57 protein-coding genes (1 of these 57 running past the window's edge) are annotated in these 55,661 nt (G+C 69.4%); 28 read left to right on the plus strand and 29 right to left on the minus strand.

The features are described 5' to 3' along the window. Positions 1-84: 84 nt before the first annotated feature. The 7 genes from G406_RS0139370 to G406_RS52690 all read right to left on the minus strand — a co-directional run bounded on the left by G406_RS0139370 (position 85) and on the right by G406_RS52690 (position 6,323). Complete coding sequence (locus G406_RS0139370; RefSeq protein WP_028938117.1) at positions 85-990, minus strand: ribokinase; 906 nt, start codon at positions 988-990, stop codon at positions 85-87. Further along, positions 983-1,750 carry an ATP-binding cassette domain-containing protein gene (locus G406_RS0139375; RefSeq protein ID WP_028938118.1) on the minus strand — a complete coding sequence of 256 codons (768 nt, stop codon included), beginning with the start codon at positions 1,748-1,750 and terminating at the stop codon, positions 983-985. Before G406_RS0139375 ends, G406_RS0139370 begins: the two co-directional genes overlap by 8 nt. A 9-nt stretch (positions 1,751-1,759) precedes the next feature. Continuing rightward, positions 1,760-2,719, minus strand: a complete 960-nt coding sequence (locus G406_RS0139380) for an ABC transporter permease (protein WP_028938119.1) — start codon at positions 2,717-2,719, stop codon at positions 1,760-1,762. Continuing rightward, the gene (locus tag G406_RS0139385; RefSeq protein WP_084216748.1) at positions 2,716-3,744 is read right to left on the minus strand and encodes a sugar ABC transporter substrate-binding protein; all 1,029 of its coding nucleotides are present in this window, start codon (positions 3,742-3,744) and stop codon (positions 2,716-2,718) included. The genes G406_RS0139380 and G406_RS0139385 overlap by 4 nt, the downstream gene beginning before the upstream one ends. Before the next feature lie 37 nt (positions 3,745-3,781). Beyond that, positions 3,782-4,825, minus strand: coding sequence for a LacI family DNA-binding transcriptional regulator (locus tag G406_RS52685; protein ID WP_169736874.1), 1,044 nt, complete (start codon positions 4,823-4,825; stop codon positions 3,782-3,784). A gap of 119 nt (positions 4,826-4,944) precedes the next feature. Continuing rightward, positions 4,945-5,991, minus strand: a complete 1,047-nt coding sequence (locus G406_RS0139395) for a LacI family DNA-binding transcriptional regulator (RefSeq protein ID WP_051343342.1) — start codon at positions 5,989-5,991, stop codon at positions 4,945-4,947. 14 nt (positions 5,992-6,005) lie between these two features. Beyond that, positions 6,006-6,323 (minus strand): hypothetical protein, encoded by a 318-nt coding sequence (locus G406_RS52690; RefSeq protein WP_156935395.1) that lies wholly within the window; start codon positions 6,321-6,323, stop codon positions 6,006-6,008. Positions 6,324-6,571: 248 nt separating this feature from the next. On the opposite strand from G406_RS52690, the gene G406_RS0139405 reads away from it, so the two are divergent. The 5 genes from G406_RS0139405 to G406_RS0139425 are packed head-to-tail and all read left to right on the plus strand — an operon-like array spanning position 6,572 to position 10,913. Beyond that, complete coding sequence (locus G406_RS0139405; RefSeq protein WP_028938122.1) at positions 6,572-7,450, plus strand: polysaccharide deacetylase family protein; 879 nt, start codon at positions 6,572-6,574, stop codon at positions 7,448-7,450. 11 nt (positions 7,451-7,461) lie between these two features. Then, on the plus strand, positions 7,462-8,790 hold the full coding sequence (locus G406_RS0139410) for an MFS transporter (RefSeq protein ID WP_051343298.1): 1,329 nt from the start codon (positions 7,462-7,464) through the stop codon (positions 8,788-8,790). Between the two features lie 2 nt (positions 8,791-8,792). Continuing rightward, complete coding sequence (locus G406_RS0139415) at positions 8,793-9,554, plus strand: SDR family NAD(P)-dependent oxidoreductase (protein WP_028938124.1); 762 nt, start codon at positions 8,793-8,795, stop codon at positions 9,552-9,554. After that, positions 9,551-10,246, plus strand: coding sequence for an SDR family oxidoreductase (locus G406_RS0139420; protein WP_028938125.1), 696 nt, complete (start codon positions 9,551-9,553; stop codon positions 10,244-10,246). Before G406_RS0139415 ends, G406_RS0139420 begins: the two co-directional genes overlap by 4 nt. Positions 10,247-10,259: 13 nt before the next feature. After that, positions 10,260-10,913, plus strand: coding sequence for a hypothetical protein (locus G406_RS0139425; protein WP_028938126.1), 654 nt, complete (start codon positions 10,260-10,262; stop codon positions 10,911-10,913). A 47-nt stretch (positions 10,914-10,960) separates the two neighbouring features. On the opposite strand, the gene G406_RS0139430 is transcribed toward G406_RS0139425, so the two are convergent. Further along, positions 10,961-12,289 (minus strand): aminotransferase-like domain-containing protein, encoded by a 1,329-nt coding sequence (locus G406_RS0139430; RefSeq protein WP_028938127.1) that lies wholly within the window; start codon positions 12,287-12,289, stop codon positions 10,961-10,963. 91 nt (positions 12,290-12,380) lie between these two features. Between G406_RS0139430 and G406_RS0139435 the strand changes: the two genes are divergently transcribed. Both G406_RS0139435 and G406_RS0139440 read left to right on the plus strand, forming a co-directional pair. Beyond that, positions 12,381-13,202: an alpha/beta fold hydrolase gene (locus G406_RS0139435; protein ID WP_028938128.1), complete on the plus strand. Its 822-nt coding sequence runs from the start codon at positions 12,381-12,383 to the stop codon at positions 13,200-13,202. Further along, a complete protein-coding gene (locus G406_RS0139440; protein ID WP_028938129.1) occupies positions 13,199-13,951 on the plus strand; it encodes an SDR family oxidoreductase in 753 nt (250 codons plus the stop codon). Before G406_RS0139435 ends, G406_RS0139440 begins: the two co-directional genes overlap by 4 nt. Here the strand turns inward: G406_RS0139440 and G406_RS0139445 are convergent. Continuing rightward, positions 13,935-14,903 carry a YncE family protein gene (locus tag G406_RS0139445; RefSeq protein ID WP_156935396.1) on the minus strand — a complete coding sequence of 323 codons (969 nt, stop codon included), beginning with the start codon at positions 14,901-14,903 and terminating at the stop codon, positions 13,935-13,937. The two genes, G406_RS0139440 and G406_RS0139445, sit on opposite strands and share 17 nt — an antisense overlap. Positions 14,904-15,054: 151 nt before the next feature. Between G406_RS0139445 and G406_RS0139450 the strand changes: the two genes are divergently transcribed. Continuing rightward, positions 15,055-15,969: a zinc-binding dehydrogenase gene (locus G406_RS0139450; protein WP_028938131.1), complete on the plus strand. Its 915-nt coding sequence runs from the start codon at positions 15,055-15,057 to the stop codon at positions 15,967-15,969. A gap of 412 nt (positions 15,970-16,381) precedes the next feature. Here the strand turns inward: G406_RS0139450 and G406_RS52695 are convergent, their stop codons facing one another. From G406_RS52695 to G406_RS0139475, 5 genes are all read right to left on the minus strand, one after another. After that, the gene (locus tag G406_RS52695) at positions 16,382-18,148 is read right to left on the minus strand and encodes a DHA2 family efflux MFS transporter permease subunit (RefSeq protein WP_156935397.1); all 1,767 of its coding nucleotides are present in this window, start codon (positions 18,146-18,148) and stop codon (positions 16,382-16,384) included. 91 nt (positions 18,149-18,239) lie between these two features. Next, entirely contained in the window at positions 18,240-19,763 is a 1,524-nt protein-coding gene (locus G406_RS52700) for a DHA2 family efflux MFS transporter permease subunit (protein WP_051343300.1), read from the minus strand. An 82-nt stretch (positions 19,764-19,845) separates the two neighbouring features. Continuing rightward, positions 19,846-21,342 (minus strand): DHA2 family efflux MFS transporter permease subunit, encoded by a 1,497-nt coding sequence (locus tag G406_RS52705; protein WP_156935398.1) that lies wholly within the window; start codon positions 21,340-21,342, stop codon positions 19,846-19,848. Positions 21,343-21,566: 224 nt separating this feature from the next. Next, complete coding sequence (locus G406_RS52710) at positions 21,567-23,048, minus strand: DHA2 family efflux MFS transporter permease subunit (RefSeq protein ID WP_169736875.1); 1,482 nt, start codon at positions 23,046-23,048, stop codon at positions 21,567-21,569. Between the two features lie 796 nt (positions 23,049-23,844). Continuing rightward, positions 23,845-24,480: a TetR/AcrR family transcriptional regulator gene (locus tag G406_RS0139475; RefSeq protein ID WP_028938132.1), complete on the minus strand. Its 636-nt coding sequence runs from the start codon at positions 24,478-24,480 to the stop codon at positions 23,845-23,847. Positions 24,481-24,543: 63 nt separating this feature from the next. Between G406_RS0139475 and G406_RS0139480 the strand changes: the two genes are divergently transcribed. Continuing rightward, positions 24,544-24,960: a hypothetical protein gene (locus G406_RS0139480; protein ID WP_245607385.1), complete on the plus strand. Its 417-nt coding sequence runs from the start codon at positions 24,544-24,546 to the stop codon at positions 24,958-24,960. A gap of 17 nt (positions 24,961-24,977) precedes the next feature. Here the strand turns inward: G406_RS0139480 and G406_RS55040 are convergent, their stop codons facing one another. Further along, on the minus strand, positions 24,978-25,589 hold the full coding sequence (locus G406_RS55040; RefSeq protein ID WP_028938134.1) for a hypothetical protein: 612 nt from the start codon (positions 25,587-25,589) through the stop codon (positions 24,978-24,980). Positions 25,590-25,656: 67 nt separating this feature from the next. Here G406_RS55040 and G406_RS0139490 point away from each other — a divergent pair, with 67 nt between their 5' ends. Next, positions 25,657-26,487 carry an HpcH/HpaI aldolase/citrate lyase family protein gene (locus tag G406_RS0139490; RefSeq protein ID WP_037080971.1) on the plus strand — a complete coding sequence of 277 codons (831 nt, stop codon included), beginning with the start codon at positions 25,657-25,659 and terminating at the stop codon, positions 26,485-26,487. Positions 26,488-26,589: 102 nt separating this feature from the next. Then, positions 26,590-27,090: a Dps family protein gene (locus G406_RS0139495; RefSeq protein WP_037080973.1), complete on the plus strand. Its 501-nt coding sequence runs from the start codon at positions 26,590-26,592 to the stop codon at positions 27,088-27,090. Between the two features lie 89 nt (positions 27,091-27,179). Here the strand turns inward: G406_RS0139495 and G406_RS0139500 are convergent, their stop codons facing one another. Together G406_RS0139500 and G406_RS0139505 are read right to left on the minus strand one after the other, a co-directional pair. After that, positions 27,180-27,959 carry an MBL fold metallo-hydrolase gene (locus G406_RS0139500; protein WP_028938137.1) on the minus strand — a complete coding sequence of 260 codons (780 nt, stop codon included), beginning with the start codon at positions 27,957-27,959 and terminating at the stop codon, positions 27,180-27,182. Positions 27,960-28,048: 89 nt separating this feature from the next. Next, on the minus strand, positions 28,049-28,939 hold the full coding sequence (locus tag G406_RS0139505; protein ID WP_037080975.1) for a LysR family transcriptional regulator: 891 nt from the start codon (positions 28,937-28,939) through the stop codon (positions 28,049-28,051). Positions 28,940-28,950: 11 nt separating this feature from the next. Between G406_RS0139505 and G406_RS0139510 the strand changes: the two genes are divergently transcribed. The 3 genes from G406_RS0139510 (at position 28,951) to G406_RS0139520 (ending at position 31,752) form a co-directional block, all read left to right on the plus strand. Further along, positions 28,951-29,853, plus strand: a complete 903-nt coding sequence (locus G406_RS0139510) for an LLM class F420-dependent oxidoreductase (RefSeq protein ID WP_211241408.1) — start codon at positions 28,951-28,953, stop codon at positions 29,851-29,853. Positions 29,854-30,026: 173 nt separating this feature from the next. Further along, positions 30,027-30,635 (plus strand): NAD(P)H:quinone oxidoreductase, encoded by a 609-nt coding sequence (wrbA, locus tag G406_RS0139515; RefSeq protein WP_028938140.1) that lies wholly within the window; start codon positions 30,027-30,029, stop codon positions 30,633-30,635. Between the two features lie 64 nt (positions 30,636-30,699). Beyond that, positions 30,700-31,752 (plus strand): alcohol dehydrogenase catalytic domain-containing protein, encoded by a 1,053-nt coding sequence (locus tag G406_RS0139520; RefSeq protein ID WP_028938141.1) that lies wholly within the window; start codon positions 30,700-30,702, stop codon positions 31,750-31,752. Here G406_RS0139520 and G406_RS0139525 read toward each other — a convergent pair. From G406_RS0139525 to G406_RS0139540, 4 genes are read right to left on the minus strand one after another with little or no spacing between them, the layout of a single operon-like run. Next, positions 31,744-32,238: a GNAT family N-acetyltransferase gene (locus tag G406_RS0139525; protein WP_028938142.1), complete on the minus strand. Its 495-nt coding sequence runs from the start codon at positions 32,236-32,238 to the stop codon at positions 31,744-31,746. The two genes, G406_RS0139520 and G406_RS0139525, sit on opposite strands and share 9 nt — an antisense overlap. Further along, positions 32,238-33,593, minus strand: coding sequence for an APC family permease (locus G406_RS0139530; RefSeq protein ID WP_211241409.1), 1,356 nt, complete (start codon positions 33,591-33,593; stop codon positions 32,238-32,240). The genes G406_RS0139525 and G406_RS0139530 overlap by 1 nt, the downstream gene beginning before the upstream one ends. A 58-nt stretch (positions 33,594-33,651) precedes the next feature. After that, positions 33,652-34,530, minus strand: coding sequence for a carbon-nitrogen hydrolase family protein (locus tag G406_RS0139535; protein ID WP_028938144.1), 879 nt, complete (start codon positions 34,528-34,530; stop codon positions 33,652-33,654). Positions 34,531-34,533: 3 nt separating this feature from the next. Then, positions 34,534-35,961, minus strand: coding sequence for an aldehyde dehydrogenase family protein (locus G406_RS0139540; RefSeq protein ID WP_028938145.1), 1,428 nt, complete (start codon positions 35,959-35,961; stop codon positions 34,534-34,536). A gap of 112 nt (positions 35,962-36,073) precedes the next feature. On the opposite strand from G406_RS0139540, the gene G406_RS0139545 reads away from it, so the two are divergent. Further along, complete coding sequence (locus G406_RS0139545; protein ID WP_169736876.1) at positions 36,074-37,552, plus strand: PucR family transcriptional regulator; 1,479 nt, start codon at positions 36,074-36,076, stop codon at positions 37,550-37,552. 6 nt (positions 37,553-37,558) lie between these two features. Here G406_RS0139545 and G406_RS0139550 read toward each other — a convergent pair whose 3' ends face one another. Continuing rightward, complete coding sequence (locus G406_RS0139550; protein ID WP_051343304.1) at positions 37,559-38,374, minus strand: SDR family oxidoreductase; 816 nt, start codon at positions 38,372-38,374, stop codon at positions 37,559-37,561. Positions 38,375-38,460: 86 nt separating this feature from the next. Here G406_RS0139550 and G406_RS0139555 point away from each other — a divergent pair, with 86 nt between their 5' ends. Continuing rightward, positions 38,461-39,297: a helix-turn-helix transcriptional regulator gene (locus G406_RS0139555; protein ID WP_028938148.1), complete on the plus strand. Its 837-nt coding sequence runs from the start codon at positions 38,461-38,463 to the stop codon at positions 39,295-39,297. Positions 39,298-39,388: 91 nt separating this feature from the next. Here G406_RS0139555 and G406_RS0139560 read toward each other — a convergent pair whose 3' ends face one another. Further along, on the minus strand, positions 39,389-40,300 hold the full coding sequence (locus G406_RS0139560; protein WP_028938149.1) for an SDR family NAD(P)-dependent oxidoreductase: 912 nt from the start codon (positions 40,298-40,300) through the stop codon (positions 39,389-39,391). Positions 40,301-40,315: 15 nt separating this feature from the next. Further along, complete coding sequence (locus G406_RS52720; protein ID WP_169736877.1) at positions 40,316-41,476, minus strand: nucleoside hydrolase; 1,161 nt, start codon at positions 41,474-41,476, stop codon at positions 40,316-40,318. A gap of 393 nt (positions 41,477-41,869) precedes the next feature. Here G406_RS52720 and G406_RS0139570 point away from each other — a divergent pair, with 393 nt between their 5' ends. From G406_RS0139570 to G406_RS0139605, 8 genes are all read left to right on the plus strand, one after another. Beyond that, the gene (locus G406_RS0139570) at positions 41,870-42,691 is read left to right on the plus strand and encodes an enoyl-CoA hydratase/isomerase family protein (RefSeq protein ID WP_051343305.1); all 822 of its coding nucleotides are present in this window, start codon (positions 41,870-41,872) and stop codon (positions 42,689-42,691) included. After that, complete coding sequence (locus G406_RS0139575) at positions 42,688-43,314, plus strand: TetR/AcrR family transcriptional regulator (RefSeq protein ID WP_051343306.1); 627 nt, start codon at positions 42,688-42,690, stop codon at positions 43,312-43,314. The genes G406_RS0139570 and G406_RS0139575 overlap by 4 nt, the downstream gene beginning before the upstream one ends. Positions 43,315-43,532: 218 nt before the next feature. Then, positions 43,533-44,495 (plus strand): 1,2-phenylacetyl-CoA epoxidase subunit PaaA, encoded by a 963-nt coding sequence (gene paaA / locus G406_RS0139580; protein WP_028938152.1) that lies wholly within the window; start codon positions 43,533-43,535, stop codon positions 44,493-44,495. Then, positions 44,492-44,782: a 1,2-phenylacetyl-CoA epoxidase subunit PaaB gene (paaB, locus tag G406_RS0139585; protein ID WP_028938153.1), complete on the plus strand. Its 291-nt coding sequence runs from the start codon at positions 44,492-44,494 to the stop codon at positions 44,780-44,782. The genes paaA and paaB overlap by 4 nt, the downstream gene beginning before the upstream one ends. Next, positions 44,779-45,678 (plus strand): 1,2-phenylacetyl-CoA epoxidase subunit PaaC, encoded by a 900-nt coding sequence (gene paaC, locus G406_RS0139590; protein WP_028938154.1) that lies wholly within the window; start codon positions 44,779-44,781, stop codon positions 45,676-45,678. The genes paaB and paaC overlap by 4 nt, the downstream gene beginning before the upstream one ends. Continuing rightward, entirely contained in the window at positions 45,672-46,226 is a 555-nt protein-coding gene (paaD, locus tag G406_RS0139595) for a 1,2-phenylacetyl-CoA epoxidase subunit PaaD (protein WP_084216758.1), read from the plus strand. The genes paaC and paaD overlap by 7 nt, the downstream gene beginning before the upstream one ends. Beyond that, positions 46,226-47,296, plus strand: a complete 1,071-nt coding sequence (gene paaE, locus G406_RS0139600; protein ID WP_028938156.1) for a 1,2-phenylacetyl-CoA epoxidase subunit PaaE — start codon at positions 46,226-46,228, stop codon at positions 47,294-47,296. Before paaD ends, paaE begins: the two co-directional genes overlap by 1 nt. 10 nt (positions 47,297-47,306) lie before the next feature. Beyond that, positions 47,307-47,612 carry a glutaredoxin family protein gene (locus G406_RS0139605; RefSeq protein WP_028938157.1) on the plus strand — a complete coding sequence of 102 codons (306 nt, stop codon included), beginning with the start codon at positions 47,307-47,309 and terminating at the stop codon, positions 47,610-47,612. A 43-nt stretch (positions 47,613-47,655) separates the two neighbouring features. On the opposite strand, the gene G406_RS0139610 is transcribed toward G406_RS0139605, so the two are convergent. Further along, positions 47,656-48,504 carry an alpha/beta hydrolase gene (locus G406_RS0139610; RefSeq protein ID WP_028938158.1) on the minus strand — a complete coding sequence of 283 codons (849 nt, stop codon included), beginning with the start codon at positions 48,502-48,504 and terminating at the stop codon, positions 47,656-47,658. Between the two features lie 239 nt (positions 48,505-48,743). On the opposite strand from G406_RS0139610, the gene G406_RS0139615 reads away from it, so the two are divergent. Beyond that, on the plus strand, positions 48,744-49,574 hold the full coding sequence (locus G406_RS0139615) for a PaaX family transcriptional regulator (protein WP_028938159.1): 831 nt from the start codon (positions 48,744-48,746) through the stop codon (positions 49,572-49,574). 75 nt (positions 49,575-49,649) lie between these two features. Here the strand turns inward: G406_RS0139615 and G406_RS52725 are convergent, their stop codons facing one another. Continuing rightward, positions 49,650-49,925 carry a hypothetical protein gene (locus G406_RS52725; protein ID WP_037080979.1) on the minus strand — a complete coding sequence of 92 codons (276 nt, stop codon included), beginning with the start codon at positions 49,923-49,925 and terminating at the stop codon, positions 49,650-49,652. A 354-nt stretch (positions 49,926-50,279) separates the two neighbouring features. Here G406_RS52725 and G406_RS0139625 point away from each other — a divergent pair, with 354 nt between their 5' ends. Both G406_RS0139625 and G406_RS0139630 read left to right on the plus strand, forming a co-directional pair. Next, complete coding sequence (locus G406_RS0139625; protein WP_028938160.1) at positions 50,280-51,563, plus strand: acyl-CoA dehydrogenase family protein; 1,284 nt, start codon at positions 50,280-50,282, stop codon at positions 51,561-51,563. After that, positions 51,560-52,222, plus strand: coding sequence for a TetR/AcrR family transcriptional regulator (locus G406_RS0139630; protein WP_051343307.1), 663 nt, complete (start codon positions 51,560-51,562; stop codon positions 52,220-52,222). The genes G406_RS0139625 and G406_RS0139630 overlap by 4 nt, the downstream gene beginning before the upstream one ends. Positions 52,223-52,395: 173 nt before the next feature. Here G406_RS0139630 and G406_RS0139635 read toward each other — a convergent pair whose 3' ends face one another. Both G406_RS0139635 and G406_RS0139640 read right to left on the minus strand, forming a co-directional pair. Continuing rightward, positions 52,396-52,614, minus strand: a complete 219-nt coding sequence (locus G406_RS0139635; protein WP_028938162.1) for a hypothetical protein — start codon at positions 52,612-52,614, stop codon at positions 52,396-52,398. Positions 52,615-52,853: 239 nt separating this feature from the next. Then, positions 52,854-53,777 (minus strand): hydroxymethylglutaryl-CoA lyase, encoded by a 924-nt coding sequence (locus tag G406_RS0139640; RefSeq protein WP_028938163.1) that lies wholly within the window; start codon positions 53,775-53,777, stop codon positions 52,854-52,856. Between the two features lie 111 nt (positions 53,778-53,888). Between G406_RS0139640 and G406_RS0139645 the strand changes: the two genes are divergently transcribed. Continuing rightward, the gene (locus G406_RS0139645; RefSeq protein ID WP_051343308.1) at positions 53,889-55,367 is read left to right on the plus strand and encodes a flavin-containing monooxygenase; all 1,479 of its coding nucleotides are present in this window, start codon (positions 53,889-53,891) and stop codon (positions 55,365-55,367) included. Positions 55,368-55,572: 205 nt separating this feature from the next. Here G406_RS0139645 and G406_RS52730 read toward each other — a convergent pair whose 3' ends face one another. Next, positions 55,573-55,661, minus strand: the 3' portion of a protein-coding gene (locus tag G406_RS52730) for a hypothetical protein (RefSeq protein WP_051343309.1). The gene runs 277 nt beyond the window's last position; only the last 89 of its 366 coding nucleotides appear in the window; its start codon lies beyond the right edge, outside the window — the gene reads right to left on this strand; its stop codon occupies positions 55,573-55,575.

A 55,661-nucleotide genomic window follows, 5' to 3' on the forward strand; every position in this document is an offset into this window, starting at 1 on the left:
GTCTACGCCTTCGGCGCCGCTTCGCGGTAGACGCCCTTGCCACTCACGATGGCGCCTACGCTTCGCGGTAGACGACCTTGCCACTCACGTGGGGTGGACGGTGCTGGTCAGGGTTTCGTAGGTGGCGTAGGACTCCTGGGCTCCGGGGGAGCGGACCGCCAAGGAACCCGCGGCGGCGCCCCAGCGGGCTGCGTCGGTCAGGGAGTCGCCCACCGCCAGGCGTGCGGCCAGGACACCGGCGAACGCATCGCCGGCGCCGGTCGTGTCCACCACCGTCCGTGCCGGGATCGCGGGGATCGTCGTGGTCTCCCCCGAAGAGTCGGTGATCACCGCGCCCGCCTTGCCCAGCGTCGTCACGACCGCGCGCGCACCCCGCCGCCGCAGCTCGGCGTGCGCCTCTTCGACCGGGGTGTCCGCCGGTAGACCGGCCACGACCGCCTGCTCGTGCTCGTTGACGATCAGCACGTCGCAGCGCGCGATCAGGCTGTCCGCCAGCTGCGCCGCCGGTGCCGCGTTCAGCACGAACAGCCCGTCGAACGTCGAGGCCGCCCGCTCGACCACGTCGAACGGGATCTCGAGCTGGCACAGCAGCACCGTCGCGCGGGCGTCACCGAGCGGGTCGGCGCCGGACGGCCAGGAGTGGTTCGCGGCGGACACGACGATGATCGTGTTGTCCTGTTCGGCCACCGTGATCCACGCGGTCCCGGTGGCCTCGCCCTCGACCACCGTCACCCGCGACACGTCCACACCACGCCCGGTCAGTACCTCGCGGGCCCGGACCCCCTCCGGGTCGGACCCGACACGCGCGATGATCGTGGTCGGCGTCCCGGCCAGCGCGGACGCGACGGCCTGGTTGGAGCCCTTGCCGCCGAGCCCGACGTGCGTCGAGTTGCCCAGGATCGTCTCGCCCGGCGACGGGAACTTGTCCGCCACCACCACATGATCGATGTTCAGCGAGCCGACGACCAGTACCGAACCGGCCTCAGGCATGCACGTCCCCTTCGATGGCTCCGGTGATCAGCCCGACGAGCTCGTCGCCGGTCGTGTCCGCGACGGTCCGCCGCGCGGCGGTACGGCCCCGGCGCAGCACGTACGCGGTGTCCGCGACCCGGGTCACCTGACCCATGTCGTGGCTGATCAGCAGCACCGTGACACCGCTGTCGCGCAGCCGTCGGATCAGCTCCTCGACCGCCGCGGTCTCCCGTACGCCGAGCGCGGCGGTCGGTTCGTCCATGATCACCAAGGTCTTGCCCCAGTTCGCGGCGCGCGCGATCGAGATGCTCTGCCGCTGCCCGCCGGACATGCGACGCACGGTGGCGCGCACGTTCGGCACGTTGACGTCGAGCTTCGACAGGATCTCCTTGCTGGAGGAGATCATCGACTTCTTGTCCAGCACCCGGAACGGGCCGAAGCCGGTGGTCAGCTCGCGGTTGAGGTACAGGTTCTGCCAGACCTGAAGGTCCTCGATCAGGCCGAGGGTCTGGTAGACGGTCTCGATGCCGAGCCGTCGCGCGTCGTCCGGCGAACTCAACCGGATCGGCTCGCCCCGGAACCGGATCTCACCAGCGTCCGGCGGATGTACCCCGGTCAGGCAGCGCACGAGCGTGGACTTCCCGGCGCCGTTGTCGCCGAGCAGCGCGGTGACCTCGGAACCGACGATGTCCAGGTCGACGCCCTGCAGCGCGTGCACCGCGTCGAACGACTTGCGCACGCCGCTGATCTGCACCAAAGGCGGATCGGTGTCAGCCATGATCGCCCCCTACTTCTGGAACCGAGAGATGAATGCCGCGCCCAGCACGACCGCGCCGACCGCGATCGGCTGGTAGTACTGCGAGATGCCGACCAGCGTGAAGCCGTTGATCAGGCTCTGCAGCAGTACCGCGCCCGCGACCGAGCCGAGCACCGAGGCACGGCCGCCGAACAGGCTGGACCCACCGAGCACGACCGCGGCGATCGAGCTGAGCAGCAGGTCGGTCTGCAGGCTCGGGTCGGCACCGCCGGTCCGGGCCACGAACAGCACGCTCGCCACCCCGCAGGCCAGACCCGAGCAGGCGTAGGCGAGCAGCCGGATGCGGGAGACGTTGATGCCCGACTCGCGCGCCGCGTCCATGTTGCCGCCGGTGGCCAGCAGGTACGTGCCGGTGCGGGTGCGGAACAGCAGGAAGCCCACGACCAGCGCGGCCACGAGTGCCACGACCCAGAACCAGCGGATCGGGCCGATGCCGTCCAGCGCGAGCCCCTGCAGGAACTTCGACGTCACCGGAACGGTGTTACCGCTGGTCAGCAGCAGGGTCATGCCGCTGACCACGGACAGCGAGCCCAGCGTGACGATGAAGTCGGTCATGTTGAGCTTCGAGACCAGCACACCGTTGACCACACCGACCACCAGACCGGCGAGGACGGCGGCGAGCATGGACAGCGGCAGGCCCCAGCCGTGCGAGTAGCTGAAACCGAGCACCGCGGCGGCCCACGGCAGATTCGAGCCGACCGACAGGTCGATGCCCGCGACCGTGACCACCAGCTGCTGACCCATCGCCAGCACCAGCAGGATCGCCGCGGAGACCAGTAGGTCGCTGATGTTGTCGACGGTCAGGAAGTTCGGCGTGGCGATGAAGAACGCGATGAACACCACGACCAGGCCGATCGGGGCGGCGTACTGCGCCGCCGCCCCGGCCGAGAAGCGCTGCTCACGCGGTGGTGCCGCGAGCTCAACGGTCATTTAGCTGCCACCGGGTTGTCGAACGGGGTGAACGGCTGCGGGAAGGACGCGATCGCCTTGTCGACGTTCGTGGAGTCGATCAGCTGGGTCGGCGCGACGACGCGGTTCGGCACCTGCTCACCCTTGATCAGCTTCAGGCAGGCCTGCACGGCCATCTGACCCTCGGCGTACGGGTACTGCGAGATCGTGCCGGTCAGCGTGCCCGCCTTGACCGCGTCCAGCGCGGCGGTGATGCCGTCGACCGAGATGATCGACACCTTGCCGGCCAGCCCGGCGTTGCGCACCGACTGCGCGGCACCCAGGCCCATCGTGTCGTTCGCGGCGAAGATGCCGGTGATGTCCGGGTGCGCCTTGAGGATCGCGTCGGTCACCGTCTGGGCCTTGGCCTGGTCGTAGTCGGCCGGCTGGGTGGCGACGATGTCGAGCTTGCCGGCGCTGGCCTCGGTGAAGCCCTGCTGACGGTTGATGCCGTTCTGCTCACCGGCGATGCCCTGCAGCAGTGCGACCTTCCCGGTCCCGCCCATCTTGGCCATGAGCGCCTCGGCGGCCTGTTTGCCGGCGGCCAGGTTGTCCGACCCGATGAACGACGCGTACGAGACACCGGCCTGCGCGGAGGCACCCGGGTCGATCTGGGTGTCCAGGTTCAGGATCGGGATGCCCTTCTGCGCGACCGGGACCAGCGGGGTGATCACGTTGGTCGAGTTGACCGGGACCACGCCGAAGCACTTGTACTGCTGCCCGGCCAGCGTGGAGATCTTGGCGTTCTCCCCGGTGGAGTCGGTCTCGCTGCTCCCGGCCTGCACCTCGACGATGACGCCCTGGGTCTTGCCCTCGGCGACCGCGCCGTCGCGCAGCGCGGCCCAGTACGGGTTGGTGAAGTCCCTGGTCACGATCGCGATGCGGGCGGCGCCGGTGCCGCCGGCCGGGCCGCCGCCCTCCGCGCCTCTGCCGCACGCGGCGAGCCCGGCACAGAGGCCCGCGGCGGTGAGCACCACGAGGGTGGCGCGCAGTCGACTCCTGGTCATGCTGGTTCCTTTCATCGCGACAATGCGGGGGACTTCGTCAGGGACGGACGTTCGGGGGCGGGGCGCAGGACGCGCGGTGGATCAGCCGGCAGGGCGGGCTCGCGCTGGGTGCGGGCTCGCCGGCGAGCAACGCGAGGATCGCCCCGACCGCGGCCGTGGCGAGGTCCCCGATCGGCTGGGCCACCGTGGTCAGCGGCGGGTCGAGCAGGTCGAACCAGGGAGCGTCGTCGTAGCCGACGAGCGAGACATCCCTCGGGATGCGCAGGCCGGCCCGGCGTAACGCCTTCATCGCGCCGACCGCCATGAGCCCGTCGGCGGCGAAGAACGCGGTCGGTGGGCGCGGGGAGGCCAGCAGACGCTGCACCGCGACCTCCGCGCTGTGCTGGCGGAAGTCGCCGGCCACGACGCTGATGTCCTGCAGGGCGACGCCGCGTTTGGTCAGTGAGCGGATCAGCAGGTCGCGGCGCTCCCGGCCGACCTGGGTGCTCAGCGGCAACGCGATGATGCCGATCCGGCGGTGCCGCAGGCGGACGAACAGGTCGGCGACCTCGTCGAGGGCCTGTACCGCTGAGCCACGCACGACCGGCAGCGCGCGCAGTCGTCTCGCGGTGTCGTCGTTGCCCCGCACCGCGATCGGGCGGTCCAGCAGGACGAGGTTCGCGCCGGAGCTGCCGGCGTTCTGGATGCCGGGGGTCGTCTCGTCGGCGGGAACCAGGATCACCCCGTCGACCTGGCTGCCGCCGAGCATGCCGGCCAGGTAGCCGTCCTGGCGACGGCCGTCCTCGTCGGAGTTGCACAGCACCATCGAGTAGCCCTGCGCGGCGGCGATGCGCTCGATCCGGCCGGCGAGCTCGGCGAAGAACGGGTTGGCCACGTCGCTCACCACGAGCCCGATCGCCTTCGTGGAATCGGTGCGCAGCGAGCGCGCGGCGGCGTGCGGCCGGTAGCCGAGCTGGTCGGCGATCTTGACGACCTTCAGCCTGGTCGTCGCGGAGATGCGCGGGTTCCCGGACAGCGCCAAAGACACCGTGGCCTCGGAAACACCGGCCAGTTGGGCTACGTCCCGCATACGAACGGCCACCCGAGCAACCTCCGGACATCGATGTCGTGTCATCAACCTAGGGTGTGATAACGAATTCAAACGATTAACTCGTTGTCAAATGTTGGCATAGATTCGTCCGAACTGCCACTTGTGCTTGTTCACACACCTGTGGTCGAGGTCCGGGCGATCAGCTGGGGCGGCAGGAGCCGGGATTCGACCGGCTCGCCGCGCATGAGCTGGACCAACAGTGTCAGCCCGCCCCGGCCCATGTCGTGCATGGGGGAGCGGATCGTGGTCAGCGGAACCGGCAGCTCAGCGGCCAGCGGGGTGTCGTTGTAGCCGATGACCGCGACGTCGTTGCCCGCGCGCAGGCCGTGGTCGCGCAGCGCGCCGAGCGTGCCGATCGCGGCGAAGTCGTTCACCGCGAAGATCGCCGACGGCGGTGGCCCCTGGGTGAGCAGTTGCTCGGTCGCCGCGCGACCGCCGTGTGCGTCGAAGTGGGACTGCAGAACGCGGTTCGAGCGGACGGTGATCCCGGCCTGGGCGTAGCGGTCGATGAAGCCGCCGGTGCGGTCGATTCCGGTACTCGCGTACGGCTCGCCGGCGATCACCGCGACGTCGGTGTGGCCCAGCTCGAGCAGGTGCTCGGCCGCGAGCCTGCCACCGAGCCGGTCGTCGCAGGTGACCGACGGATGGCCGGGCACGCGCCGGTTGACCAGCACGAACGGCACGCCCTTCCCGGTCACCCAGTCCAGGAACGTGCCGTCGATGTAGGAGTCGCCGAACACGATCCCGTCGACCCTGCGGCCGAGCATCATCTCGGTGCGCGAGCGCTGTGACTCGGGCACGTCGAGGGTGTTGGTGACGAACGTGGACAGCCCGTGCTCGGCGGCCGCTTCGTCGATGCCCTCGTAGATCGTGGCGAGCACGAGGTCGGACAGGCGCGGCACGAGCACGCCGACGAGGTTGCTGCGGCGGGTGCGCAGGCTCGTGGCGTGCGGGTTCGGCCGATAGCCCAGCTCGTCGGCGAGCTCCTTGATGCGCTTGACGGTGGCCTCGGACGCGGCCCGCAGCTGCTCGTCCGGCGCCGCGTGCAGCACCCGGGACACCGTCGACACGTGCACGTTCAGCTGCTCGGCGAGCATGCGCAGGGTGACGGGGGATCGCTTCTCGGTGTCCACCTCGGTGATGATCCTCCCTGACATGTGGGTGATTGACATCACCCAGCCCTCCAGCGCATGCTACCCAAACGTTCGGCCCAAACGTTTGTGTGCACAAGCAACACCAGTACCCACCAACCACAGCCCCAACCCCAACAACCCACCAACAACAAACCCAGCAAGAGCCAGGCGAGCAACAGCAAAACCAGCGACAGCAAAGCGAGCAACAGCAAGACCAGCAACAGCCGGGCGAGCAACAGCAAAACCAGCGACAGCAAAGCGAGCAACAGCAAGACCAGCAACAGCCGGGCGAGCAACAGCAAACCCAGCAACAGCCGGGCGAGCAGCAGCAAACCCAGCAACAGCAAACCCAGCAACAACTAAGCGAGCGACAGCGAGGCGAGCGACAGCTAAGCCGGCTCCGCGAGTCTCCGAAGGAGTTCCGGCGAAGGCCGGGTAGTGAATGTCCGCAAGAACGTCGCCACCGCAAGGAGGCGGCTCCCAGGGTGACGACAAGCGCGCGCTCGGCGACGAAGGAGCTTGTTTTTCTGGGAGTACCCCAGCGAGCGCTTGCGCGAGCCGGGGTGGTCACAGAAAAACTCCGCGCGGAAGAGGCAGGAAAGATATGACCAAAGAGATTCGCGTTGCGTTCGGCGTTGATGTGGACGCCGTCGCCGGGTGGCTGGGTTCGTACGGCGGTGAGGATTCGCCGTGCGACATCTCGCGGGGGATGTTCGCCGGTGAGGTCGGGGTGCCCAGGCTGCTGACCCTGTTCGAGCGCAATGACCTGCGTACGACCTGGTTCATCCCGGGCCACTCGGTCGAGACCTTCCCCGATCAGACGAAGCAGGTCGTCGACGCCGGCCACGAGATCGGTGTGCACGGCTACTCGCACGAGAACCCGATCGCGATGTCGCGCGAGCAGGAGAGCGCGGTGCTGGATCGGTCGATCGAGCTGCTGGAGAAGGTCAGTGGCCGTCGCCCGACCGGCTATGTGGCGCCGTGGTGGGAGTTCTCGACGGTCACGAACGAGTTGCTGCTGGAGCGCGGCATCAAGTACGACCATTCGCTCATGCACCGCGACTTCACGCCGTACTACGTGCGGGTCGGCGACAGCTGGACGAAGATCGACTACGCCAAGCGGGCAGAGGACTGGATGAAGCCGCTGGTCCGGGGCGAGGAAACGGATCTGGTGGAGATCCCGGCGAACTGGTACCTCGACGACCTGCCGCCGATGATGTTCATCAAGGCCAGCGCGAACAGCCACGGTTTCGTCAGCCCGCGCGCGCTGGAGGAGAGCTGGCGTGACCAGTTCGACTGGGTGTACCGCGAGCAGGACTACGCGGCGTTCACCTTCACCATCCACCCGGACGTCTCGGGCCGCCCGCAGAACCTGCTGATGCTGGAACGCCTGATCGAGCACATCAACTCGCACGAGGGTGTGCGCTGGTCGACGTTCGACGAGATCGCCGACGACTTCATCGCCCGTAACCCCCGGTCCTGAGAGGTTCCATCATGTCCAGTGATCCGAGCGTGGGGGCGCCCAGCACAGCGGTTTTACCCCGGTTCAGCGTCCGGGACACCAGGAGGGCGACCTTGCTCGCCTTCCTGGCCTGGACGTTCGCCGTGTACGACTACATCCTGTTCGGCACGCTCCTGCCGGAGATGTCGCTGACCTTCGGGTGGGATGCCTCGACGGCGTCCCTGGTCTCGACGCTCGTGTCGATCGGGACCGCGGTGGTGGTGCTGGTGATCGGCCCGGTCGTCGACCTGATCGGCAGGCGCCGGGGCATGATCCTCACGGTTGCCGGGACCGCGGTGTCGTCGGCGGCCAGCGCGGTCGCGCCGGGCATCGCCTCGCTCGTCGGCATCCGGGCGCTCAGCGGTCTGGGTCTGTCCGAGCAGGCGGTCAACGCGACCTATCTCAACGAGATCTACGCGGTCACCGAGGACAAGAAGATCTCCCGGCATCGCGGGCTGATCTACAGCCTGGTGCAGGGCGGCTGGCCGCTCGGGGTGCTGATCGCGTCGGCGTTCGTGGCGGTGTTCCTGCCGCTGGTCGGCTGGCGTGGCTGTTTCCTGCTGGCCTTCTTCCCCGCGGTGATCATCGCGGTGCTGTGTCGCACGTTGAAGGAGAGCCCGCAGTTCGAGCTGGAGAAGAAGCTGCGCATCATGCGCAAGCAGGGGCAGACCGCCGAGGCCGACGCGGAGGCGGCGCGGTACGGCCTGGTCAAGCAGGAATCGGTCGGGTTGAAGGCGATCTTCCATGGCCCGGCGCTGCGCAACACGTTGGTGCTCGGGCTCGCCTGGCTGGTCAACTGGTTCGGCATCCAGGTGTTCAGTGTGCTCGGTACGACGGTGCTCACCGAGGGCAAGGGCGTCAGTTTCACCGGCTCGCTGCTGATGCTGATCGTGATCAACGCGGTCGGCTATCTCGGGTACGTGTTCCACGGCTGGGCCGGTGACCGGTTCGGCCGCCGCAACGTCATCGCGATCGGCTGGGTCCTGTCCGGCGTCTTCTTCATGCTGACCTTGACGATCGCGCAGGGCACGGCCGCGGTGGTGCTGCTGTACTCGCTGGGCATGTTCTTCCTGATCGGGCCGTACGCGGCGTTGCTGTTCTACATGGGCGAGTGCTACGAGACGCAGTGCCGCGCGACGGGCACGGCGTTCCTGAGCGCGCTGTCCCAGCCGGGCGCGATCGTGGCCGGCGTGATCGTCACCTCGATGCTCGCCTCCGGGCAGTCCTGGACGCATGCCGCGCTGGTCGTGGGCGCGCTCGGCACGCTGGTGTCCGGGATCCTGATGTTCGGCGCGCGCACCGCGGAGAGGCTGAAGGGGTAGCGATGACCGGACAGGTGGCGATCATCAGTGGCGCGGCCAGCGGAATCGGCAGGGCACTCGCGGTCGCCTACGCGGAGCGTGGGATCCGGGTGGTGATCGGCACGTTCCCCGGCGACCCGCACGATCCCGGGGAGACCGTGGCGCTCGTGAGGGGGGCCGGCGGGGACTGCGTCGTGCACGAGGTCGATGTGCGGGCCTCGGCGCAGGTCGACGCGTTCGCCCAGCGTGCGCTCGAGGAGTGGGGGCGTCTCGACATCGCGGTGGCCAACGCGGGTGTGCTGCGCAAGGCGGCGCTCGCCGAGCTGGACGACGCCGCGTGGGACGACCTGATGCAGGTCGACCTGAGCGGGGTGTTGCGGGTGTTCCGCTCGGCGTCGACCCGGATGGCCGGGCCGGGCGCGATGGTGGCGGTGTCGTCCATCGCCGGCGGTGTGTACGGGTGGGGCGAGCACGTGCACTACGGCGCGGCGAAGGCCGGTGTGCTCGGTCTGGTGCGCAGCGTCGCGGTGGAGCTGGCGCCCCGCGGGATCCGGGTGAACAGTGTGATCCCGGGTTATGTGGTGACGCCGCAGTCGCTGGACCCGGTCAACTCGCTCGGTCCGGACGGGCTGGAACGCGCGGGTCGCGACATCCCGCTCGGCCGTGCCGCCCGGCCGGAGGAGCTGGCGTCGGTGATCCGGTTCCTGACCTCGGACGAGGCGTCCTACATCACCGGGCAGGCTCTCGTCGCCGATGGCGGCCTCACGGTCCGGATGCCGGCATGACGCTGCGGGGCAGGACCGCGCTGGTGGTCGGTGGGGCCGGCGGGATCGGACAGGCGATCGCGCGGGCCTTCGAAGCCGAGGGTGCGTCGGTGGTGATCGCCGATCGCAAGTCGGGCGGGATCACCATCGACGTCAGCCGGGAGGATTCCGTCGCGTCGGCCGTCGCGGCGGCGGAGGAGCAGCTCGGACGGATCGACGTGCTGGTCAACTCGGCGGGCATCCTGACCGAGTCGCCGCTGGTGGACATGGAGCTTGGCACCTGGTCGCGGACCCTCGCGGTCAACCTGACCGGGGTGTTCCTGTGCTGTCGCGCGGTGCTGCCCGGCATGCTGGAGCGGCGGTCCGGGCGGATCATCAACATCGCGTCGCAGCTGGCGCTCAAGGGCGGTCTGGGCATGGCGCACTACGCCGCGGCCAAGGCCGGGGTGATCGCGTTGACCAAGTCGCTGGCTCTCGAGGTCGCCGATCGGGGAATCCTGGTGAACGCGATCGCGCCGGGGCCGATCGAGACGCCGATGCTCGCCGGCATCACCGACGACTGGCGTGCGGCGAAGCAGGCCGAGCTGCCGCTGGGGCGTTTCGGGCGGCCGGAGGAGATCGCGCCGACCGCGGTGCTGCTGGCAAGCGATCCCGGCGGCAACCTCTACCTCGGTCAGACCCTCGGGCCGAACTCCGGGGACGTGATGCCGTGACCGGAGCGCACTGATGTGCGGCGCGTGCGGTTCGGACCGTGGCGCGGACGACTGGGCCCGGCCGTTCCTGGCCGGTCTGGCCGCCCGCTCCGGGGTGGCCTCGGCGGTCGCAGGTCGGGTCGGGCCCGGTGGGCCCCGGGTTCGGGCGGATGTCGGCGGCTGGGTGGTCCGCTCGCCGACCGGTGCGGTGACCAGCTGCGCCGGGCTGGGTGAGCTGGTCGCCTCGGTGGGCCGCTGGCTCGGCGACTGGACCCCGGTCGCGTCCGGGCGGCTGACGGTGCCTGCCCCTGACTCCCGGCGCGGCGTCGAGGTTCTGGTCGACGCATCGCGGCACCTCGAACCGCTGCGCGCGGACTCGGACGTCGTGGTGGTGCCGGATCGCGCGGCGGCCCGTGCGGTTCTGGTCCAGCTGGCTCGACCGCCGTGGTCGGCGCGCTGCTACCTGACCCGCATCACCGGGACGTCCTCCGGGTGGGCGGGGCCACCCGAGGTGGTGCGGGTCGACAGCGCTGAGCACGGCGCCGACCTGCTGGTCTGGCTGGAACACAACCGCCGGTCCGGCCGCTGGGACGACGCCGCGGTCCGCGCGATCTGCCCGCTGACCGACACCACCGAGCTCGCCGTCGAACTACGAGCAGGCCACGTCACCACAGCTCGTGAGTGTTGAGGCTGGCTATAGCCAGCCTCAACACTCACGAGGTCTGAGCTGGGGATTCAGTCGACGCCGGTGTCCTCGGGGGTTCTGCGGGCCAGGTGGGCGAGCAGGTCGAGGGCGTCGGCGAGGGCGTCCAGGGGCGGGGAGGCCAGTGCCAGGCGCACCGCGTTCGGAGCGTTCGCGGTGCTGACCGCGAACGCGGCGCCGGGGGTGACCGCGATGCCGTGCCGGGCCGCAGCGGCGACGAACATGTCGGCCCGCCACGGGTCGGGCAGCTCCCACCAGCAGTGATAGGCGCGCGGATCGGCGCGCACCGCGAAACCGGCAAGACGGTCGCGGACCAGCTCCTGCCGGGCTCGCGCGTCCCGGCGTTTCGCCAGGCCGATCGTCGCCAGGGTGCCGTCGGTGATCAGTCGGCTGGCCGCCTCCAGCGCGAACCGGGGCGCCGACCAGGTACCGGAGCGCAGCGTCGACGCGACCGGGTCGATCAGCGCGACGGGTGCCGCGAGGACTCCGACCGAGAGCCCCGGCGCCGAGCGTTTGGACAGGCTGTCGACGAGCACCGTGTGCTGTGGGGCGAGCCCCGCGAGTACCGGTTCGTCGTGCAGGAAGCCGTAGATCAGGTCCTCGATCGCGGTCAGGTCCAGGTCCGTCAGGACCCGCGCGACCTCGCTCCTGCGCCGCGCCGACATCGTCACGCCGAGCGGGTTGTGCAGTGCGGGCTGGAGGTAGACGGCTCGCAGCGCGGACCCCCGACGTCGGAGTTCCGCCGGGTCGACGCCCTCGCCGTCCATCGGGATGGGCACCAGCGTGATGCCCAGCCGCGCCGCGATGCCCTTCAGCACGGGGTAGGTGATGGCTTCGACGCCCAGCCGCTCGCCGACCGGGACGAGAGCGGCGACGGCGGCGGCGATGGCCTGACGGCCGCTGCCGGCGAACAGGATGCGGTCCGGCTCCGGCGCCCAGCCGTCGCGGGTCAACAGGCGGGCGGCGGCGTCCCGCGCACCCGGTGTCCCGGTGACGCCGATCGGCGCCAGCGCGCCCGCCAGGATGTCCGGCCGCAGCAGCGGCTCAAGGCTCCGCGCGAGCAGCGTCGGCTGTTCGGGCAGCACCGGGAAGTTCAGTTCGAGGTCGATGCGCGCTCGGGCCGGTTCGGCGAGCGCGGGCTCGGGAGGCGGGCTCGCCGAACGGACGAACGTCCCTCGGCCGACCTCGCCGACGGTCAGGCCGCGGCGGGTCAGCTCGCTGTAGACGCGTGATGCGGTGGACGCCGCGATGCGGTGCCGCCGGGCGAAACCGCGCTGCGGCGGGAGCCGGTCGCCGGGGCGCAGGGTGCCGTCGGCGATCTGCGCCGCGATCACGTCGGCGATTGCCCGGTAGTCGTCCACGGTTGACCCCAGATTGCACCGAGAGCATTGTTTTTATTGCACCGAGATAGTGCACCGATTAGCGTGAGGATGTCAACCACGAGGAGCCCCGATGAGCACCGCGACGTTCACCGAGACGATTACCATCAGCTACGACGACGCCGGCAGCGGAGACGCCCTGGTCCTGGTGCACGGCCACCCGTTCGACCGCACCATGTGGCGCGGGCAGATCGAGCGGCTCAGCGCCGCCGGGTATCGAGTCATCGCCGCTGACCTGCGCGGATATGGTCAGAGCAGCGTCGTCCCCGGTGCCACGGCGCTGTCGGTGTTCGCCCGCGACATCGTGGAGCTGCTCGACCACCTCGGCATCGACCAGTGCGTGCTCGGCGGGCTCTCGATGGGCGGCCAGATCGTCATGGAGTGCCAGCGGCTGTTCCCGGAGCGGCTGCGCGGACTCGTGCTCGCCGACACCACGGCCAGGGCGGAGACCACTGACGGCAAACGGGCGCGCTACGAGATGGCGGACCGTCTCCTGACCGAAGGACTGTGGCCGTACGCCGAGGAGGTGCTGCCCAAGATGGTCGCGCCGCGCAACCTGGTCGCGTTGCCCGCCGTCGCCGAGCACGTGCTGGGGATGATGCGTGCCACCTGGCCCGAGGGCGCCGCGGCGGCGTTGCGGGGCCGCGCAGAGCGCCCCGACTACCTCGAGACGCTCGCCAGGACGACCGTCCCCACCCTGGTCGTCGTGGGCAGCGACGACGAGTTCACCCCGGTAGCCGACGCCGAGCTGATCCACTCGCTGGTCGCCGGGTCCACCCTCGCGGTCATCGACGGCGCCGCGCACATGCCCAACCTGGAACGACCCGACGAGTTCGACGCGGTGCTGCTGCGATTCCTCGACAGCATCCCCGTCCCGGAAAGGACTACCCCATGAACACGGTGTTCGTCACCGGTGCCAGCAGCGGATTCGGCGCGGCGATCGCCCGGCGGTTCGTCGCGGAGGGGGCGCGGGTCGTCGCGGCCGCGCGCCGGGGCGAGGCGCTCGCGGCTCTCGTCGACGACCTCGGGGAGCAGGTACACCCGCTGGAGCTGGACGTCAGGGACCAGGCCGGGATCGAGCGGGCGGTGGCCGGACTGCCTGCCGCGTTCGCCGAGATCGACATCCTGGTGAACAACGCGGGCCTCGCCAAGGGACTCGAACCGGCGCAGCGGGCACTGGTCGAGGACTGGGAGCAGATGGTCGACACCAACTGCAAGGGCCTCATGTACTGCACCCGCGCGCTGCTGCCCGGCATGGTGTCGCGCGGCCGAGGGCACGTCGTCAACATGGGGTCCACCGCGAGCACCTACCCGTATCCCGGTGGCAACGTGTACGGCGCGACGAAGGCGTTCGTGCACCAGTTCAGCCTGAACCTGCGCAGTGACCTGCACGGGACCGGCGTCCGGGTGAGCTGCATCGAGCCGGGCATGTGCGGTGGCACCGAGTTCTCCGCCGTGCGGTTCGGCGGGGACGAAGCGAAGGCGGCGGCGGTCTACGACGGCATGCAGCCGCTGACCGCCACCGATATCGCCGAGGCCGTGTACTGGACGACCGCGCTGCCCTCGCACATGAACGTCAACGTCATGGAACTGATGCCGGTGGCGCAGAGCTTCGCGCCGTTCCAGGTCAGTCGCTCAACCTGAGGTACACGACGTCGTGGGCTCCCCGGTCCATCGGCACCGTTCGATCGACCTGCCAGGTCGACGTGTTGATGACACTCATCGTGGCGGCCGAGGCGTTGTCGACGAAGATCCGGGAGCCGTCCGGGTCCGAGGTGATGCCGAGCGGGCCGGGCCCGACCTCGACGTGAGCGACGTGGGCGCGAGTCGTCGTGTCGATCACGCTGACCGAGCCGGGGGTCGACTGGTCGAACCGCCATTTCTCCAGGTGGAAATGCGAGACGACGGCGAGCCCGGTATTCGTCAGGTGAATGCGGTGCGGATTGTCCGGGAGCTCGACGACATCGATTTCGGTGTCGGTCGCGGTGTCGATGATGTGCAGCAACGGCCGGTCGCGGTCGTTGGCGAACAGGAACCGGCCGTCCGCCGAGACCTCCAGGTCCTCTGAACCGTTCGGCATGGGGATCTTGCCCGCCATCGCCCGCTGCCCGAGGTCGAGCACCGAGACGAAGGTCGCCTCCTTGTTGCCGGTGTAGGCCTTTGTGTGATCGGGCAGTGCGGCGATCCAGTGTGGACCGGCGGTGTCGGTCTCGATGTGCCCGACCAGCCGTTGTTCGGTCAGATCGACCAGCGCGACGCAGCCGCCGTGCGACTCGCAGGCGATGTGCAGCAGGTCTCGGACCGGGTCGACGAACATGTCGTGCGGGCCGGCGTACGGAGCGATGTCGAGGACACCGGTGATCCGCCAGGAGTCGACGTCGATGACGGTGATCTCGGTTCCCCGATCGCCGTGGACGTCGTAGAAACCGTCCCGGTAGGTGATCGCCACATAGAGTTTTCGGCGACGTTCGTCGAATACCACCATGTGCGGTTCCGGGAGTGTCGGAATTCGGGCGATCTCGGTGTAGTCGTCGGCGTCGACCGCGATCACGCTGTGCCCGAGCTGATTGCAGGTGACCACTACGTTTCGTGTCATTTTTTCAGGCTAGGACGATCGATATCGGGCGTCCAGTGCACAAGTCATAGGTCAGAGTTGCATGAGATGCAGTGGTTGCGGCGGGAAGAAGCGCGGGTTCCGGGGAGTTCTCCTCGGATGAGACTTCGTGAACCGAGGAAGGAAACGCAGCATGCGTGCACTCATCCACGACCCAGAGGCTCCGGCGGGACTCCGCCTGGACACCGCTCCCGACCCGGTTCCCGGGCCCGGACAGGTGCTGGTCGAGGTGCGGGCGACCGCGTTGAACTTCGGCGAGGTGAAGTACCTCGCCGCGCAGCGCCAGCCTGGTGAGGTGTCCGGCTGGGACGCCGCGGGAGTCGTCGTCCAGGCCGCCGCCGACGGCTCCGGTCCCTCGGTCGGCTCCCGGGTGGTGACGTTCGGCTGGTCCGGAGGTTGGGGAGGGTTGCGCGTGGTGGACGTCGACGAGCTTGCCGTGGTGCCCGAGTCCGTCGATCTCGGTGCCGCGAGCGGGCTGCCGGTCGCCGGCGTGACCGCCTTGCGGGCGGTGCGCAGGCTGGGGCCGGTCGTCGGTCGACGGGTGCTGGTCACCGGGGCGTCCGGTGGGGTCGGGCGGTTCGCGGTACAGCTCGCGGCGCGGGCCGGTGCCTGGGTCGTGGCGTCCGTGGGCAGCGAGGCGCGCGGTGAAGGACTGATCGAGCTGGGTGCCGGTGAGATCGTCGTCGGGCTGGACAAGGTCACCGACCCGGTGTTCGGGGTGCTCGACAACGTCGGCGGCCAGCAGCTGGCTCAGGCGTTCGCGCTGCTGGAGGAGGGCGGCTCGGCGCAGGCCATCGGCAAGGCCTCCGGTGAGGCCACGACGATCGACTTCGAGGAAGCGCGTATTCGCGGATTCCGGACGAGCATCGAGCCGTTCTTCGTCGGTCCGAAGTTCGGCCCCGACCTCGCCTACCTCGTCGACCTGCTCGACAAGGGACAGCTCGACCCGCAGATCGGCTGGCGCGGCGACTGGTCGAGAGCATCCGAGGCGGCCAAGGCACTCCTGGCCCGCAAGATCAACGGAAAGGCCATCCTCGACATAACCTGACCACCACTCCACACCCCGCCCCCGCACCGCGAGTCGGTCCCCACAACACCGCGAGTCGCTAGATTTTGCGGTGCGAGTCGCTGGATTGCGCGGTGCGAGTCGGGGAGATTCGGCTCGCGGGCGCGCCGGTAGCGTAGAGACCAGGCGCCCGAGGTCGGAGGTCTCTTCGGCGCCGTCCGCCGTGTCGGAAGGTCCGGACTCGTGGTGTCCAGGCCACACGGCTCGCGGCGGACCCGAGCGCTCCACCGGGCACACCCTGCGCCTCGGCGCGTGATGCGGGTGGCTGATCCGGGTGCGCTGGCACGCACGATTCGTCGCCGGAACTCCCTGTCCGACTGCGAGTCTCTCGACTCGCACCGCACAATCCAGCGACTCGCGGTGCTGAAAACCCCGACTCGCGGGAGGGGCGGGGTTAGACGTGGACTCCGGACATTGCTTTTGCGGCCTCCTCGTTGCGTCTGGCCTCGCGTTCCGCCGGGGTCTCCAGGTGCCAGCGGGGTAGTTCGGCTGTCGGAGCGACCAGGATGGGTTCGGAGACGCGCTCGGGTTCCGGCGCCGGTTCCGGTTCGACGGCCGGCGGGGCAGCAGCCGGTGGGGCGGCGGCCGTCGGGGCGACGGCTGGTGCGGCCGCCGCGATCGGGGCCGCTGCAGGGGTGGTCGTCGGGGCATCGGCGGCGGGTGCGGCGGGCGCCTTCGGAGCGCCGGAACGCAGCAGCAGCGCCAGCGCGGCCGCAATGGCACACAGCATCGCGATCGCCAGGAATGTGTTGGCGTAGCTGGTGGTCACGACCATCTGCTGCAGGTGCTGGTAGATGCCGAGCACCCCGTTGGGGCCCTGCTGCTGCGCGGCGTCGAGCTCGGGCAACGCCTGGGCCCCGGTGCGCAGCAGTGAGCCCCGGTCGCTCATCAGCTGCGCCTGCTGGGACGCGACCATCCCGCCGAACACGGCCACCGCGATGCTGGACGACACCCGCTGCATGACGTTGTTCATGGCGCTGCCGGAGCTGGTCAGCGAGTTGGACAGCGCCGAGATGCCGGACGTCATGATCGGCATCATCGCCAGCCCGGTGCCGACGTTTCGGATCGACGTCCAGACGATGAGCGATTCCTTCGTGGTGTCCACGGTCATCTGGGACAGCAGCAGCGACCCGTACGCCATGATCAGCAGCCCGATCACGGCGGGCCAGCGCGCGCCGATCCGGTCGTACAGCCGCCCGGCCAGCGGCATCAGCACCACCATGATCAGCGCCGACGGCATCAGCACCAGGCCGGCGTCCAGTGCCTGCATGCCCTGGACGACCTGCAGGAACTGCGGAATGTAGTACAGCGCGGTGAACATGCCGGCCGTGGTGACCGCGATCAGCAGCAGCGAGTTCACGAACGGCCAGTTCTTCAGCACCGCCATGTCGATCAGCGGGTTGTCCGACTCCAGCTCGATCACCACGAACAGCGCGAGCGACAGCAGCCCTGAGACGAGCAGCATCTCGATCCGGTAGCCGGTCCAGCCCCAGTCCTGGCCTTTCGAGAACGCCAGGAGCAGCGCGAACAGCCCGTAGGCCACGGTGACGAACCCCAGCGCGTCGAACTTCGGCCAGCTCGTCGGATGCACCCGGGGGAACACCGCGAGCGCGGCGACCGTGCCCAGGATCCCGATCGGGACGTTGATGTAGAAGATCAGCCGCCAGTCGATGTACTGCACCAGCCACCCGCCGAGCGTCGGCCCGACGGCGGGCGCGAACACCACACCGAGGCCGTACATGCCCATCGCGGTGCCGATCTTGTCGGTCGGCACGATGCGGTACAGCAGGGTCATCGTGACGACCGGCAGCAGCCCGCCCGGAATGGCCTGCAGGATGCGGAAGCCGATCAACGTGTCGAGGTTCCAGGCGAGCCCACACAGCCCCGATGCGACGGCGAACCCGGCCAGAGCCAGGTTGTACAGCGTCGTCTGCCCGATCCGCATCCCGAGCCAGCCGCTCAGCGGGACGACCACACCGAGCGCGAGCGTGTAGCCGGTGACGACCCACTCGACGTCCCCGGCGCTGGCGCCCAGCTCGATCTGAATCTTCGGGATGGCGACGTTGACGATGCTGGTGTCCAGCACCGACATGAAGCTGCCCACGATCAGCACCGCGAGCGGAACAGCCCACCCGCGTTGCTGACCAGTCGCACTAGTCATGCCGGTCACGATGACACTAGAGAACCAGCCGTTCCTAACCAGCTGTGAGAGATCTACTCCATCGTGCAACCAAATTCCCCCATCGGGTCGGCTAGACCTCGATGGGTTCGGCGGGCGCCTTCGTCGGTGCTCTGCCCGAGCGGAGCAACAGGGCCATCGCCGCGCCGAGGAGACAGATGAAGCCGATCACGTAGAACGCGCCGGCATAGGTCGAGGCCAGAACCGTCCGCTGCATCTCCTGGTACACACCCATCACGCCGGAGCCGCCCTGTTCCTGGAACTTCGCCATGGCCGGCAGCTCCTGAGCCCCTCGGTCGAGCAGCGAGCCCCGATCGGTCAGCATCTGTGCCTGGGTCACGGTGCCGATGCTGCCGAAGATGGCGACCGCGACACTGGCGGTGACCTGCCGCATGACGTTGTTCATGCCGCTACCCGCCGCGGCGAGGTTCTTCGGGAGCGCGGCCAGCCCCGCGGTCATGATCGGCATCATGCAGAGTCCTGTGCCGACGTTGCGGATCGCGGTCCACAGCATGATGTGCTCGCGCGTGGTGTTCGGGTTGAGGTCGGCGAGCAGGAACGAGCCGTACGCCATGATCAGCAGGCCGATGACCGCCGGCCAGCGCGGGCCGACCAGGTCGTAGATTCGGCCCGCCATCGGCATGAGCACCACCATGACCAGCGCCGAGGGCATCATCGTGAGCCCGGTGTCCAGTGCCTGCAGTCCTTGCACCACCTGCAGGAACTGCGGGATGTAGAACAGCGTCACGAACAGTCCGATGATGGTGACGGCCAGCATCATCAGCGACGTCAGGAACGCCCGGTTCGCCAGCGTGCGGATGTCCAGAACCGGGTTGTCGACCTCCAGCTCGATGACGACGAACAACGCGAGGCTCAGCACACCGGAGACGATCAGGCCGAGGACCCGGTACCCGGTCCAGCCCCAGTCCGATCCCTCGGAACAGGCGAGCAGGATGGCGAACAGCCCATAGGCGATCGTGACGAACCCCCACCCGTCGAAGCGCGGCCAGGTCGTCGGCCGGGGGATGCGGGGGAACACGGCCTGCGCGGCGATCGCTCCGGCGATGCCGATCGGCACGTTGATGTAGAAGATCAGGGTCCAGTCGATGTACTCGACCAGGTAGCCGCCGAGCGTCGGTCCGACACCCGGCGCGAACACCACACCGAACCCGTACATGCCCATCGCCACGCCGAGCTTCTGCGGCGGCACGATCTGGAACACGATCGTCATCGCGAGGACCGGAAGGACCCCGCCCGGTACCGCCTGCAGCACCCGGAAGACGATCAGGCTGGGCAGGTTCCAGGCGAGACCGCACAGCGCCGACATCATCGCGAAGCTGATCATGGCGAGGGTGTAGAGCCGCACCACTCCGATGCGTTGTCCGAGCCAGCCGGTCAGCGGGACGACGATGCCCAGCACCAGGGTGTAGCCGGTGACGATCCACTCGATGTCATCGGCGCTGGAACCGAGCTGGCGTTGGATGTCCGGTACCGCGACGTTGACGATGCTGGTGTCCAGCACGGACATGAACGTGCCGACGATCAGGACCACCAGCCGGGGCACCCAGCGGGTCTCCTGGGGTGTGGTGGTGGTCACCCGATAAGGGTGTCATAGAGAACTGTCAGTCTCCAATAGACACAGGGCACGTTCCTTACCCCAGTACGCCCCAGTCTTTGGCTCAGAGCTCGACGTGCACCGGCTCCGCGTCCGGGTTCTTCTGCGCTCGTCCGGACCGCAGCAGCAGGGCGAGAGCGGCACCGAGCAAGCAGATGAACCCGACGATGTAGAACGCGCTCGCATACGTCGCGGCCTGCACCGAGAGCTGCAGGTGCTGGTACATGCCCATCAGGCCGGTCGTGCCGTTCTCCTGCGCCTGCGCGACCTGGGGCAGCGCCTGCGCGCCGGTGTCCAGGATCGAGGCGCGGTCGTTGAGCATCTGCGCGCTCGAGGTCGCGCCGATGCCACCGAAGATGGCCACCGCGACACTCGACGACACCCGCTGCATCACGTTGTTGATGCCGCTGCCCGCCGAGGAGAGCGCGGGCGGCAGCGCGGCCAGGCCCGCCGTCATGATCGGCATCATGCAGAGTCCTGTGCCGACGTTGCGGATCGCGGTCCACAGCATGATGTGCTCACGCGTGGTGTTCGGGTTGAGGTCGGCGAGCAGGAACGAGCCGTACGCCATGATCAGCAGGCCGATGACGGCCGGCCAGCGCGGGCCGATCAGGTCGTAGATCTTCCCCGCCATGGGCATGAGTACGACCATGACCAGCGCCGATGGCATCATCGTGAGCCCGGTGTCCAAGGCCTGTAAGCCTTGGACGACCTGCAGGAACTGCGGGATGTAGAACAGCGTGATGAACAGGCCGATCATGGTCACGATCAGCATCAGCAGCGAGATGAGGAACGCCCGGTTGCCCAGCGTTCGGATGTCCAGCACCGGGTTGTCGACCTCGAGCTCGATGACGACGAACAACGCGAGGCTGATGACGCCGGTGACGAACAGACCCAGCACCCGGTAGCCGGTCCAGCCCCAGTTCTGGCCTTCCGAACAGGCAAGGAGAATCGCGAACAGCCCGTAGGCGATGGTGAGGAAGCCCCATACGTCGAAGCGCGGCCAGGTCTTCGGCCGGGGGATGCGGGGGAACACCGCGAACGCGGCCGCGGTGCCGGCGATGCCGATCGGGACGTTGATGTAGAAGATCAGCGACCAGTGGATGTACTCGACGAGGTAGCCGCCCAGCGTCGGTCCGACACCGGGGGCGAACACGACGCCGAAGCCGTACATGCCCATCGCCACGCCGACCTTCTGCGGCGGCACGATCTGGAACAGGATGGTCATCGCGACCACCGGGAGCACGCCGCCCGGGATCGCCTGCAGCACCCGGAAGATGATGAGGCTCGGCAGGTCCCAGGCGAGACCGCACAGCGCGGACGTCGCGGCGAACCCGATCATCGACATCATGTACAGCCTGGTCACGCCCAGACGCATGCCGAGCCAGCCGGTGAGCGGCACGATGATGCCGAGCACCAGGGTGTAGCCGGTGACGATCCATTCGACGTCGTCGGCGCTCGCGCCGAGCTGCCGCTGGATGTCCGGGACGGCGACGTTCACGATGCTCGTGTCGAGGACCGACATGAACGTGCCGACGATCAGCACGATAAGCGGGAGCACCCAGCCGGCCTGCGCCGGAGGGGCCGGGGGTGGAGCCGGTGGACTCACTGGCGGGTCGGGAGGCGTCGACTGCTGAGTCGGGTGCTGAGTCGGGTGCTGAGTCGGGTGCTGAGTCGGCTGCTGGGCGCGGGCCTCCTCGTCAGCAGTGAGTGTCACTCGATCGATTGTGCCATAGAGAACTAGGAGTACCTAACGGTAATCCGGCTAGTTCTCTATTGACATCGTCACATCTCTATGGCCATAGGCTCGCCGTTGCCACGAGAGGGCGATCCGGACGGCAGCAGCAACGCCAAGACGGCGCCGCCCACGCACAGGATGCCGACCGCGTAGAAGCCGTTGGTGTAGGTCTGCGTCAGCACTCGCAGGTTGAGCGCCTGGTACATCCCGAGCAGACCCGGCGCGCCCTGGTCGGTCGCGGCGGCCACCTGGGGCAGCGCCTGCGCGCCGGTGGCGAGCAGCGAACCCCGGTCGTACATCAGCTGGGCCGCCGACGACGCGCCGAGGCTGCCGAAGATCGCCACCGCGATGCTCGACGCGACCCGCTGCATGACGTTGTTCATTCCGCTTCCCGCGCTGGTCAGCGACGGTGGCAGTGCGGTGATGCCGGCGGTGAAGATCGGCATCATGGCCAGGCCGGTGCCCAGGTTGCGGATCGTGGTCCACAGCTGCAGGTCCACCCGAGGGGTGTCCGGGGTGATGTCGGCCATCAGGAACGACCCGTACGCCATGATCAGCAGTCCGACCACGACCGGCCAGCGCGGCCCGAACCGGTCGTAGAGCCGTCCCGCGACCGGCATCAGCACCAGCAGGATCAGCGCCGACGGAACGAGCACCAGCCCGGACTCCAGCGCCTGCAGACCCTGCACGATCTGCAGGAACTGCGGCACGAAGTACAGCACGGTGAACAGCCCGGTGACCGCGACGCCCAGCAGGATGATCGAGTTCGTGTACGCCCACACCCGGAAGATGCGCAGGTCGATCAGCGGGTTGTCGACCTCCAGCTCGATCACCACGAACAGCGCGAGACTCAGCACACCGGAGACGATCAGCCCCCGGATGCGGTAGCCGTCCCACCCCCAGCTCTGCCCCTCCGATGTCGCGAGCAGCAGCGCGAACAGTCCGTAGGCGATCGTGACGAAGCCCCACACGTCGAAGCGCGGCCAGGTCGTCGGGCGCACCCGGGGGAACACCGCGAGCGCCGCGACCGTGCCGAGGACGCCGATCGGGACGTTGATGAAGAAGATCAGCCGCCAGTCGACGTACTCGACCAGATATCCGCCGAGCACCGGCCAGACGGCCGGCGCCACGACCACACCGAGCCCGTAGATGCCCATCGCCGAACCCATCCGGTCCTGCGGGACGACGAGGAACAGCATCGTCATCGTGACGACCGGCAGAATCCCGCCTGGGATGGCCTGCACGACCCGGAACACGATCATGCTGCCCAGGTCCCACGCCATCCCGCACAATGCCGAGGCCAGCGCGAACCCGACCATCGACAGGATGTACAGCCGCGTCATCCCGATGCGTTCACCCAGCCAGCCGCTGAGCGGGACCACGATGCCCAGCACGAGCGTGTACCCGGTGACAACCCACTCGACGTCGTCCGGCGCCGCGCTCAGCTCGACCTGAATCTTCGGGACCGCGACGTTGACGATGCTGGTGTCCAACACCGACATGAAGGTGCCGACGATCAGCACGGACATGGGCAGCACCCAGCCCGACCCCTGAGAAGTCCCCCGCGACGCAACAGCCGTCACACGAAAGAGTGTGACACAGGTCTCTCGGGCCTGTCTCGCGCGCGATATTTTTCTGTGACCACCCCGGCTCGCGTAAACGCTCGCTGGGGTACTCCCAGAAAAAAAGGCTCGGGGACTCGCCCGGGCGCGCGCTTGGGGGAACCCCAAGTGCCGCCCTGGCAGCGGGGTGGGTGGTTGCGGACATTCACTGCCCGGCCTTCGCCGGAACTCCTTCGGAGACTCGCGGAGCCAACTCAGCCGTGGCTGGCTTCGCCGTGGCTGGGTTGGTTGTGGCTGGGGCACTTCGCAGAGCGTCGTGTCGTGTCGCAGATGTTGGAACATCTGCGACGCAGCACGACGGTCTGCGAGGTGTGGCGGGTGAGGCTGGTCGGGCTGATGGGGCGCCCCCCGGGTTACGTCACCAGCGCGACGACGGCTGCACCTCATTGGGGCGCGGCGCAGCCGTGTCCGTTGTGGCGCCGCAGATCTTCCCCGTCCCCGCGATCCTGGCCCGCACTTGGCGTGGTCGGGTGGTGTCAACCCTGAAACCTCGCCCCCGAACGCGTGCAACCAGGAACGAGTGCGAGGCCGGCGTCAGCCGGGGGTTGATACCACCCGACCACGCCAAGACACTGGATGGCCAGCGGGGACACCCCCGAAGCAGCGGGGACACCCCCGAAGCAGCGGGGACACCCCCGAAGCAGCGGGGACACCCCCGAAGCAGCGGGGACACCCCCCCCCGAATCAGCGGGGGACGATCCCTCTACGTGATCGCGGAGCGGCGGGCGTCGGCCACCCGGAGGAAGAGGTCCGTGCAGTGGTCGATCAGCTCCTCGCGGGAGACCGAGACCTCGCGGCTCAACCAGGCGTTGAGTGCCTGAGCGAACCCGCCGACCACGAACTGGCTGGTCAGTGCGTGCTGAGCGCTGCCGGCCGGACCGTAGGTGTCCGGCGCGCGCTCGCCGAGCAACCGGGCGAACAGGCGTGCCGCGACCTGGCGGCGGCGGGCGATCAACGCGTCGGACATGCTCGCCTCGAACAGCACCCTGCCCTTGCGCGGGTCGGCGTCGATCAGCCGCACGATGTTGGCGACGCCGGCGCGGGTGCGGGCGACCGGATCGTCACCGGCCGCGTCGACCACCTCGGCGGTGGTGGAGGCGATCTCGGTGACCACATGGTCGTACACCGCGCCGGCCAGGTCGTCGCGGTCCGCGAAGCTCTCGTAGAAGTACCGCGCGACCACCCCGGCACGCTGACACGCGCCGCGCACGGTCAGCTGGCCGCTCCCCGGCGCGCCGAGCACGTCGAGCCCCGCCTCGATGAACTGGGCGCGGCGCTCGGCCTTGCGGCGGTCACCTTGGACACCGCCGTACACGCGCAAGGTCTGGCCGTCATCCATCCACCTATGGTGGCACTGTCGGGCCGGATGTCACACCGCTGGCGGCCGGTTCGTCTGGATCGTGTGGACCAACAAAGATGGGTACGCGCGGTGCTGGTGGCATTCGGGGCCGGTGAGGCGGGCGTCGGGTCGTGGGCGCAGGTCGCGCCGTCGTCGTTCTACACCGACTTCCCGGGCTGGCCGTGGCACGGCTGGGTCACCTACGACGGCCCGTTCAACGAGCACCTGATCCGCGACTTCGGCGGCCTCAACCTGGCGCTCGCGGTGACCCTGGTCGGCGCGGCGATCATCGGCAGTGTGGCGGCGGCGCGGGTGGCCGGTGCGGCGTCGCTGGTCTTCTCGCTGCCGCACACGATCTTCCACTGGGCGCACATCGAGCACTATCCGCCGGTCGACCAGGTGCCGGCCGTGGCCACCGCGGCGGTGGGGGTGCTGGTGGCGGTCATCGCGCTGCTGGTGCCGGGCCGCGCACCGAGCTGACTTCGCACACCGTCAGGTCACGTCGCAGACGTCCGGACATGTGCGACGGGACGCGACGGTGTGCGAAGTCGTCGGTGGACCGGCCAGATCGCGGCGCCGATCAGCAACGCGGCGACCGGGATCAGGTCGAGGGTGAGCGACGGTAGCTGGGCCGCCGCCAGCGCCAACGGGGGTGACCACCACGGGACGTATCGCGGAGTCCGGGCGGCCGCGATCGCCAGCAGGGCGATCAGCGCCAGTGCCGCGAGTGACGGGCCCAGCCCGTAGAACAGCTGCTCGGCGCCGGGTATCACCTCGCGCAGCCGGGTCGCTTCCGCTGCTCGCTGGGCCTTGTCCGCCGCGCCCGCGCCCGCGAGCAGGTCGATCGTGGCCTGTCCGATGCCGCACAGTGCTCCGAACCAGCCGACGAACACCAGCGTGCCGCCGGTCCGGCGCACGAGCGATCCCTGGTCGCGCAGCAGCCGGAACACGACGACGGCGCCGGCGGCCTGGGCGAGGAACCCGGCCAGGTAGAACAGGTGGCTGACCGTCCACACGACGCCGGGCGAATGGCTCGGGTCGAGCAGTCGGACCACGCCGTAACCGAACAGCAGGACAGGCGTGGCGAGCAGGATCCGAGGTGAGGTCACGCTCCGACGGTAGGCACCGATCGGCGTCGACGGGTCCGGGATGACCCCGGCTCTTACCCTGAGCCTCATGAGCGACTCGAAGTTCACGCCGCGCAGTGTCCTGTTCGTACCGGGGCACCGGCCGGACATGCTGGCGAAGGTCGGGCGTAGCGGCCCGGACGCGGTGGTCATCGACCTGGAGGACGCTGTCTCGCCGCCGGCGAAGGACGAGGCGCGGGCGACGGTGATGGACGGGCTGGCGCGGGAACGTCCGGCCGCCGGGACGGTCCTGGTCCGGGTCAACGGAGCCGGAACGCAGTGGCACGACGCCGATGTCGCGGCCTGTGCGACGGCGATCGGGGCGGGGCAGCTCGACGGTGTCGTGCTGCCGGTGTACGAGCGCGTCGACGATCTGACCCGGCTGCGGAGCGCGCTTCCGGCCGGGGCGGTGGTCGTGGTCGGGCTGGAGAGCGCGCTGGGTGTCGCGGACGCCCGGCCGCTGCTGGCCGAGGGCCCGGACGCCGCGTACTTCGGCGCGGAGGATTTCATCGCGGACCTGGGTGGCCGTCGCACGCCGGGCGGCGCCGAGGTGCAGTACGCGCGCAGCCAGGTGTGTCTCGCCGCCCGGCTCGGTGCGGTGACGGCGTTGGACCAGGTCATCGTGGCCGTGCACGACGCGGAGGCGTTCCGCGCCGAGGCGGAGCAGGCGGTCGCGCTCGGCTATCGGGGCAAGCTGTGCCTGCACCCGATCCAGGTGGCCGTCGCGCACGAGGTGTTCACGCCGTCGGCCGAGCAGATCGAGCACGCCCGCGCGGTGCTGGCGGCCGCCGAGTCCGGCGTCGGGCTGGTGGACGGTCAGATGGTGGACGCCGTGCACGTGACGATGGCGCGTGCGGTGCTGGAGCGCGCGGGCGTCTGAAGTGTCGGTGGGGTCACCGTCCCGAGCCCTTGAGAACGACGGTTCTCGGGAGGATAGTTGAGCGTTGAACGACGTTGACGCTCACTCGAGGAAGTGGTTGCCATGAGCAGTGCACTGACCGAACAGCGGAGTAACCGGCGCACCGACCTGCCGACCGGATTCACCGCCTCCACCACATTGGCGACGAACCTGCAGCGGGTCCTGGTGGACCTGATCGAGCTGCACCTGCAGGGCAAGCAGGCGCACTGGAACGTCGTCGGCCCGAACTTCCGTGACCTGCACCTTCAGCTCGACGAGATCGTCGACCAGGCGCGTGATTTCAGCGACACGATCGCCGAGCGGATGCGTGCCCTGCGCGCGGTACCGGACGGCCGCAGCGACATCGTCGCGGCGACCACGACGCTGCCGCAGTTCCCCACCGGCGAGCAGCGCACCAGCGAGGTCGTCGAGCTGGTGACGGCCCGCCTGGCAGCCGCGGTGGCCACGATCCGCGAGGTCCACGACGAGGTCGACGACGAGGACCCCGCAACGGCCGACCTCCTGCACACGCTGATCGACGCTCTGGAGAAGCAGTCCTGGATGCTCTCAGCCGAAAACGGCTGACCCCCCCACCGCCCCAAACGGCACGAATGTGGCTTTAGGGACGTTCAACGTCCCTAAAGCCACATTCGTGCCACGGGTTCGGGTGTCGGTCAGCGGCGGCGGGTCGAGTTGCCGGCGGCTGCATTGGCGCGTTCGCGGGCCAGGTCGACCGCATCCGGGACGGAGCCGCAGTACGACGTGCCGTGCCCGGGCAGCACCAGGTCGGCGTCCAGCGGAAGCAGTGCGTCGAGCGCGTACACGGCTTCGGTCGGGTCGGCGCTGAACACCGGCGGCGGGAGCTGCGGGCCCCACAGCGTCGACGACGGGTAGCGCGTGACGAGCGCGTCGCCGGTCACCACGGCCCCGGCGTCGGGCAGCAGGTAGGCGCAGTGCCCCGAGGTGTGTCCGTGCGTCGGGACCGGCACCGGACGGCCCGGCAGGTCGAGCTGGCGGCCCGGCACCAGCGCCTGCGCGGTCGGTATCCGCACGCTCTCCGAAGCGCCCAGTCGGAGTGCCGCGAGGCTCCAGCGCAGGTGCCCGGGGCGGAACAGGTTGCGCACCGTGCTGCTCGAGCCGCTCGTGTCCAGCCGCTCACCCTTGGCGACGGAGACCTCGGCCGGGTCCATCAGCACCGGGAACGGGTGGCGGCGCAGCAGCTGGGGCACGGCGCCGATGTGCGCGACGTTCGCGTGGGTGGCCAGTATCCCGACGATCTCGTCGGGCCGGTGGCCGATCATGCGGATCGACTCGTCGATCGCGCGGCGATGCCCGGGCAGCCCGGCATCGATCAGCAGCACGGCGTCACCTTCGGTGACGAGCACCCAGTTCACCAGTCCGCCATCGACGAGGTACGTGTTCGTGGCGACCTGGCAGACGGACGGTCCGCTCATGTGCTACAACCTCGGCTGGCCAGGGGAGACTCTGTAGGGTCGAAAACTACGCGATTTGCGCAAGGTTAGGGCACGCTGGGTGACCTCGATCACGCGTTCAGGTGACACAAGCATCTCGCGCATGCCTTGGTGAACACGCGTACCGCTTCCCGCTCGTCGCCGGCCCGCCATGCGACTGCCAGCTCGCTCGGAGTCAGTCCGCTGACCGGTCTGGCCGCGACGTCGTCGCGCCGGTAGCTCTCCGCGTTGCCGGAGGAGACCAGTACGACGCCCAGACCGGAGGCGACGGCCTCGAAGGTCTCGTCGGCGCTGGTCGCCTCGGCACCGACGACGGCGGGCCGGTCGCGCTGGTCGCACGCCAGCCAGAAGTCGCGCGCGGCACCCGCGCTGCGGGGCAGCGCGATGAACGGCTCGTCGAGCAGCGACTCGAACGGGACGACCGCGTGCCGGGTGAGTGGATGCACGGCCGGCAGCGCGACCCAGCGTGGCTCGGTGGCGACGACGCACCAGGTCAGGTCGGGGTCGGGGAGTGGCAGCCAGGCGATCGCGACGTCCACCGTGCCGTCCGCGAGGCCCGCCGTGGGGTCGGCCCAGGAGATCTGGCGGAAGTTCAGCCGCCAGCCCGGCAACAGCTCGGCCATTCGCTCGCTGACCTGCGGGATCAGGCCCCTGCCGATGCGGGTCTGGAACCCGACGGTCAGGGTGTCGCCGGTCGCGGCGGTGGTGGCCCGCCGCGCCCGGGCCCAGTCCTCGATGAGCTGCTTGGCCAGCGGGAGCAGCGTCGCGCCCGCCGGGGTCAGCGCGACCGTGCGCGCACCCCGTTCGAACAGCTCGACGCGCAGGTCACGTTCCAGCTGGCGGATCTGTTTGCTCAGCGTCGGCTGCGCGATGAACAGCCGCTCGCCCGCCGCCCTGGTGAAGCTGAGCTCCTCGGCGACCGCGACGAAGTAGCGCAGCTCCCGCAGGTGCACATCGGTCATAGCCACAGGCTATGACAGCAGCTCTTGGACGCCTACCGATCGTCAGCGCCAAGCTGGAGAACATGGAACTGGGAGTGAGCGGGTTGAACGCCAAGGCGGTGCTCGGACCGGCCGAGGCGGTCGATCTGGCGCGACGCGCGGAGGAGCTGGGTTATCGATCGTGGTGGGCGGGCGATCACGTGGTGCTGCCGAGCCCACGCACCGCGGACTCGCCGATGGCACCGACCGACCCGATCCTGGACCCGCTGATCCACCTCGGTTACGTCGCGGCGGTCACCGAACGGATCGAGCTGGCGACCGGCATCGTGATCCTGCCGCAGCGCAACCCGCTCGTGCTCGCCAAGCAGGTCGCCAGCCTCGACGTGCTCAGCGGCGGACGGATGACGCTCGGCGTCGGCGCCGGGTACCTGGAGCCGGAGATGACCGCGGTCGGCGTGCCGATGGCGGCGCGGGGCAGGCGCACCGACGAGTACCTCGACGCCATGACCGCGCTGTGGACCTCTCCGGAGCCTCAGTTCCGGGGCCGGTTCGTGTCCTTCGGTCAGGTCGACGCGCATCCCCGGCCGGTCCGCGAGGGTGGCCCGAAGGTCGTGATCGGCGGGCACAGTCCCGCCGCGTTCCGCAGGGCGGTGTCGCGGGGGCACGGCTGGTTCGGCAACGGGTCGAGTGTCGAGGACCTGGAACGGCACCTGGCCGGCCTGCGGCGCGCGGCGAGCGAGGTCGACCGTCCGGCGCGCCTGGGGCGGCTGGAGGTCAACTGGCTCCAGCTGGACCCGGTGCGGGTGACCAGGGCGGACGCCGACCGGTACGCGGCGCTGGGGGTCGACCGGCTGGTCGTGTACCCGTTGCCCCTCGAGGACCCGGCCGCCGTCGCGGACTTCCTTCTACAGCATGCCTCGTTGGTCTCGGACTGATCTCGAACAGTGCACCCTATTGACGTGGGTGAGGATTCAACTTACCGTCTGACGTGCTGTAGCTCACAGCGGCGAGGACCAGCGTTGTTCTTCTCCCCGAGCTGCCACCGCACCTTCCGTCGGCCGGTCACAGCGTCGTGTCGGCCGACGGATCCTGTGCCACGATGACGGGCATGACGCCCAAGATCGCGGTGGTTTTCTACAGCGCCACCGGAAACGTCGCCGCGCTCGCCGAGGCCCTCGCCGACGGAGCCCGCAAGGAAGGCGCCGAGGTGCGGGTGCGCCCGGTGCCCGAGCTGGCCCCCGCCGCCGCCGTGGCGAGCAACCCCCGCTGGCAGGACTGGGTGGACAACAACCCGTACGACCAGCAGGCCACCCTGGATGACCTGGACTGGGCCGACGGCATCGCGCTCGGCAGCCCGACCCGGTTCGGCGGGCCCGCCGGTCAGCTCAAGGAGTTCCTGGACAGCAGCGGTGGGCTGTGGTTCCAGGGCAAGCTCGTCGACAAGGTCGGCACGTCGTTCACCAGCGCCTCGACCAAGCACGGCGGGCTGGAGTCGACGATCCTGGCGATGAACAACGTGCTGTACCACTGGGGCGCGATCGTCGTCCCGCTCGGTTACACCGATGCGCACCTCATGGAGTCCGGCAACCCGTACGGCGGTTCGTTCGTGTCCCGCCGCTCCGCCGCCCCCGACGAGGAGGCACTCGCCGCGTGCCGGATCCAGGGCGCCCGCCTGGCCCGCATCACCCGCTACATCGCCGCGGGTAAGAACCCGTGAGTGGCGAGTGGTCCCCTGGGACCACTCGCCACTCACGGCTCTTGACCTGCGGAAGGAGGATTCGGTGAAGGGTCTGACGTACCGGGGACCGGAGCACGTCGAGGTCGTGGACGTGGCCGACCCGGAGCCGCCCGACGAGTTCGGCGCCGTCGTCGCGGTCAGCACGGCCGGCATCTGCGGTAGCGACCTGCACATCTACGACGGCCACGGGTTCAGCTCGGAGCTGGGCTTCTGCCTCGGCCACGAAGCGGTCGGCACGATCGCCGCGCTGGGCGACCGGGTGACCGGCATGGCGGTGGGCGACCGGGTGCTGGTGAGCGCCGCGGTCGGCTGTTCCACCTGCCGGTACTGCCGCGCGGGCCTGGTCTCGCGCTGCCTCAACGCGCCGGACATCCCCACGGTGGCCTGCTACGGGCTGAGTCCCGCGCTGCCCGGCAGCCAGGCGCAGGCCGTCGCCGTGCCGCACGCGGTGACGAACCTGATCCCCATCCCGGACTCGCTGTCCGACGCCGACGCGGTCGTGCTCAGCGACAACGCCCCCACTGCCTGGTACGGCGCGCGCCGGGCCCGCATCGAGCCGGGCGACACGGTCGCGGTGATCGGGCTCGGTCCGGTGGGGCTGATGTCGGTGCAGTCGGCGTTCGCCATGGGTGCCTCGCGTGTGCTCGCGGTCGACCTGGTGCGCGACCGGCTGGACGCTGCGGCCGCGATGGGCGCCGAACCGGTGTCCGCGACGGACACGAAGGCCGCGATCCGCGCGGCGACCGGCGGCGGGGTCGACGCGGTGATCGAGGCGGTCGGCGCCGACCAGACGATCGCGCTGGCCATCAAGATCGCGCGGCGCGGCGGTCGGGTCAGTGTCATCGGGGTCAACCAGAACCGGGCCTTCGGCGTCGACCTGCTCACCGCGCAGCTGAACGAGCTGGAGTTCGCGATCGGGCTGTGCTCGGTGCAGTACGAGCTGCCGACGCTGTTCGCGCTGGTGGAGGGCGGCAGGCTGCGGCCGTCGGAGGTGGTGACCCACCGCATGCCGCTGTCCGACGGCGCGGAGGCCTACCGGCTGTTCGCCGCGCGGGAGGGCGGCGTCGGCAAGATCCTGCTCGACCCGTCAGCCTGAGGGTGAGGTACCTGCGAGGTCGTGCAGGGCGGTGCCGTCCCAGCGCAGGACCTGCCAGTCGGTGAGCGGGCGGGCGCCGAGCTTCAGGTGCACGTCCATACCGAGCGTGTTCTCGTGCAGCGTCACGCATTCCAGCCGGGTGTAGCCGCGCTCGACCGCGGTCCGGGCGAGGTGGCTCCACATCTGCCTGCCGACGCCGCGTCCGCGCAGGGTAGGCCGGATGTACAGGTCCTCGACGTAGATGCCGTGCACGCCGTCCCAGGTGGAGAAGTTCAGGAAGTACAGCGCGTACCCGTCGACCTGACCGTCGTGCTCGGCGACCAGTCCGAACAGCGCGGGCCGCTCACCGAACAGCGCGCGGTGCAGCTGCTCCGGCTCCAGATGGCAGTGTTCGGGCATCTCCTCGTGGACCGCGAGCTCGTAGACCATGGCCACGACCGCGTCGACGTCCCGCGCTTCGATCGCGCGCACCACTACCTCTGCCATCAGGCGGTCGACACCTCTTTCTCCGCGGACAGCGGATCGATCTCCGGCGGCGGGCGGCGGAAGCCCCTCGTCAGGAAGAGTAGATAGACGAAGCCGAGGGCGAGCCAGCACACGCCGAGGGTCAGCGCGAGACCGCTCAGGTTGAACAGCAGGTACAGGTCGATCACAGCGCCGATCAGCGGCAGCACGAGGTAACCGAACACGCCGCGGCGCTCCTCGGCGCCACGGCGACGCAGGTACAGCGCGATCACACACACGTTGACCGAGGTGAACGCGAGGAACGCGCCGAAGTTGATCAGCGAGACGGCGGTGTTGACGTCGAGCGCCAGCCCGATCAGCCCGGCCACCCCGCAGATCGCGATGCCGACAGCGGGCGTGCGGAACTTCGGCTGCAGGTAGGCGAACACCTTGCGGGGCAGCACCTCGTCGCGGCCCATCGCGTACAGCAGCCGGGACACGCTGGCCTGCGCGGCGATGCCGGAGGCGAACTGGGTGACGACGAAGCCGGCCAGGAAGATCGCGGCGAACAGGTCGGCGCCGATCGTCCGAGCGATCTCGAACGCGGCCGAGTCGACATCGGCGAACTGGAAACCGGGGTGCACCAGCTGGGTCGCGTAGGTGACGATCGCGAAGATCGCGCCGCCGAGCAATGCCACCAGCAGGATCGCCCTGGGCATCGTGCGCTTCGGGTTGATCGTCTCCTCGGTCAGCGTGGTGACCGCGTCGAAGCCGAGGAACGAGTACGCGGCGATCCCCGCTCCGCCCGCGATCGCCGCGAACGTGGTCGCCGGGTTGGCGAACGGCTCCGCGCTGAACCAGGACCCGACGCTGCCGGACGCGACGAACACGTGCCGCAGCGACAGCACGACGAACGCCACGACGACCAGCAGCTGGAAGGTCATCAGCAGGAAGTTCGCCCGGTCCGCGACCTTGATGCCGATGACGTTGAGGATCGTGGTCAGGACGATGAAGCCGACGACCCATAGCCACAGCGGCACACCGGGGAAGCCCTGCTGCAGATAGGTCCCGCCGATCAGCCAGATCACCATCGGCAGGAAGAAGTAGTCCAGCAGCGTCGCCCAGCCGATGAGGAATCCGACGCGGGAGTCGATCGTGCGGCGCACATAGGTGTAGGCCGAGCCGGCCACCGGGTAGGTGGCCGCCATCCGGCCGTAGCTGTAGGCGGTGAACAGCATCGCCACCAGCGCCAGCAGGTAGGCGCTCGGGACCGAGCCCTTGGTCTCCTCGGCGATCGCGCCGAACGTGCCGAGCACGATCATCGGCGCCATGTAGGCGAGGCCGAACAGGACGATCGATCGCAAGGTCAGTGAGCGATCCAGAGTGGGCTGCGACATTGCGGCCTCCAGTTGCGAGGTCGTGAGTGTTGGGTATGGCCATGGCCATACGCAACACTCACGAGGGCTGAGCTGAGGGATTGTCAGGGTTCCAGCGGCTCGGCGTGATGCGGCCTTCGTACAGCGGCAGTTCCAGGGTGGCGTCGGACTCGCGGAACTGGCTCCACATGCGGTTGAGCCCGGCGGTGCCGAAGCGCCGCACACGGGTCACGTCGTCCAGGTCGAGCACGTCGGTGAGCACCTCGGGATGCGGGCCGCCGGTCTGTACCCGGACCCGGCCCTCGGGGTCGACGATCAGGCTCTGCCCCACCCCGCGCGGCCCGGCGGCGTTGACGCTCAGCACGTAGACCTGGTTGACGATCGCGTTCGCCCTGGCCAGCACCAGCTCCTGGGCCCGGTCGCTGGTCGTCGTCATGACCGGGTTGATGATCGCCTCGGCGCCCATCCAGGCCAGGTGCCTGGCCAGCTCGGGGAACCACGCGTCGTAGCAGATGGAGAAGCCGAACCGGCCGGCCTCCGGGATGTCGAACACCACGAATCGGTCGCCGGGCTCGAACATCTCGTACGGCCGCCAGGGGAAGATCTTCCGGTAGGACGCGACCAGCTTGCCCTGGGGCGACAGCGCGACGGTCGTGTTGAACACCGCGCCCGGATGGTCGGCGTCGCTCTCGCACACGCTGCCCGGCACCAGCCAGATGCCCAGGTCACCGGCCAGCTCGGCCAGTCGCGTCAGTCGGGGCCCGTCGATCGGTTCGGCCGCGTCGCGCAGCTGCTCGTCGTCGATGTGATCGAGCAGATGCAGCTCCGGATAGATCACCAGCCGCGTCTGCGGGAACTTGGCGAGCAGGCGTTCGACGTCGCCGGTGAACCGGTCCGGGGGTGCATCGATCGGGATCGACGACTCCTGGACCAGCGCGACGGGCAGCGGTCTCGACATGGGCTAGAACGGTAGACCGGTGAAGACGGTCACGCGCTCTTCGGTGAAGTCGAGCATCGCCGAGGCCGGTCCCTCACGGCCGATCCCGGAGTCCTTGACCCCGCCGTAGGGCATCTGGTCGGCGCGGAAGCTCGGCACGTCGCCGATCACCACACCGCCGACCTCGAGCCGCGCGGACGCGTCGAACGCGAGCCGCAGGTCGTTGGTGAACACCCCGGCCTGCAGACCGAACCGCGAGTCGTTGATCAGCGCGAGGCCCTCGTCGACGGACTCGATCCGGTTGACGCTGACCACCGGCCCGAACACCTCCTGAGCCATGACGTCGGCGTCGTGACGGACGCCGCTCAGCACGGTCGGCGCGATCGTGGCACCGTCCCTGGCTCCACCGGTGTGCAACGTGGCGCCGGATTCGCGGGCGGCGGCGATCCAGCCCTCGACCCGTTCGGCGGCAGCGAGGTTGATCATCGGGCCGACGTCGGTGGCCGGGTCCCTCGGGTCGCCGGTGCGCAGCGCCTCGGTCTGTTCGACGATCCTGGCGAGCAGCTCGTCGTAGTGGTCGGCGTGCACGTAGACGCGCTGCACCGAGATGCAGGACTGCCCGCCCTGGTACATGGCGAACGTGGCGATCCGGCGCGCGGCGAAGTCCAGGTCGGTCCAGTCCGGCGCCACCAGCACGCCGGCGTTGCCGCCGAGCTCGAGCGTCACGTGCTTGCGCGGCACGCTGTCCTTGATCGACCAGCCGACCGGAACGCTGCCGGTGAACGACACGATCGGCAGGCGCGGGTCGGCGACGAGACCGGGCGCGGCGCTGTTCGGCACCGGCAGGATCGACCAGGAACCGGTCGGCAGGTCGGTCTCGGCGAGCACCTCACCCAGCGCCAGCGCGGTCAGCGGCGTCGACGGTGCGGGCTTGAGCACGATCGGCGCACCGACCGCGATCGCCGGCGCGACCTTGTGCGCGACCAGGTTCAGCGGGAAGTTGAACGGGCTGATGCCCAGCACCGGTCCGCGCGGCACCCGGCGGATCATCGCGGTCCGACCGACGGCGCCGGGGTCGGTGTCCAGCCGCTGCATCGTTGGGGAGAACCTGCGGGCCTCCTCGGACGCCCAGCGGAACGTCGACGCGGCCCGTCCCACCTCGCCCTTCGACCACTTGACCGGCTTGCCGGACTCGTCGGTGATCAGCTGGGCCAGCTCGTCGCTGCGCCTGGCCAGGGTCCGCGAGACGTGGTCGAGCGCGTCCGCACGCACGTGCGCGGGCAACGCGGCGGTCTCCGCGCTGACCTCCGAGGCCGCCGCGACGGCGCGTTCGACGTCCGATGCCGTCGGCACGTCGTGGCTGCCGGCGATCGCGTTGTCGTACGGGCTGCGCAGTTCGACGGACTCGGCGCTGTGCGTCGCCTTGCCGGCGACCCAGAAGGGCTTGCTCATGTCCCGAGTGTGAGCCGAGCGGGGACACGTCGAGGGGGGACAATGTGGTGTGGCCGCTTCAGAAACCGCGCCAGTCCGGCCTGTTCCGGACGACAGCGAGATGGCGCTCCCGGTGACCGAACTGTTGAGTCAGTCGGCGCTGGGACTACGGCTGCTCGCCGGTGCCGGCGCGGTGCACCGGGAGATCTCCTGGGCGCACGTCAGCGAGCTGGCCGACCCCGCGGAGTTCATGCGTGGCGGCGAGCTGCTCCTGCTCACCGGGGTGAATCTGCCGACGGCGACGTCGGCGCAGCGTGAGTACGTCGGCAAGCTCGCCGAAGCGGGGGCCGCCGCGATCGGTTTCGGCATCGGCCTGTCCTGGGACGAGGTGCCCCCGGAGCTGGTCGTCGCCGCGGAGGACGTCGGGCTGCCGCTGCTGGAGGTGCCGAGGGCGGTCCCGTTCCTGGCGATCACCCGCGCGGTCGCGGCCGCACTGAGCCGTCGGGAGCAGGCCGCGAAGGACCGGGTGCTGCGTGCGCAACGTGCGTTGACCACCGCCGCGGTGCGCAGGGACAGCCCGGCGTCGGTACTGGAGGAACTGGCCACGCTGACCGGTGGCTGGGGACTGCTGCTCAACCGCGCGGGCGCTGTCGTCGCGGGTTCCCGCGCGACGACCGCCGAGGTCTCGGCCCGGCGCTCCGCGCTGACCCCGGACCTGACCCGGCTGCGCGACGCTCCCGGCGCGGCCAGCCTGGTCGCCTGGGACGGGCCGGGTGAGGTGTGGGTGCAGTCGCTGCACGCGGGGGAGGAGCTTCTCGGTTTCCTCGCCGTCGGACGCGGGTCCGCGCTGACCCCCGTCGAGCGGCAGACGGTGAACGCGGCCGTGCCGCTGTGCACGCTGCTGCTGGACCGCTCGCGCACCGCCGGCCACGGCGCGCGGCGGCTGCGGACCGCGGTGCTGCGCCTGCTGTTCGACGGACGGTCGCCGATACTCGCGGAGGTTGCGGGCGACCTGTGGAACGGGCTGCCGGCCGAGCCGCTGTTGGTGCTGCGCTGCCGGGGCAGCCGCAACGCGGTCGCCGCCGCGCGGGACCGCCTGGCCGCGGACCGTTCGGTCGCCGAGGCGACGGTGCTGCACGGCGAGCTGGACGACGACCTGCTGTGCCTCTGTTCGGACGGTCCGGACGAGAAGGTCCTGCTGACCGCGCTGGCGGACGTCGACGGCCTGTGCATCGGGATCTCCGCGCCCGCCGGCTATCCGGACCTGAGCCGGGCCGACGACGAAGCGGGCCAGGCGCTGGCGCACGGCGCGCCGGTCACCCGGTTCCGCGACCTGCCGCCGCTCGCGTTGCTCTCGGTACTGCCCGCCGACGTGGCGGCGACCTTCAGCGCCTCGGCGTTGGCAGCGCTGGGCCCCGACCCGGAGCTGCGGCGGTCGCTGCACGTGTGGCTGGCCCATCACGGGCAGTGGGATCCGGCGTCGGCAGAGCTGGGCGTGCACCGCCACACCCTGCGCAACCGAATCCGCAAGGTGGAACGCCTCCTCTCGCGGGACCTGTCCTCCGCGGATGTCCGAGCCGAGCTCTGGCTGGCTCTGAGGCTGGCCGGCTGACGGGTCTCAGACCGTTCGGGTGCTGCCGCCGTCTATTACGTACTCGGCCCCTACCAGCGCTGACGCCCGGTCGGAGACCAGGAAGGCGATCAGTTCGGCGGCTTCGCGCGGGGTCGCAGGGCGGCCGAGGGGGATGCCGCCGATCGAGTCCATGATCCGGCGGCGCGATTCGGGCTCGGTGATGCCGTCCGCCTCCGCGAGTGCGCGGACCATCCGGGCAGCCGCTTCGGTCTCGACGAAGCCGGGGGACACACTGTTGACCCGGACTCCGTGCGGCGCGGCCTGGTTCGCCAGGTTCTTGCTGTAGTTCGCCAACGCAGCCTTGGCCGCCGCGTACGGCGTGGTCGTCGGCAGTGGCGTGGTGCGCTGCATGGACGTGACGTGCACGATCGCGCCCCTACCCCTGGCGAGCATGTCCGGCAGCAGCGCCCGGTCCAGCCGCACAGCGGGCATCAGATTCAGATCGAGCATGCGCTGCCAGACCGTGTCGTCGGTGTCGAGCGCGCCGCCCGGTACCTGGTCGGACCCGCCGACCACGTGTACCAGCACGTCGACCGTGCGGAGCCGCGTGCGTGCCGTCTCCACCACCGAGGCCACCCCGTCCGCCGTCGCCATGTCGGCCGCGACGAATGTGACCCCTTCGGGCAGGGCGTCCGGCGCGGAGCGAGCGGTCACGAGTACGGCGGCACCCGCCTCGGCCAGTCGCGCGGCCACAGCCGCACCGATTCCTTTGGTTCCGCCGGTGACGATCGCGCCCCGGCCGCTGAAGTGCGGTGTCGTCACGGGCAGAACGTCATCCGGTCCTCGAGGTGTCAGGCTCATGGAGTCCAGCCTGGCGACGGATCCGACGCCGTGACAGGGACCGCCGATCCGTGGCTGGCCGGTCCCTGGCGGGTGATGATTGCGGTATGGACCGCAGCGAGCTGGCCGACTTCCTCCGCCGGCGCAGGGAAGGGCTGAATCCTCGGGACGTCGGACTGCCGGTCATCGGGCGGCGACGCACCCCGGGACTGCGCCGCGAGGAGGTCGCGCAGCTGGTCGGGATGTCGACCGACTATTACGTGCGGATCGAGCAGCGGCGCGGTCCGCAGCCCTCGCCGCAGGTGCTCGCCGCGCTGGCCAGAGCGTTGCGGCTGACCGAGGACGAGCGCGACCACCTGTTCGTACTCGCCGGACATCCCGTCCCGACCGGCGCGCGGGCCGGTGACCATGTGCGACCCGGTCTGCTCACGCTGCTCGACCAGCTGGAGCATGCGCCGGCCCAGATCCTCACCGACCTCGGCGACCTGCTGGCGCAGAACGAACTGGCTCGGCTGCTGTTCGGCGGCATGTGCTCGGTCGCGGAGGGCGAGCGCAACGTGGTGTGGCGCTGGTTCACCGACCCCGAGGTCCGCACGCTCTACCCGGCGGACGAGCACGAGTACTACAGCCGCGTCCACGTGGCGGACCTGCGCGCATCGGTCGCCAGACGCGGCAACGACCCGGTGGTCGCCGCGCTGCTGAGCCGGCTGCGCGAGGACAGCCCCGAATTCGCCCGCCTGTGGGACGAGCACGAGGTGGCGGTCCGTCGGCAGAGCCGAATGCGGATCCGACACCCGGTCCTCGGCCCGCTGGAACTGGACAGCGAGCTACTCCTGACCCCGGCCGACGACCAGCGAGTCCTGCTCTTCACCGCCCCCGTCGGCAGCGACACGGCCTCCCAACTGGCTCTCCTCCGCGTGGTCGGTACCGAACGCTTTGCGTAGCCCCGGCAGCTCGCACAGAGCGAGTGCACGCCGCACAGAGGCCCCAGCCTCTGTGCGGCGTGGAGAACCTCTGTGCGAGCTGCGCGATCATCTAGGACAGGTGCTGCTCCGACACTCGCCAGAGGCGGTCGGCGAGGGCTGGGTTCAGGGCGTAGGGGGCCACGCCGGTCATGTCGGCCGTTCGGCGGGGGACCACCTCGGCCTCCTGGTTGTTCACGAAATAGCGGCCGCCGATGCCCGCCAGCAAAGGGGAGGTGGCCAGAAGGACCGATGTGGAGGCACCCTGCTCGATCGTCTTCTCCAGCGGGTTGCGCTCCGGTTCGCCCTCGACGTGGCGCGTCAGGTTCGTTCTGATCGACCCGGGCATCAGCGAGTTCACCGTGATGCCGTCGCGCGCCCACCGGGCGGTGGCACCGACGGCGAACAGCACGTTCGCGGTCTTGGACTGCCCGTAGGCGAGCCACGGGTCGTAGTCGCGGTACCGGAAGTGCAGGTCATCGAAGATCACCGGCGAGCTGAACAACGCGCTGGAGCTGACCGAGACGACGCGCGCATCGCCTCCGGCCGCGAGCGCGGCGCGCAGCCCCACCGTGAGCGCGAAGTGCCCGAGGTGGTTGGTCGCGAACTGCAGCTCCCAACCCTCGGGCGTGTAGGTCTCCGGAGTGGCCATCACACCGGCGTTGTTGATCAGCAGGTGTAGTGGCCCGTCCCAGCCCGCGACGAACGCCGCGACCGACGAGCGGTCGGTGAGGTCCAGTGCGGCGACGTGGACTCGCTCGTTACCGGTCGACCCGGTGATGTCTCGCGCGACGGACGTGCCTGCCGCGGTGTTGCGCACCGCGAGCGTGACCTCGGCACCCGCCGAGGCCAGCGCACGCGCGGTCTCCACCCCGATCCCGGACGCGCCGCCGGTGACGATCGCCCGCCTACCGGTCAGGTCCATGCCTTCGATGACCTGCGCGGCCGTCGAGTGGAAGTCGAACGGCGTGCTGATCAGCGTCATCAAGAGTCCCAACGGCTACGGGGCGAGAGGTCTGGTCAGGGTAGCGACGAAGAAGTCGTAGAACTTCGGGATGTCGATGTCCTGCACGATCCGCACCGGCTGAGCGCCGGCCGGCGCGTGCGCCGGGTCGAAGCCCAGGGTCCGCCCGTAGTTGACGCCGTCCTGCGTGTCGACGGTGACCCTGCGGACGACCGAGCCGGTGATCAGGCTCGGCTGCAGGAAGACCGCGCTGGTCAGCGCGTCCCACAGGTGCGTGCGGTACTTCGGGTCCTTGGTGAACTCCGGTGCCTGCAGGTCCTTGAAGGCCTGCGTGATGGGGGTGTTCGCGCCGCCGGTGATCCGGTCGTACTCGGCCTTGCCGTAGAAGACCTTGTCGGTCACGTCGAGCGGGATCGCCAGCTGGTCGGCGAACGGCGTGGTGAACGCGATGCGCGCCGCCTCCGGGTCGAACCAGATGTTGAACTCCGCCGCCGGCCCCTGGTTGCCCGGCACGTCGAACGCGCCGCCCATGTAGACGACCTGCTTGACCAGCGGCACGATCTCCGGGTTCTTCTTCACCGCGAGCGCCACGTTGGTCGCCGGACCGAGCACGAACAGGGTGACCTCGTGCGGGTTGCGCTTGATCGTGTCGACGATGAAGTCGACGGCGTTCCCGTTGTTCTTCGCCGTCTTCGCGTAGCCGCCGTAGGGAGGTTGCGCGAGATGCTGGTAGTCGGCGGGCTTGGGGTGGCTCCAGGCGCCCGCGTAGGACGAGTCGACGCCGAACTGCTGCGCCTCCGAGGGCAGCGTCGCGGCGCGGCTGCCCATCAGCGGGTCCGAGGCGCCCTCGAACACCGGGATGCTCTGCTTGTTCTCCAGCTCCAGCTGGCGCAACGCGTACGCGGCGCCCTCCGAGGCCCAGGTGTTGCCGGAGACCGTCGTGATGCCCAGGACGTTCACACCGTTCTGCAACAGCAGGTAGAGCGCCTGCGAGTCGTCGTTGAGCTCGCCGAAGTCCGTGTCGAAGATGACCTTGGCCCCGGGCTGGGCCGGTGCGGCGGCCGCGGGCTGGCTCGCGTTCGTCGAGGCGGCAGGCGGAGGTATGGTCACGGCCTGGTTCGCGCACGCGGTGCTGGCCGAAGCCAGAGCGACCGCGAGCACAGCGGCGAGCAGATGCGGCATGCGGGGCGACGGCATCGGGAGATCATCCAGGAAATCGTTCTCCTGGGCTAGTCTCTTGAGCCTGTTCCGCGCGGAGTTTTTCCGTGACCACCCCCTCGCTTCGCTTCGGGGGCACTCCAGGAAAAACAAGCCTCGTTCCTCGGCCGAGCGCGCGCTTGTGGTCGCCCTGGGAGCCGCCGTGCGGGTTGGGAGCCTGGTTGCGGACATTCACTGCCCGGCCTTCGCCGGAACTCCTTCGGAGACTCGCGGAGCCGACTTTTACCGCGCCGCGGCACCGGGCCCCCGCGGTGACACCGCGCAGCTTGTGGTGACGCCGCGCGGTGTGCACGTAGCGCGGTGTGGACCGGAGGTGCGCGGTGTCGCCGACACTGGAGACTAGCTACCGATCGTTCGGTTGATCTGGGTAGCATGGCGCGCGTGGCTGATCAGACTGAAGGTCCGGCGGTAGTCCTCGAACGCGACGCCGACGACGCGAGCGTCGCCATTGTGACCATGAACCGGCCGGGGCGGCGCAACGCGCTGACCGTCGAGCTGAAAGTCGCTCTGCGCGACGCGCTGCGCGAGGTCGCCGACGACACCTCGGTGCGCGCGGTCGTGCTCGCCGGCACCGGCAAGTCGTTCTGCGTCGGGCAGGACCTCGGCGAGCACGCCGAGGCGCTGCGAGCCGGCGCCGGTTCCTCCTTCGACACCGTCGAACAGCACTACAACCCGATCGTCACCGCGATCGCCGGGATGCCCAAGCCGGTGATCGCCGCCATCAACGGCGGCGCGGTCGGAGCCGGTCTCGGCTTCGCGCTGGCCTGCGACCTGCGGGTCGCCGCGGAGGGCGCGACGTTCGGTACCGCGTTCGCCGCGATCGGCCTGACCGCCGACTCCGGCCTGTCCGCGACCCTGGTGCACTCGGTCGGCGCGTCCCGCGCAGCGGAGCTGCTGCTGCTCGGCGAGCCGTTCGGTGCCGACAAGGCACTGGAATGGGGGCTGGTCCGCGCGGTGCTGCCGCCCGAGGAGATGCTGTCCGGCGCGGTGGAGCTGGCCCGCAAGCTCGCCGCCGGCCCGACCGTCGCCTACGCGGAGATCAAGAAGGCGATCGCGTTCGGCGCGGTGTCGCCGCTGCCGGAGGTACTGGCCGCCGAGGGTGCCGCACAGAGCAGACTCGGGCTGACCAACGACCACGCGGGCGCCGTCGAGGCGTTCCTGGCCAAGCGGCGGCCGAGTTTCGAGGGCAGGTGACCGAGGCGGACAGCCCGGCGCGCACCCGCAGGGTTCGAGGCGGAAACGGGGCGCGCCGGCCGGTGTACGACGCGGCATCGCTGCTCGCCGTCGCCGTCACCGAGTTCAACACCCGCGGCTACGACGCGACGAGCATGGAAGACCTGTCGCGTGCCGCCGGGATCACCAAGTCGTCGTTCTACCACCACGTCAGCGGCAAGGAAGAGCTGCTGCGCGCGGCACTTGACCGCGCGCTCGACGGCCTGTTCGGCATCCTCGCCGAGTCGCTTGCGCGTGACGGCGCCCCGGTCGACCGGCTGCGCCACATCGTGCACCGGCAGGTCGAGGTGCTGACCAGCGAGCTGCCGTACGTGACGCTGCTGCTGCGGGTGCGCGGCAACACCGACACCGAGCGATGGGCCCTGGAGAAACGCCGCGAGTTCGACGCCGTCGTCGCGGGCCTGGTCGCGGAGGCGGCGAGCGCCGGCGAGGTCCGCTCCGACCTGGACCCCGCGCTCATCTCCCGCCTCCTGTCCGGAACGGTCAACTCGATCATCGAGTGGTACCGCCCCGGCCGCCCCGGCGCGAACTCCCTCCCCGACGACGTGGTCCGCACGGTCTTCAAGGGCATCCTGCCTGCCTGACCCCGCGAGTCGGGGTTTTCAGCACCCTGAGTCGCGGATTTGAGTACATGCGTAGTTGTGCCGCAGTGGCCGATTCGGTGTGCTGAGACGACCGACTCGCTGTGCTGAAACCCCCGACTCGCGGGTGGGGTGTGTGTGGTGCCAGCGCGAGGTTGCGCTCGCGCGGTGAGTGCGTCATAGTTAGTACCGAACGAACATTCGGTCTGGAGGACGCGCGCATGACCACCACCGAGCAAGGCCCGGCCACCGAACTCGAGTCCGGCTTCGACGCCACGATCGCCGCTGATCAGCGCATCGAACCGAGGGACTGGATGCCGGAGGCGTACCGCAAGTCGTTGATCCGGCAGATCGCGCAGCATGCGCACTCGGAGATCATCGGGATGCAGCCGGAGGGCAACTGGCTGTTGCGTGCGCCCAGTCTGCGGCGCAAGGCGATCCTGCTGGCCAAGGTCCAGGACGAGGCCGGTCACGGGTTGTACCTGTACGCGGCGGCGGAGACGTTGGGCGTGGACCGGTCGGAGCTGACCGAGAAGCTGATCGAGTCCAAGCAGAAGTACTCGTCGATCTTCAACTATCCGACGTTGTCGTATGCCGACATCGGGGTGATCGGCTGGCTGGTGGACGGCGCGGCGATCTGCAACCAGGTGCCGTTGTGTCGGTGTTCGTACGGGCCGTACGCGCGGGCGATGATCCGGGTGTGCAAGGAGGAGTCGTTCCACCAGCGGCAGGGTTTCGAGCTGCTGATGACGATGATGTCCGGCACCCAGGCGCAGCGGGACATGGTGCAGGAGTCGACGAACCGCTGGTGGTGGCCGTCGCTGATGATGTTCGGTCCGCCCGACGGTGACTCGCCGAACACCCAGCAGAGCATGCAGTGGGGCATCAAGCGCCACACCAACGACGAGCTGCGTCAGCGGTTCGTGGACATGACGGTGCCGCAGGCCAAGGCACTCGGGGTGACGCTGCCGGACCCGGACCTCAAGTGGAACGCCGAGCGTGGCAAGCACGACTACGGCGAGCCGGACTGGGCCGAGTTCAAGGCCGTGATCAGCGGTGGCGGGCCGTGCAACGCCCAGCGGCTGACCCATCGGTGCAGGGCGCACGAGAACGGCGAGTGGGTCCGTGAGGCCGCCGCCGCGTACGCGGAGAAGCAGCAGCGCAAGACGAGGGCGGCGGCATGAGCGAGCGGAAGAACTGGCCGCTGTACGAGGTGTTCGTGCGCGGCAAGCGCGGCCTGAACCACGTGCACGTGGGCTCGCTGCACGCCGCGGACGCGGAGATGGCGCTGCACAACGCGCGCGACATCTACACCCGCCGCAACGAGGGCGTGTCGATCTGGGTGGTGCTCGCCGACGACATCACCGCGTCCAGCCCCGCCGAGAAGGACCCGTTCTTCGCTCCGTCCGGCGACAAGGTCTACCGGCACCCGACCTTCTACGACATCCCGGAGGAGGTGCCGCACCTGTGAACGCCGAACAGAACGTCTATGAGGGACTGACCGAGCAGCACGGCGACACCACCGACGGTCACTGGGCGTTCGGCACCGGGTTCAGCGACGCCGGGGTCGAGATCACCGCGCCGGTGCCCGCCGGGGTCGATCCGGCCGACCTGGCCGCCTACTGCCTGATGCTCGGCGACGACGCGCTGATCTACAGCCACCGGCTCACCGAGTGGGTCAGCAACGCACCGGAGCTGGAGGAGGAGGTCGCGCTGGCCAACACCGCGCTCGACCTGCTCGGCCAGGCCCGGATTCTGCTGGCCAGGGCAGGTGAGGTGGAGGGTGCGGGCCGCGACGAGGACCGGTTGGCCTACTGGCGTACCGATGCGGAGTTCCGCAACGTCGCGCTCGCGGAGCTGGACGACGAGCTGGACTTCGCCCGCTGCATCGCCCGCCTGCTGATCTTCTCGACGTGGCGGCTCGCGGTGCTCAACCGTCTGCTCGACTCGAGCGATCCGGTCATCGCGGCGGTCGCGGGCAAGGGCGTCAAGGAGCTGACCTACCACCGCGACTACGCGGCACGCTGGACGCTGCGTCTGGGCGACGGCACCGAGGTCTCCCATCGGCGGATGCAGACGGCGCTGGACTGGGTGTGGCCCAGGGTCGGCGAGCTGTTCCGCACTCATGACGTGGAGCGTCGGCTGGTCGCCGCCGGTGTCGCGACGGATCCGGCGGACGTCCGCGCGGAGTTCGACGACGTACTGGACCAGGTGCTCGGCCAGGCGACGCTGACCCGCCCGGAACGTCCCGCCGCCGGCCCCATCGCGGGGCGTTCGGGCCGGGACGGCGTGCACACCGAGTTCTTCGGCCGCGTTCTCGCCGAGTTCCAGAGCCTGGCCCGCCAGCACCCGGACGCGACATGGTGACCCACGAACTCGTGAGTGTTGAGTCTGGCTATAGCCACACGCAACACTCACGAGCCTGGGGCGTGGCCGCGCGGGTCACGGACCCGGAGATGCCGATGCTCACCCTTGCCGACCTGGGCGTCGTGCGATCCGTGACGGTCTCCGACGACGACGCGGTCGCCGTCACCATCACCCCGACCTACACCGGCTGCCCCGCCGTCGAGGAGATGCGCTCGGACCTGCGCGCGGCACTTCTCGAGGCCGGCTACCGGAGCGTCGAGGTGCGGACGGTGTTCTCGCCGCCGTGGAGCACCGACTGGATCAGCGAGGACGGCAGGCGCAAGCTCGCCGAGGCAGGCATCGCGCCACCCGCGCACGTCGGCAGTGGCGGCCCGCGCCGAAGCGGCCCGGTGCCGCTCAGCCTGGGACTCCCGTCGAGGGCCGTGCGCTGCCCGAACTGCGGCGCGCCCGCGACCGATGAGCTGTCCCGCTTCGGTCCCACCGCCTGCACCGAGCTGCGCCGCTGCCCGTCCTGCAGCGAGCCCTTCGAGCACATGAAGGAGATCTAGTGTCCGCCGCAACTGGCTTTCACCTGCTGCGTGTCTCGGACGTCCAGCGGCTGTGCGACGACGCGGTGACGGTCACCTTCGACGTCCCGGACGGGCTGCGTGAGCGGTTCGACTTCCGCGCCGGCCAGTACCTGACCCTGCGCCAGGAGACCGACGCCGGTGAGGAACGACGTTCGTACTCGATCTGCGCGCCGGTCGGTGCCGCACCGAGGGTCGGCGTCCGGCGGATCGACACCGGCCTGTTCTCCGAATGGCTCGTCGACCGGGTCAAGCCGGGCGACGAGGTCGAGGTGGGCCCGCCGGCCGGGTCGTTCACCCCGGACCTGGTCGCCGGCACCCACCACGGTCTGATCGCGGCGGGCTCCGGCATCACCCCGGTGCTGTCGATCGCGGCCAGCGTCCTCGCCGCGGCCCCCGACACCCGTGTCACGCTGCTGTACGGCAACCGCCGGACCGACACGGTGATGTTCACCGAGGAGCTCGCCGACCTGAAGAACCTCTACGGCTCCCGGCTGCACCTGCTGCACGTGCTGTCCCGGGAACCGATGGAGGCGGACATCTTCTCCGGACGCCTCGACGCGGACAAGCTGCGTGAGCTGCTGACCAGGCTCGTGGACGCCGACAGCGTCGACCACTGGTGGCTGTGCGGTCCGCTGGGCATGACCGACGCCGGTGTCGAGGTGCTGACCGAGCTGGGGGTCGACCGCAAGAAGGTGCACCGCGAGCTGTTCTACGTCGACGAGCCGCCACCCGAGCTGCACCATGCCGACGACGTCGTCACGGCGACCGGCGACACCAGCGAGGTGACGGTCGTGCTGAACGGCCGGTCCACCACGCTCACCCTGGCCAGGGCGACGTCGGTGCTGGACGGCGCGCAGCAGGTGAGGGGCGACCTGCCGTTCGCCTGCAAGGGTGGCGTGTGCGGCACCTGCCGGGCGCTGGTCACCGACGGCGAGGTGACGATGCGTCGCAACTTCGCCCTCGAACAGGACGAGCTGGACGCCGGTTTCGTGCTCACCTGCCAGACCCTGCCGGTGTCCGAGAAGGTCACCGTCGACTACGACAGCTGATAATGGTCCGGTGACCATCGAGTACTACTGGCGTCCCGGCTGCCCGTTCTGCATGAGCCTGACCCCTCGCGTGCGCGCGCTGGCCGAGCAGGCCGGGGTGTCGATCGTGGAGCACAACATCTGGGAGGACCAGGACGCGGCCGCCCGGGTGCGCTCGGCGGCGAACGGCAACGAGACCGTGCCGACCGTGTTCATCGGCGAGAAGAGCCTGGTCAACCCCAAGATCGGTGCGGTGAAGGCGCTGCTGGCCGAGTCCGACCCGAGCCTCGACCTGCCCGCGGACCGCTCACTGTGGCAACGCCTGCGCGGCCGCTGAACTCCTCGTGAGTGGTACGGGCGCCTATAGGCGCCCGTACCACTCACGAGGTGGGTAGGGCGTCGAGGATGTCCACGATCCGGGTGGGGCGCAGCTGGAAGCCGATGTGGCTGCTGGCCAGCGAGTGCACGTCGAACGGGTTGTCCGGGCACAGCTCGTCCGCGTCCTTGATGAGCCGGTCCTGCACGGTCAACGGCAGCGCCAGGTCCTCGGTGAGCCGGACGTAGCTGTGCGGGACCCGGCCCCACGTCTCCGGATCGACCTTGGTCGCCGTCTCGTCGATGCGCAGCGCCTCGTCCGGCTGGTGGAACTGCAGGTAACCGAGCAGCTCCTCGCGGTTCCCGTCGGCCAGCAGCAGGCGCTGGATCGCGTCCAGGTGGATCGGGTCGCCGGTCAGCCAGTTGAGCCGCAACGCGCCCAGCCGGCCCGGGTCGCCCACCGCGATCGCGGCGACCTCGGTCAGCAGCCCCTCCGCAAGCTCGGGCAGCTCCTGGTACTCGCTCACGGTGCGCCCCGCCGGACACCACGCGGAGACGTACACGGCCCTGCTGATCAGCTCGGGCAGCCGGTTGGCCACGGCGGTGACGGTGAGCCCGCCCCGGCTGTGCCCGACCAGCACGACCGGCCCCAGCGACGACGCTCGCCGCACGACGTCGCTGACCAGCGCGATGTCGTCGGATGTGCTGATCCCGGCCATGCCACTGGGCGCGGCGGCCAGTCCGTCGACGTCCTGCGGACACCGGTAGGCGAGCGGGACGGTGGCGCCGAGGCCGTGGCCCGGCAGGTCGACCGCGACCGTCCGGTGGCCGCGCAGTGCGAGCTCACCCGCGACGCGTGCCCAGACCCCGGAGTTGCAGAACGACCCATGAACGAGCACGAAGGTGGCGACCACGCAGAGATTGTGCCCGCTGCTATCACAGCGCTCCAGTTCTTTCCGAGCCTTCTGGATCTTCACTCACATGCGCACCTGGAATAGCAAGAAACCCACCCATAAGGGGGGACGCCACCACCTTTGGCCCAGCAGAAGGTTAAGAAACCTTCTCGATGTGTAACTATCCTGCCTTCAGCTGCTGTCGGTTGCTCATCTGTCAGGAGTTAGCTCGGGGGAATGGGCATGTCGGGGGAGTGTGTGTGAAGGCGCGAACCGTGGTGTTCGACCTGTTCGGTGACTACTTGCGATTCCGTGGCGGGGAGGTCCGGTTACGTGGGTTGATTGCATTGATGGACTGTTTCGGGGTCCGCGAAGCCACGGTCCGGGTGGTGGTGACGAGGCTGCGCCGCGAGGGGTGGCTCAGCAGCAGACGGGATGGTCGGGAGACCACCTATGTACTGACGGACAAGGCATGGCGGCTCCTCGACGAAGGACGCAGCCGTATCTTCCAGCGGGTCGACGGCCCGTGGGACGGGCGCTGGCACACGGTCATCTACTCCGTGCCGGAGACCGATCGCGCATTGCGTGAGCAGCTGCGCAAGAAGCTGCAGTGGCTCGGGTTCGGCCCGTTGGCCCAGTCGGTGTGGGTGAGTCCGCACGACCGGGTCGCGCAGGTGCGGGACAGCTTCGCCGACCAGTCCTCCATCCAGCTGGACCTGCTGCACGCCCGTTCCGAGGGCGCGGATCACGACCGGGACATCGCGGCCCGCGCGTGGGACCTCAGCCGGCTGGACCAGGACTACGCCCGGCTGCTGCGCCGCTACCAGGCCCGGATGGACGAGTACCGGTCCGGTGACCTGGACGGTCCCGAGGCGCTGGCCGAACGCATGCAGCTGGTCTACGACTATCAGAAGCTGCCGTTCCAGGACCCGGACCTGCCGGCGGAGCTGCTCCCGGACGACTGGACGGGTCGTGCGGCGCACGAGATGTTCATGCAGGTGCACAGCCTGCTGCGGGCTCCGGCCGAGGCCTACGTCGACGAGCTGATCGCGGGCACGCTCGGGCGGACCAGCGAGCGGCGCGCGGGATAGAAACGGAACAGGGCCAGCCCGACGGGCTGGCCCTGTTCGTTCCTGAACGGCGGGTTACCGCCGCTCAGGCCGTGATCACTTGCCGAGTGGCAGGCTGTTCTTCTGCGAGTCGCCGAGCTTCGGTGCATCGACGGCCGGGGCCTGGAGCGAGTCGGCGGACGGCAGGGTGCCGGCCTCCGGCAGGGCCGGGGTCTCGGCCGAGTCGGCCGAGGGGACGGCCGGGGTGCTGATGCTGTCGGCCGACGGCAGGGCCGGGGCCTCGGGGGTGTCAGCGAATGCGGTGCCGGCGCTCAGGGCGACGGCGCCGGCGGCGGCCGCAACGGCCAGGGTGATACGCAGACCACGCTGCATGGAATCTCCAAACGCTTGGGGAGCGATGTTTCTCTTACAGGTGGATGTCGGCGGGATGCCGCCATCCGGGTTACAGCGTGAGGGAGTTTAGGCCACTCATCCGGCCTAGCGCACATGCCCCACCGGTTTATCAAGGATTTTCTGTCGGCCGTCGCACACCCGTAACGCAACTGTCACTCCGGGTAGATTTGCGCAGGATTCCTGTGACTGTTGGTGATAATGAGGCTCATGAGAGTGGTCCAGCTCTCACCATGCGTGTTGCACTGCCCCTCTGTAGTCCCTTCCGTTACTAAGTCAGTTGCCTTAGCCTTGCAGTCAACTGACGTAGACGAGCCGACAGATGGGTGGCAAGCGATGGCCTGGGACTTCTCGACGGAGCCCGAGTTCGACAAGAAGCTCGACTGGATGCGCGACTTCGTGCGCGACGAGATCATTCCGCTGGAGACCCTGGAACTGGACTGGGCGACCTACGACCGGATCACCGCGCCGCTCAAGGAACAGGTCAAGGAACAGGGACTGTGGGCGGCGCACCTGCCGCCCGAGCTCGGCGGCGGTGGCTTCGGTCAGGTCAAGCTCGGCCTGATGCACGAGATCCTGGGTCAGTGCAAGTACGCGCCCGGGGTGTTCGGCAACCAGGCACCCGACTCGGGCAACGCGGAGCTGCTGGCCATCGGCGGCAGCCCGGAGCAGAAGGAACGCTGGATGTTCCCGCTGCTGCGCGGTGAGCTGCGCAGCTCGTTCTCCATGACCGAGCCCGGCGCGGGCGCCGACCCGACGATGCTGACCACCCGCGCCGTTCTCGACGGCGACGAGTACGTGATCAACGGACACAAGTGGTTCTCGTCGAACGCCTCGATCGCCGACTTCCTGATCGTCATGGCGGTGACCGACCCCGACGTCTCGCCGTACCAGGGCTCCTCGATGATCGTCGTGCCGGTGGACACCCCCGGCGTGAACGTCGTGCGCGACATCCCGGTGATGGACCACCCGCACAGCGGTGGGCTGGACGGTGGCCACGCCGAGGTCCTCTACACCGACGTGCGGGTGCCGAAGGAGAACTTGATCGGCAACCCCGGCGACGGCTTCCGGCTAGCGCAGCAGCGCCTCGGGCCGGGCCGTATCCACCACGCGATGCGCTGGCTCGGTCAGTCGAAGCGCGCGTTCGACATGCTGTGCGAGCGCGCGGTGAGCCGCCATGCGTTCGGTTCGGCGCTCGCCGACAAGCAGATGGTGCAGGACTGGGTGGCGATCTCGGCCGCCGAGATGCAGGCGGCGCGGCTGCTCACCCTGCAGGCGGCGTGGACGATGGACCAGGTCGGCGCGTCGAACGCCAGGGTCGAGATCGGGATGATCAAGTACTGGGGCGCGAAGGTGCTGCACGACGTGATCGACCGGGCCATCCAGGTGCACGGCTCGCTGGGCTTCTCCGGTGACCTCCCGCTGGAACAGATGTACCGCGCGGCGCGTGCGGCACGCATCTACGACGGCCCCGACGAGGTGCACAAGGCGACCGTCGCGCGCCGCATCCTGCGCGGCTACCAGCCGACCGACGTGCCCACCGAGCACGTGCCGACCAGGCGGGACGCGGCGCAGCGCAAGTTCGCCGACTACCTGTCGCTTGCCACCGCGAACCAGTGACCCAGCACCTCGCGGCCGACGAGCACACCTCGCCGAGGGACGCGTTGCGTCGCTCGGCGGAGCAGCTGTTCGCGGCACACGGGGTGGACGGGGTGTCGTTGCGGCAGATCACCCGGGAGGCGGGGCAGCGCAACACGACGGCGCTGCAGTACCACTTCGGCTCCCGGGACGGTCTGCTGCATGCCGTGTTGGACCATCACCTGACGCACGTGCGGATGCGCCAGGCGGCGCTGCTGGAGCGCTGGGAGATCGAGGCGAACGGGGCGCTGGCCGATCTGGTGGACGGTCTGGTGCTGCCGCTGTGCGCGGAGCTGGACTGCGCGGACGGCGGCCCGGAGTTCCTGCAGATCGCGGCGGAGGTGGTCAACCGCAGCGACTGGCGCTTCGAGCCCGGGAGCATGATCGAGGCGCTGATCGGGCCGCACCGCCGCTGGGGCGACCTGGCGGAACCGTTCCTGTCCTCGGACGCGGCCGGGCGGCTGCACCGGCGGTTTGCCACGATGCGGTTCGTCTACGTGGAGCTGGGCCGCCGGGCGAGGCAACCGCTGCCGCGCCGCGACGACCGCCTGTTCGCCAGCCAGCTGACCGACCTGGTGCAGGCACTCCTGACCGCGCCGCTGTCCCCGCGCACCCGAGCGCTGCTGTCCCGCCCGCTCTAGCCGCCCTCACCGCAACTTCGCACACCGTCGTGCTGCGTCGCACACGTCCGGACGTGTGCGAGGCGACGCGACGGTGTGCGAAGTCCGCCCGGAGACCAGAACGGGCCCGGTCGCGATGACCGGGCCCGTTTCGTGGCGGCCACGTTGCCGCCGAACGTTCAGTTGAGCGAAGCTCAGTTACCGAGCAGGTTCTTGCCGCCGATGACCGGGGCACCCTCGGGCGCCGACAGGTTGGCGTTGTCCTGGTCGACACCGTGGGTGGCGTTGTCGCCGCTCTCGGTCTGCTCGATGTTGACCGGGCCGTTGTCGTCGGCGAAGGCGGTGCCGGCACCCAGTGCCACGGCGCCGGTGGCGGCGACGGCCGCGAGGGCGATGCCCAGGCTGCGCTTCATAGTTACTCCTAAAAAAGTCTGCTCGGGGAGCGAGCGTCGATTAGTTCGACTGGGGCATGCTAGGCGACTCCAACCGGGTGGCTCCACCCCGGGCGGTACTCCGATCGGGTCACGATTTGAGATCGGTTCGTTAAGCGGTCGAGATCTAGCGATATCAGGCAGCGACCGCCCGGTCGCTCACCGTGTGCGTATGCAGAGGTCTCGTGAGTGTTGAGTATGGCTATAGCCACACTCAACACTCACGAGGTGAGGGCTCGGACCACCGCTGAGGGGCTGGGGCGGCCCAGCTGCTGGGCCATCCAGGCGCTGGTCTCCACGAGCTTGTCCAGGTCGATGCCGGTGTCGATGCCCAGGCCGTTCAGCTGCCAGACCAGGTCCTCGGTGGCCAGGTTGCCGGTCGCGCTCTTCGCGTACGGGCAGCCGCCGAGCCCGCCGGCTGAAGCGTCCACGGTGGTCACACCCTGTTGCAGCGCGGCGAGGGTGTTCGCCAGTGCCTGCCCGTACGTGTCGTGGAAGTGCACCGCGATCTGCTCGACCGGAACGCCGGCGGCGACCAGGCCGTCGAGCAGGGCCACCACGTGACCGGGGGTCGCCACGCCGATCGTGTCGCCGAGGCTCAGCTCGGTGCACCCCAGCGCCATCATCCGCCGGGCCACGGTCACCACCTGGTCGACCGCGACCTCGCCCTCCCACGGGTCGCCCCAGCACATCGACAGATAGCCGCGCACCGCGAGACCCGCTTCACGCGCCCGTTCCACGACCGGCGCGAACATCTCCATCTGGGTCGCCAGGGTGTGGTTGAGGTTGCGCTGCGCAAACGTCTCGGTCGCGCTGCCGAACACCGCGATGTCCCGAACGCCCTGTTCCAGCGCGCGGGCCAGGCCCTTCTCGTTCGGCACCAGCACCGGGTAGCGGACGCCATCGACCCGGCGCACCCGTTGCAGCACGTCGGCGGCATCGGCAAGCTGCGGGACCCAGCGCGGATGGACGAAACTGGTCGACTCGACGACCCGGTGACCGGCCGCCACCAGGCGTTCGATGAACTCGACCTTGACCTCGACGGGCAGGATCTCCGACTCGTTCTGCAGTCCATCCCGAGGCCCGACCTCGCAAATGGTGACTCTGTTCGGCAGTCCGGCCAGTTGTGTGGTCCCGTAGCGCATGGTCTGAGCCTAATCCGGACTCAAACCTTGTCCTCGGCGAACAAAGTCTTGATCGCTTGAAAGCTTTAAACTTCAACGTCAGGATCAGTGCAATCTTTGGGAGCGGTATCGGTGCGGGTCGTCATCATCGGGGCAGGGTTCGGCGGCATCGCCGCCGCGATCGAGCTGCGGAAACACGGCTTCGACGACCTGACGATCCTCGAATCGGCGCCCGAATTAGGTGGAACCTGGTACTACAACACGTACCCGGGTGCCGCGTGCGACGTTCCCAGCCACTTCTACTCGTACTCCTTCGCCCAGCGCCGCGACTGGACCAGGCTGTGCTCGCCACAGCCGGAGATCCTCGACTACCTGCGCGGCGTCGTCGCTGATCACGGCCTGGACAAGCACATCGTGACCGACCGCAAGGTCACCTCGTGCCACTGGGACGACCAGACCTGCCGGTGGACGGTGCGCGCGACCGACTCGTCGGGTGCGGAGTCCAGCTACGAGGCCGAGTCCGTCGTGCTCGCCACCGGCCAGCTCAACCAGCCCGCGATGCCGAAGCTCGACGGGCTGGACGGCTTCACCGGGCACAGCTTCCACTCCGCGCGCTGGGACCACGACTACGACCTGCGCGGCAAGCGCGTCGCGGTCGTCGGGACCGGGGCGAGCGCGGTGCAGTTCGTGCCGGAGATCGCCAAGGAGGTAGCCGAGCTGCGCGTCTTCCAGCGTTCCGGCAACTGGTTCCTGCCGCGCCACCACAAGATGTACCCGAAGTGGGTCAAGGCGCTCATCAAGGTGCCCGGTGTGCAGGCCGTCCGGCGGACCATGCTGTTCCGCTACATGGAGTCGCTCACCGCCGCGATCCGCAACCCCACGACGATCGGGCGGTTCGTCGGGCGGCGTTCGGCGCGGTTCATGCGCAACCAGCTGACCGATCCCGAGGTGCGCCGCAAGGCCTGGCCGGACTACACGTTCGGCTGCAAGCGCGTGCTGTTCAGCTCGGAGTACCTGCCGGCGCTGCAGCGGGAGAACGTCGAGCTGATCACCGAGGCCATCACCCGGGTCGAGCCGAGCGGGCCGGTCACCGAGGACGGCCGCACGCACGAGGTCGACTGCATCATCTACGGCACCGGCTTCAAGACCAACGACTTCATGTTCCCGATGGACATCACCGGCACCGAGGGACGCTCGCTGAGGGACGTGTGGTCGGGCGGCGCGCACGCGCACCTCGGCCTCACCGTGCCGGGCTTCCCGTCGATGTTCCTGCTGTACGGGCCGAACACCAACACGTCCGGCGGCTCGATCATCTTCTTCCTGGAACGTCAGGTCGGTTACCTGCGCCAGGCGTTGAGCCGGGTCCGCGACAGCGGTGCCGCCGCGATCGACGTGCGGCCCGAGGTGGAGGCGGCGAGCGACCGCGAGGTGCAGTCCCGGTTCGCCGGCACGGCCTGGACCATGTGCGACTCGTGGTACCGCAACGAGAACGGCAGGGTCATCGCCAACTGGCCCAACTACATGAAGGACTACGGCGAGCGCACCCGCACGCTGAACCCGGACGACTTCACGCTCGTCCGCGCGCCCATCCCGGCCGGCTCGAGCGCCTAACCATGATCACCACCGCCTGAGGGCTGTTTCTCGGCCCGAGAACAGCCCTCAGGCGGTGGTGATCATGGAAAAGAAAAACACCGGCCGGGGGGACCTTGCGGTCCTCCCCACCGGCGCTGTGTCGGCTCATCGGCCGACAAGTCCTACGGGTGATCGGCCATCGGGGTAGCCGATCGTCCGGGCTCTCGGGGAACCCGGGGACGTACTAGTTGCTGCTCGAGCCGGAGCCGGTGGAGCCGGTGCTGCTGGATCCGGTGCTCGAACCGGTGCCGGTCGCGCTGCTGCTACCCGAGC

The sequence above is a fragment of the Actinospineispora spinosispora DSM 44797 genome (assembly GCF_000429025.1).
GTDB lineage: Bacteria > Actinomycetota > Actinomycetes > Mycobacteriales > Pseudonocardiaceae > Pseudonocardia > Pseudonocardia spinosispora.

Coding starts and splice junctions, on each gene's coding strand:
- G406_RS0139415 (WP_028938124.1), top strand. CDS start 8,793: ATGACCGGACAGGTGGCGATCATCAGTGGCGCGGCCAGCGGAATCGGC.
- G406_RS0139440 (WP_028938129.1), top strand. CDS start 13,199: ATGAACACGGTGTTCGTCACCGGTGCCAGCAGCGGATTCGGCGCGGCG.
- G406_RS52720 (WP_169736877.1), bottom strand. CDS start 41,476: ATGCCGTCGCCCCGCATGCCGCATCTGCTCGCCGCTGTGCTCGCGGTC.
- wrbA (WP_028938140.1), top strand. CDS start 30,027: ATGACGCCCAAGATCGCGGTGGTTTTCTACAGCGCCACCGGAAACGTC.
- G406_RS0139550 (WP_051343304.1), bottom strand. CDS start 38,374: ATGAGCCTGACACCTCGAGGACCGGATGACGTTCTGCCCGTGACGACA.
- G406_RS0139370 (WP_028938117.1), bottom strand. CDS start 990: ATGCCTGAGGCCGGTTCGGTACTGGTCGTCGGCTCGCTGAACATCGAT.
- G406_RS0139495 (WP_037080973.1), top strand. CDS start 26,590: ATGAGCAGTGCACTGACCGAACAGCGGAGTAACCGGCGCACCGACCTG.
- G406_RS0139525 (WP_028938142.1), bottom strand. CDS start 32,238: ATGGCAGAGGTAGTGGTGCGCGCGATCGAAGCGCGGGACGTCGACGCG.
- G406_RS0139445 (WP_156935396.1), bottom strand. CDS start 14,903: ATGACACGAAACGTAGTGGTCACCTGCAATCAGCTCGGGCACAGCGTG.
- G406_RS0139435 (WP_028938128.1), top strand. CDS start 12,381: ATGAGCACCGCGACGTTCACCGAGACGATTACCATCAGCTACGACGAC.
- G406_RS0139405 (WP_028938122.1), top strand. CDS start 6,572: ATGACCAAAGAGATTCGCGTTGCGTTCGGCGTTGATGTGGACGCCGTC.
- G406_RS0139410 (WP_051343298.1), top strand. CDS start 7,462: ATGTCCAGTGATCCGAGCGTGGGGGCGCCCAGCACAGCGGTTTTACCC.
- G406_RS0139540 (WP_028938145.1), bottom strand. CDS start 35,961: ATGAGCAAGCCCTTCTGGGTCGCCGGCAAGGCGACGCACAGCGCCGAG.
- G406_RS0139625 (WP_028938160.1), top strand. CDS start 50,280: ATGGCCTGGGACTTCTCGACGGAGCCCGAGTTCGACAAGAAGCTCGAC.
- G406_RS52695 (WP_156935397.1), bottom strand. CDS start 18,148: ATGACTAGTGCGACTGGTCAGCAACGCGGGTGGGCTGTTCCGCTCGCG.
- G406_RS0139505 (WP_037080975.1), bottom strand. CDS start 28,939: ATGACCGATGTGCACCTGCGGGAGCTGCGCTACTTCGTCGCGGTCGCC.
- G406_RS0139375 (WP_028938118.1), bottom strand. CDS start 1,750: ATGGCTGACACCGATCCGCCTTTGGTGCAGATCAGCGGCGTGCGCAAG.
- G406_RS0139555 (WP_028938148.1), top strand. CDS start 38,461: ATGGACCGCAGCGAGCTGGCCGACTTCCTCCGCCGGCGCAGGGAAGGG.
- G406_RS52710 (WP_169736875.1), bottom strand. CDS start 23,048: ATGTCCGTGCTGATCGTCGGCACCTTCATGTCGGTGTTGGACACCAGC.
- G406_RS0139420 (WP_028938125.1), top strand. CDS start 9,551: ATGACGCTGCGGGGCAGGACCGCGCTGGTGGTCGGTGGGGCCGGCGGG.
- paaB (WP_028938153.1), top strand. CDS start 44,492: ATGAGCGAGCGGAAGAACTGGCCGCTGTACGAGGTGTTCGTGCGCGGC.
- G406_RS0139530 (WP_211241409.1), bottom strand. CDS start 33,593: ATGTCGCAGCCCACTCTGGATCGCTCACTGACCTTGCGATCGATCGTC.
- G406_RS0139500 (WP_028938137.1), bottom strand. CDS start 27,959: ATGAGCGGACCGTCCGTCTGCCAGGTCGCCACGAACACGTACCTCGTC.
- G406_RS0139450 (WP_028938131.1), top strand. CDS start 15,055: ATGCGTGCACTCATCCACGACCCAGAGGCTCCGGCGGGACTCCGCCTG.
- G406_RS0139535 (WP_028938144.1), bottom strand. CDS start 34,530: ATGTCGAGACCGCTGCCCGTCGCGCTGGTCCAGGAGTCGTCGATCCCG.
- paaA (WP_028938152.1), top strand. CDS start 43,533: ATGACCACCACCGAGCAAGGCCCGGCCACCGAACTCGAGTCCGGCTTC.
- G406_RS0139510 (WP_211241408.1), top strand. CDS start 28,951: ATGACAGCAGCTCTTGGACGCCTACCGATCGTCAGCGCCAAGCTGGAG.
- G406_RS0139425 (WP_028938126.1), top strand. CDS start 10,260: ATGTGCGGCGCGTGCGGTTCGGACCGTGGCGCGGACGACTGGGCCCGG.
- G406_RS0139385 (WP_084216748.1), bottom strand. CDS start 3,744: ATGACCAGGAGTCGACTGCGCGCCACCCTCGTGGTGCTCACCGCCGCG.
- G406_RS0139475 (WP_028938132.1), bottom strand. CDS start 24,480: ATGGATGACGGCCAGACCTTGCGCGTGTACGGCGGTGTCCAAGGTGAC.
- paaD (WP_084216758.1), top strand. CDS start 45,672: ATGGTGACCCACGAACTCGTGAGTGTTGAGTCTGGCTATAGCCACACG.
- G406_RS0139490 (WP_037080971.1), top strand. CDS start 25,657: ATGAGCGACTCGAAGTTCACGCCGCGCAGTGTCCTGTTCGTACCGGGG.
- G406_RS0139635 (WP_028938162.1), bottom strand. CDS start 52,614: ATGAAGCGCAGCCTGGGCATCGCCCTCGCGGCCGTCGCCGCCACCGGC.
- G406_RS0139560 (WP_028938149.1), bottom strand. CDS start 40,300: ATGACGCTGATCAGCACGCCGTTCGACTTCCACTCGACGGCCGCGCAG.
- G406_RS0139570 (WP_051343305.1), top strand. CDS start 41,870: ATGGCGCGCGTGGCTGATCAGACTGAAGGTCCGGCGGTAGTCCTCGAA.
- G406_RS52725 (WP_037080979.1), bottom strand. CDS start 49,925: ATGCAGCGTGGTCTGCGTATCACCCTGGCCGTTGCGGCCGCCGCCGGC.
- G406_RS0139640 (WP_028938163.1), bottom strand. CDS start 53,777: ATGCGCTACGGGACCACACAACTGGCCGGACTGCCGAACAGAGTCACC.
- G406_RS0139395 (WP_051343342.1), bottom strand. CDS start 5,991: ATGTCAGGGAGGATCATCACCGAGGTGGACACCGAGAAGCGATCCCCC.
- G406_RS0139380 (WP_028938119.1), bottom strand. CDS start 2,719: ATGACCGTTGAGCTCGCGGCACCACCGCGTGAGCAGCGCTTCTCGGCC.